Annotated in this window: 58 protein-coding genes (2 of these 58 only partly in view); 24 read left to right on the top strand and 34 right to left on the bottom strand. The window is 54.7% G+C overall.

Translation table 11 applies throughout. The annotated features are described in order from the left end of the window. Together tig and bolA are read right to left on the bottom strand one after the other, a co-directional pair. A protein-coding gene (tig, locus tag ACQG19_RS05375) for a trigger factor (RefSeq protein WP_013095856.1) crosses the window boundary here: on the bottom strand, positions 1–557 show its beginning. It extends 742 nt beyond the left edge of the window; only the first 557 of its 1,299 coding nucleotides appear in the window; its start codon is at positions 555–557; its stop codon lies off the left edge, out of view. Between the two features lie 329 nt (positions 558–886). Further along, positions 887–1,204 (bottom strand): transcriptional regulator BolA, encoded by a 318-nt coding sequence (gene bolA, locus ACQG19_RS05370; RefSeq protein WP_013095855.1) that lies wholly within the window; start codon positions 1,202–1,204, stop codon positions 887–889. 305 nt (positions 1,205–1,509) lie between these two features. Between bolA and ACQG19_RS05365 the strand changes: the two genes are divergently transcribed. The 8 genes from ACQG19_RS05365 to ACQG19_RS05330 all read left to right on the top strand — a co-directional run bounded on the left by ACQG19_RS05365 (position 1,510) and on the right by ACQG19_RS05330 (position 10,384). Continuing rightward, positions 1,510–2,088 carry a lipoprotein gene (locus ACQG19_RS05365; RefSeq protein WP_013095854.1) on the top strand — a complete coding sequence of 193 codons (579 nt, stop codon included), beginning with the start codon at positions 1,510–1,512 and terminating at the stop codon, positions 2,086–2,088. 45 nt (positions 2,089–2,133) lie between these two features. Next, complete coding sequence (ampG, locus tag ACQG19_RS05360) at positions 2,134–3,609, top strand: muropeptide MFS transporter AmpG (RefSeq protein WP_038985373.1); 1,476 nt, start codon at positions 2,134–2,136, stop codon at positions 3,607–3,609. 479 nt (positions 3,610–4,088) lie between these two features. Then, complete coding sequence (cyoA, locus tag ACQG19_RS05355) at positions 4,089–5,036, top strand: cytochrome o ubiquinol oxidase subunit II (protein WP_013095851.1); 948 nt, start codon at positions 4,089–4,091, stop codon at positions 5,034–5,036. Positions 5,037–5,052: 16 nt separating this feature from the next. Beyond that, complete coding sequence (gene cyoB, locus ACQG19_RS05350) at positions 5,053–7,044, top strand: cytochrome o ubiquinol oxidase subunit I (RefSeq protein ID WP_013095850.1); 1,992 nt, start codon at positions 5,053–5,055, stop codon at positions 7,042–7,044. Further along, on the top strand, positions 7,034–7,648 hold the full coding sequence (locus ACQG19_RS05345) for a cytochrome o ubiquinol oxidase subunit III (RefSeq protein ID WP_246931624.1): 615 nt from the start codon (positions 7,034–7,036) through the stop codon (positions 7,646–7,648). The genes cyoB and ACQG19_RS05345 overlap by 11 nt, the downstream gene beginning before the upstream one ends. Further along, positions 7,648–7,974, top strand: coding sequence for a cytochrome o ubiquinol oxidase subunit IV (locus ACQG19_RS05340; RefSeq protein ID WP_006176899.1), 327 nt, complete (start codon positions 7,648–7,650; stop codon positions 7,972–7,974). Before ACQG19_RS05345 ends, ACQG19_RS05340 begins: the two co-directional genes overlap by 1 nt. 11 nt (positions 7,975–7,985) lie before the next feature. Beyond that, positions 7,986–8,873 carry a heme o synthase gene (gene cyoE, locus ACQG19_RS05335; RefSeq protein WP_013095848.1) on the top strand — a complete coding sequence of 296 codons (888 nt, stop codon included), beginning with the start codon at positions 7,986–7,988 and terminating at the stop codon, positions 8,871–8,873. A gap of 149 nt (positions 8,874–9,022) precedes the next feature. After that, positions 9,023–10,384 (top strand): MFS transporter, encoded by a 1,362-nt coding sequence (locus ACQG19_RS05330; RefSeq protein ID WP_013095847.1) that lies wholly within the window; start codon positions 9,023–9,025, stop codon positions 10,382–10,384. Positions 10,385–10,416: 32 nt separating this feature from the next. On the opposite strand, the gene ACQG19_RS05325 is transcribed toward ACQG19_RS05330, so the two are convergent. Next, complete coding sequence (locus ACQG19_RS05325) at positions 10,417–10,908, bottom strand: YajQ family cyclic di-GMP-binding protein (RefSeq protein ID WP_008503327.1); 492 nt, start codon at positions 10,906–10,908, stop codon at positions 10,417–10,419. Positions 10,909–11,036: 128 nt separating this feature from the next. On the opposite strand from ACQG19_RS05325, the gene panE reads away from it, so the two are divergent. Both panE and yajL read left to right on the top strand, forming a co-directional pair. Further along, positions 11,037–11,948, top strand: coding sequence for a 2-dehydropantoate 2-reductase (gene panE, locus ACQG19_RS05320; protein WP_038418797.1), 912 nt, complete (start codon positions 11,037–11,039; stop codon positions 11,946–11,948). Then, on the top strand, positions 11,911–12,504 hold the full coding sequence (gene yajL, locus ACQG19_RS05315) for a protein deglycase YajL (protein ID WP_040021552.1): 594 nt from the start codon (positions 11,911–11,913) through the stop codon (positions 12,502–12,504). The genes panE and yajL overlap by 38 nt, the downstream gene beginning before the upstream one ends. 110 nt (positions 12,505–12,614) lie before the next feature. Here the strand turns inward: yajL and ACQG19_RS05310 are convergent, their stop codons facing one another. Together ACQG19_RS05310 and thiI are read right to left on the bottom strand one after the other, a co-directional pair. Continuing rightward, on the bottom strand, positions 12,615–13,790 hold the full coding sequence (locus ACQG19_RS05310; RefSeq protein WP_038418736.1) for an IS4 family transposase: 1,176 nt from the start codon (positions 13,788–13,790) through the stop codon (positions 12,615–12,617). Between the two features lie 167 nt (positions 13,791–13,957). Then, a complete protein-coding gene (gene thiI, locus ACQG19_RS05305; RefSeq protein WP_013095844.1) occupies positions 13,958–15,406 on the bottom strand; it encodes a tRNA uracil 4-sulfurtransferase ThiI in 1,449 nt (482 codons plus the stop codon). Positions 15,407–15,597: 191 nt separating this feature from the next. Between thiI and xseB the strand changes: the two genes are divergently transcribed. The 4 genes from xseB (at position 15,598) to ACQG19_RS05285 (ending at position 19,665) form a co-directional block, all read left to right on the top strand. Then, the gene (xseB, locus tag ACQG19_RS05300) at positions 15,598–15,840 is read left to right on the top strand and encodes an exodeoxyribonuclease VII small subunit (protein ID WP_008503331.1); all 243 of its coding nucleotides are present in this window, start codon (positions 15,598–15,600) and stop codon (positions 15,838–15,840) included. Then, on the top strand, positions 15,841–16,740 hold the full coding sequence (gene ispA / locus ACQG19_RS05295; protein WP_014830869.1) for a (2E,6E)-farnesyl diphosphate synthase: 900 nt from the start codon (positions 15,841–15,843) through the stop codon (positions 16,738–16,740). A gap of 24 nt (positions 16,741–16,764) precedes the next feature. Further along, complete coding sequence (gene dxs / locus ACQG19_RS05290) at positions 16,765–18,627, top strand: 1-deoxy-D-xylulose-5-phosphate synthase (RefSeq protein WP_023622252.1); 1,863 nt, start codon at positions 16,765–16,767, stop codon at positions 18,625–18,627. Between the two features lie 63 nt (positions 18,628–18,690). Then, a complete protein-coding gene (locus ACQG19_RS05285; protein ID WP_013095841.1) occupies positions 18,691–19,665 on the top strand; it encodes an aldo/keto reductase in 975 nt (324 codons plus the stop codon). A 74-nt stretch (positions 19,666–19,739) separates the two neighbouring features. On the opposite strand, the gene thiL is transcribed toward ACQG19_RS05285, so the two are convergent. The 5 genes from thiL to nrdR form a co-directional block, all read right to left on the bottom strand. Beyond that, positions 19,740–20,711, bottom strand: coding sequence for a thiamine-phosphate kinase (gene thiL / locus ACQG19_RS05280; protein ID WP_246932709.1), 972 nt, complete (start codon positions 20,709–20,711; stop codon positions 19,740–19,742). 77 nt (positions 20,712–20,788) lie between these two features. After that, on the bottom strand, positions 20,789–21,208 hold the full coding sequence (gene nusB, locus ACQG19_RS05275; protein WP_006809908.1) for a transcription antitermination factor NusB: 420 nt from the start codon (positions 21,206–21,208) through the stop codon (positions 20,789–20,791). Between the two features lie 21 nt (positions 21,209–21,229). Beyond that, the gene (ribH, locus tag ACQG19_RS05270; protein WP_003859098.1) at positions 21,230–21,700 is read right to left on the bottom strand and encodes a 6,7-dimethyl-8-ribityllumazine synthase; all 471 of its coding nucleotides are present in this window, start codon (positions 21,698–21,700) and stop codon (positions 21,230–21,232) included. Between the two features lie 87 nt (positions 21,701–21,787). Further along, on the bottom strand, positions 21,788–22,891 hold the full coding sequence (gene ribD / locus ACQG19_RS05265; protein ID WP_013095839.1) for a bifunctional diaminohydroxyphosphoribosylaminopyrimidine deaminase/5-amino-6-(5-phosphoribosylamino)uracil reductase RibD: 1,104 nt from the start codon (positions 22,889–22,891) through the stop codon (positions 21,788–21,790). A gap of 4 nt (positions 22,892–22,895) precedes the next feature. Next, entirely contained in the window at positions 22,896–23,345 is a 450-nt protein-coding gene (nrdR, locus tag ACQG19_RS05260; protein WP_008503337.1) for a transcriptional regulator NrdR, read from the bottom strand. Positions 23,346–23,497: 152 nt separating this feature from the next. On the opposite strand from nrdR, the gene ACQG19_RS05255 reads away from it, so the two are divergent. Continuing rightward, positions 23,498–24,037: a DUF3251 domain-containing protein gene (locus ACQG19_RS05255; protein WP_095908433.1), complete on the top strand. Its 540-nt coding sequence runs from the start codon at positions 23,498–23,500 to the stop codon at positions 24,035–24,037. A gap of 270 nt (positions 24,038–24,307) precedes the next feature. After that, complete coding sequence (locus ACQG19_RS05250; RefSeq protein WP_025756198.1) at positions 24,308–25,192, top strand: nucleoside-specific channel-forming protein Tsx; 885 nt, start codon at positions 24,308–24,310, stop codon at positions 25,190–25,192. Positions 25,193–25,270: 78 nt separating this feature from the next. Here the strand turns inward: ACQG19_RS05250 and ACQG19_RS05245 are convergent, their stop codons facing one another. From ACQG19_RS05245 to queA, 7 genes are all read right to left on the bottom strand, one after another. Then, positions 25,271–25,951: a helix-turn-helix transcriptional regulator gene (locus ACQG19_RS05245; protein WP_020686374.1), complete on the bottom strand. Its 681-nt coding sequence runs from the start codon at positions 25,949–25,951 to the stop codon at positions 25,271–25,273. Positions 25,952–25,965: 14 nt separating this feature from the next. Then, positions 25,966–26,331 (bottom strand): VOC family protein, encoded by a 366-nt coding sequence (locus ACQG19_RS05240; protein ID WP_020686373.1) that lies wholly within the window; start codon positions 26,329–26,331, stop codon positions 25,966–25,968. Between the two features lie 139 nt (positions 26,332–26,470). Beyond that, the gene (secF, locus tag ACQG19_RS05235) at positions 26,471–27,442 is read right to left on the bottom strand and encodes a protein translocase subunit SecF (protein ID WP_013095834.1); all 972 of its coding nucleotides are present in this window, start codon (positions 27,440–27,442) and stop codon (positions 26,471–26,473) included. Between the two features lie 10 nt (positions 27,443–27,452). After that, on the bottom strand, positions 27,453–29,300 hold the full coding sequence (gene secD, locus ACQG19_RS05230; RefSeq protein WP_071830016.1) for a protein translocase subunit SecD: 1,848 nt from the start codon (positions 29,298–29,300) through the stop codon (positions 27,453–27,455). Between the two features lie 27 nt (positions 29,301–29,327). Next, the gene (yajC, locus tag ACQG19_RS05225; protein WP_000007630.1) at positions 29,328–29,660 is read right to left on the bottom strand and encodes a preprotein translocase subunit YajC; all 333 of its coding nucleotides are present in this window, start codon (positions 29,658–29,660) and stop codon (positions 29,328–29,330) included. Between the two features lie 22 nt (positions 29,661–29,682). Further along, a complete protein-coding gene (tgt, locus tag ACQG19_RS05220) occupies positions 29,683–30,810 on the bottom strand; it encodes a tRNA guanosine(34) transglycosylase Tgt (RefSeq protein WP_013095832.1) in 1,128 nt (375 codons plus the stop codon). A gap of 55 nt (positions 30,811–30,865) precedes the next feature. Next, on the bottom strand, positions 30,866–31,936 hold the full coding sequence (queA, locus tag ACQG19_RS05215) for a tRNA preQ1(34) S-adenosylmethionine ribosyltransferase-isomerase QueA (RefSeq protein WP_029883413.1): 1,071 nt from the start codon (positions 31,934–31,936) through the stop codon (positions 30,866–30,868). A gap of 92 nt (positions 31,937–32,028) precedes the next feature. Between queA and acpH the strand changes: the two genes are divergently transcribed. After that, complete coding sequence (acpH, locus tag ACQG19_RS05210; RefSeq protein ID WP_058661736.1) at positions 32,029–32,610, top strand: ACP phosphodiesterase; 582 nt, start codon at positions 32,029–32,031, stop codon at positions 32,608–32,610. Positions 32,611–32,737: 127 nt separating this feature from the next. Continuing rightward, positions 32,738–33,340 (top strand): peroxiredoxin, encoded by a 603-nt coding sequence (locus tag ACQG19_RS05205; RefSeq protein WP_013095829.1) that lies wholly within the window; start codon positions 32,738–32,740, stop codon positions 33,338–33,340. Positions 33,341–33,395: 55 nt separating this feature from the next. Here the strand turns inward: ACQG19_RS05205 and malZ are convergent, their stop codons facing one another. The 5 genes from malZ to phoB all read right to left on the bottom strand — a co-directional run bounded on the left by malZ (position 33,396) and on the right by phoB (position 40,539). Continuing rightward, positions 33,396–35,210, bottom strand: a complete 1,815-nt coding sequence (gene malZ, locus ACQG19_RS05200) for a maltodextrin glucosidase (protein WP_246932707.1) — start codon at positions 35,208–35,210, stop codon at positions 33,396–33,398. Positions 35,211–35,348: 138 nt separating this feature from the next. Further along, positions 35,349–36,722 (bottom strand): proline-specific permease ProY, encoded by a 1,374-nt coding sequence (gene proY, locus ACQG19_RS05195; protein ID WP_020686369.1) that lies wholly within the window; start codon positions 36,720–36,722, stop codon positions 35,349–35,351. 81 nt (positions 36,723–36,803) lie between these two features. Further along, positions 36,804–38,123, bottom strand: a complete 1,320-nt coding sequence (gene brnQ / locus ACQG19_RS05190) for a branched-chain amino acid transporter carrier protein BrnQ (protein ID WP_426725826.1) — start codon at positions 38,121–38,123, stop codon at positions 36,804–36,806. A 409-nt stretch (positions 38,124–38,532) separates the two neighbouring features. Further along, positions 38,533–39,828 (bottom strand): phosphate regulon sensor histidine kinase PhoR, encoded by a 1,296-nt coding sequence (gene phoR / locus ACQG19_RS05185; protein WP_062729899.1) that lies wholly within the window; start codon positions 39,826–39,828, stop codon positions 38,533–38,535. Positions 39,829–39,849: 21 nt separating this feature from the next. Beyond that, positions 39,850–40,539, bottom strand: a complete 690-nt coding sequence (gene phoB, locus ACQG19_RS05180; RefSeq protein WP_010428026.1) for a phosphate response regulator transcription factor PhoB — start codon at positions 40,537–40,539, stop codon at positions 39,850–39,852. Between the two features lie 187 nt (positions 40,540–40,726). Here phoB and sbcD point away from each other — a divergent pair, with 187 nt between their 5' ends. Both sbcD and sbcC read left to right on the top strand, forming a co-directional pair. Continuing rightward, positions 40,727–41,932: an exonuclease subunit SbcD gene (gene sbcD / locus ACQG19_RS05175; RefSeq protein WP_029883417.1), complete on the top strand. Its 1,206-nt coding sequence runs from the start codon at positions 40,727–40,729 to the stop codon at positions 41,930–41,932. Further along, a complete protein-coding gene (gene sbcC / locus ACQG19_RS05170; RefSeq protein ID WP_246932704.1) occupies positions 41,929–45,060 on the top strand; it encodes an exonuclease subunit SbcC in 3,132 nt (1,043 codons plus the stop codon). Before sbcD ends, sbcC begins: the two co-directional genes overlap by 4 nt. Positions 45,061–45,158: 98 nt before the next feature. Here sbcC and mak read toward each other — a convergent pair whose 3' ends face one another. Next, positions 45,159–46,064, bottom strand: coding sequence for a fructokinase (gene mak / locus ACQG19_RS05165; RefSeq protein WP_032618450.1), 906 nt, complete (start codon positions 46,062–46,064; stop codon positions 45,159–45,161). A 123-nt stretch (positions 46,065–46,187) separates the two neighbouring features. On the opposite strand from mak, the gene rdgC reads away from it, so the two are divergent. Then, a complete protein-coding gene (gene rdgC, locus ACQG19_RS05160; protein WP_013095820.1) occupies positions 46,188–47,102 on the top strand; it encodes a recombination-associated protein RdgC in 915 nt (304 codons plus the stop codon). Positions 47,103–47,148: 46 nt separating this feature from the next. Here rdgC and ppnP read toward each other — a convergent pair whose 3' ends face one another. The 5 genes from ppnP to ACQG19_RS05135 form a co-directional block, all read right to left on the bottom strand. Then, entirely contained in the window at positions 47,149–47,436 is a 288-nt protein-coding gene (gene ppnP / locus ACQG19_RS05155; protein ID WP_013095819.1) for a pyrimidine/purine nucleoside phosphorylase, read from the bottom strand. Between the two features lie 71 nt (positions 47,437–47,507). Next, positions 47,508–48,185 carry an AroM family protein gene (locus ACQG19_RS05150; protein ID WP_013095818.1) on the bottom strand — a complete coding sequence of 226 codons (678 nt, stop codon included), beginning with the start codon at positions 48,183–48,185 and terminating at the stop codon, positions 47,508–47,510. A gap of 238 nt (positions 48,186–48,423) precedes the next feature. Then, entirely contained in the window at positions 48,424–48,615 is a 192-nt protein-coding gene (gene yaiA, locus ACQG19_RS05145) for a protein YaiA (protein ID WP_023620970.1), read from the bottom strand. Between the two features lie 44 nt (positions 48,616–48,659). Next, positions 48,660–49,184 (bottom strand): shikimate kinase AroL, encoded by a 525-nt coding sequence (gene aroL, locus ACQG19_RS05140; RefSeq protein WP_023620969.1) that lies wholly within the window; start codon positions 49,182–49,184, stop codon positions 48,660–48,662. Positions 49,185–49,326: 142 nt separating this feature from the next. Further along, positions 49,327–49,788 carry a YaiI/YqxD family protein gene (locus tag ACQG19_RS05135; RefSeq protein WP_045292969.1) on the bottom strand — a complete coding sequence of 154 codons (462 nt, stop codon included), beginning with the start codon at positions 49,786–49,788 and terminating at the stop codon, positions 49,327–49,329. 96 nt (positions 49,789–49,884) lie between these two features. Here ACQG19_RS05135 and proC point away from each other — a divergent pair, with 96 nt between their 5' ends. Beyond that, a complete protein-coding gene (proC, locus tag ACQG19_RS05130) occupies positions 49,885–50,694 on the top strand; it encodes a pyrroline-5-carboxylate reductase (RefSeq protein ID WP_013095814.1) in 810 nt (269 codons plus the stop codon). A gap of 17 nt (positions 50,695–50,711) precedes the next feature. Here the strand turns inward: proC and adrA are convergent, their stop codons facing one another. From adrA to ACQG19_RS05105, 5 genes are all read right to left on the bottom strand, one after another. After that, on the bottom strand, positions 50,712–51,815 hold the full coding sequence (gene adrA / locus ACQG19_RS05125) for a diguanylate cyclase AdrA (protein WP_045292970.1): 1,104 nt from the start codon (positions 51,813–51,815) through the stop codon (positions 50,712–50,714). Positions 51,816–51,918: 103 nt separating this feature from the next. After that, positions 51,919–52,239 carry a phosphate starvation-inducible protein PsiF gene (psiF, locus tag ACQG19_RS05120; protein WP_013095812.1) on the bottom strand — a complete coding sequence of 107 codons (321 nt, stop codon included), beginning with the start codon at positions 52,237–52,239 and terminating at the stop codon, positions 51,919–51,921. 292 nt (positions 52,240–52,531) lie between these two features. Beyond that, positions 52,532–52,792, bottom strand: a complete 261-nt coding sequence (gene iraP, locus ACQG19_RS05115; RefSeq protein WP_013095810.1) for an anti-adapter protein IraP — start codon at positions 52,790–52,792, stop codon at positions 52,532–52,534. A 211-nt stretch (positions 52,793–53,003) separates the two neighbouring features. After that, on the bottom strand, positions 53,004–54,218 hold the full coding sequence (locus ACQG19_RS05110) for a multidrug efflux MFS transporter (protein ID WP_222169010.1): 1,215 nt from the start codon (positions 54,216–54,218) through the stop codon (positions 53,004–53,006). A 169-nt stretch (positions 54,219–54,387) separates the two neighbouring features. Next, positions 54,388–55,071: an extensin family protein gene (locus ACQG19_RS05105; protein WP_058682040.1), complete on the bottom strand. Its 684-nt coding sequence runs from the start codon at positions 55,069–55,071 to the stop codon at positions 54,388–54,390. Between the two features lie 102 nt (positions 55,072–55,173). Here ACQG19_RS05105 and ddlA point away from each other — a divergent pair, with 102 nt between their 5' ends. Then, positions 55,174–56,274, top strand: a complete 1,101-nt coding sequence (ddlA, locus tag ACQG19_RS05100) for a D-alanine--D-alanine ligase (RefSeq protein ID WP_057071139.1) — start codon at positions 55,174–55,176, stop codon at positions 56,272–56,274. Here the strand turns inward: ddlA and ACQG19_RS05095 are convergent. Further along, positions 56,271–56,507, bottom strand: coding sequence for a DUF2754 domain-containing protein (locus ACQG19_RS05095; RefSeq protein ID WP_013095806.1), 237 nt, complete (start codon positions 56,505–56,507; stop codon positions 56,271–56,273). The genes ddlA and ACQG19_RS05095 overlap by 4 nt on opposite strands. A 247-nt stretch (positions 56,508–56,754) precedes the next feature. Between ACQG19_RS05095 and ACQG19_RS05090 the strand changes: the two genes are divergently transcribed. Continuing rightward, positions 56,755–56,841, top strand: the 5' end (the start) of a protein-coding gene (locus tag ACQG19_RS05090) for a DUF2755 family protein (protein ID WP_013095805.1). Its footprint extends 216 nt past the window's final position; 87 of the gene's 303 nt are visible here — the first part of the coding sequence; its start codon is at positions 56,755–56,757; the stop codon falls past the right edge of the window.

The raw sequence follows: 56,841 nt of genomic DNA, 5'->3' as shown, positions 1-56,841 counted from the left end.
ACGAAGTCAGTCGCTTTGCCGCCTTCGAACTCTTCGCCGTCTACAGAACCGGTGAAGTCGATGGTGACGCGGTCTTCAGCGTCAACAGCGCCTTCTTTCTCTTTCCAGTTAGCCTGCTGCTTACGCAGGGTATCCAGCATGCCGTCAACATCTTCGTCGGTCACGGAAACAATCGGTTTTTCAACTTCGATAGATTCCAGACCTTTCAGTTCTACTTCCGGATACACTTCGAACTCTACAGAGTAGGTGAAGTCTTCGCCCAGTTTGTATTCGCCTGGAACGTAGTTCGGCGCACCGGCCGGATTGATCTTTTCTTTGATGATCGCATCGATAAAGTTGCGGCTCATCAGTTCACCCAGCACATCCTGACGCACGGAAGCGCCATAACGCTGAGCAACAACATTCATTGGTACTTTGCCCTTACGGAAGCCGTCAATACGTACTTTTTTTGCTACGTTGACCAGCTCGCTTTTCACAGCAGTTTCGATGCTGTCAGCAGCGATAGTAATCGTTACACGGCGGCCAAGGCCTTGAGTGGTTTCAACTGAAACTTGCATCTTGTTACCTCAAAAAAATCACAGTGCTCGGTCAACTCTGAATCTGTCTGTTTTCCGGGATGCTCTCTTAGTGCAGATTCACATTCCCTGTCGCCAGAATCATCCCGAAGACATTCAATAAGACGCGGCATTATAGCGGCATCACTTAGGTGAGTCGAGAACGGTTGGGGCATGTTGCTGCGGCTTTTTTCACACTTTAAGGCTATTTTTAGCCTTAAAATCGCACCATCCGCTCAAAACTCAGACAAAACAAAACGGCCCGAAGGCCGTTTTGAGGAAATCTGTAAGCAACATACTGGAAAAACTCCAGCGGTTGCAAATCCGATTTATCAGGCGATGGTGCCTGCACCGCGACAAGGCGGGGATGCAAAAACCGTATCCTGCAAGCCTTCCCACTCCTTAATGGTGTAGGTATGCAATGCCAGCGCATGTACGGTTGTGGAGAGTTCTTCCGTCAAGGTGCTGTAGATCAAGCGGTGTCGGTTCAGGAAACGTTCTCCCGTGAAGCGATCGCTAACCAGAACCACTTTGAAGTGGCTTTCAGAACCTGCCGGCACGTTATGACGATAGCTTTCGTCGACGACTTCGAGGAACACAGGGTTGAACGCTGCCCTTAATTTATCTTCTATCTGCTCACGTATCATCATGAAATTACTCCTCCGACAACGCCAGGATGTCACCCATCCCTTTAAATGTTAGCCGCTTTTACCGGTTCCATTACAACAAGACAACAAATATTTAGCTTTCGTCTTATTTTCTCATTCAAACGAATGAAGTTCACTGTGAGGCTCATACGTTTTGTCACACACAGGTTGAGAAAAAGGGCGAACTGGTCAGTTTTCAGACAAGGCGATGAATTTACATGCGTTGACCACTTCCCCTGGCCGTTAGCGATGTTATGATGGCGGCAATTTTTCTCTCTATATGCTTACGATTCGTTGAGAACCCGAAAATGTTAAAAAAACTCTTCTTTCCTTTGGTAGCCCTCTTTATGCTGGCAGGCTGCGCTACCCCGCCAACAACTATTGATGTCTCACCAAAAATCACGCTGCCTCAGCAGGATCCAAGCCTGATGGGCGTGACCGTGAGCATTAACGGTGCCGATCAGCGTCAGGATCAGGCCCTGGCGAAAGTGACCCGCGACAACCAACTGGTGACGTTGACCGCTTCCCGTGACCTGCGTTTCCTGCTGCAGGAAGTGCTGGAGAAACAGATGACCTCTCGTGGTTACATGATTGGCCCAAGCGGCGCGGTTGATCTGCAGATCATCGTTAACAACCTGTACGCTGACGTTTCCCAGGGTAACGTGCGCTACAACATCTCCACCAAAGCGGACATCGCCATCATCGCTACCGCGAAGAACGGCAACAAGATGACCAAAAACTATCGTGCCAGCTACTCCGTAGAAGGTGCTTTCCAGGCCTCTAACCAAAACATTGCGAACGCCGTAAACAGCGTGCTGACCGATACCATCGCCGATATGGCGCAGGACACCAGCATTCACGACTTTATCAAGCAAAACGCGCGTTAATCCTGCTGACTGACCCGGTGTTCTACCGGGTCAGTTTTTAAGAACATGTCCAGTCATTACTTACGCATTTTCCAGCAACCCAAATCAGCCATTCTGCTGATCCTTGGCTTTGCCTCCGGTTTACCCCTCGCGCTCACTTCCGGCACGTTGCAGGCCTGGATGACGGTTGAGAATATCGATCTCAAAACCATTGGCTTCTTCTCGCTCGTCGGCCAGGCGTATGTCTTTAAGTTCCTGTGGTCGCCGGTGATGGATCGCTACACCCCGCCGTTCCTGGGCCGTCGTCGTGGCTGGCTGGTGATGACGCAGGTCCTGCTGTTGCTGGCCATTGCCGCCATGGGATTCCTTGAGCCGTCGACACAGCTTCGCTGGATGGCGGCGCTTGCGGTGGTGATCGCCTTCTGTTCCGCGTCACAGGATATCGTGTTTGATGCCTGGAAAACGGACGTGTTACCCGCAGAAGAGCGTGGAGCCGGTGCGGCCATCAGCGTGCTGGGCTATCGCCTCGGCATGTTGGTATCTGGTGGGCTGGCGCTGTGGCTGGCTGACCGTTATCTGGGCTGGCAGGGCATGTACTGGCTGATGGCCGCCCTGCTGATCCCGTGCATTATTGCCACCCTCCTCGCCCCTGAACCGAGCGACGTGATCCCGGTCCCCCGTTCTCTGGAGCAGGCCGTTGCCGAACCGCTGCGTGATTTCTTTGGCCGCAACAATGCCTGGCTGATCCTGCTGCTCATCGTCCTTTATAAGCTGGGTGATGCCTTCGCGATGAGCCTGACCACCACGTTCCTGATCCGCGGCGTCGGGTTCGATGCCGGTGAAGTGGGAGTGGTTAACAAAACCCTCGGGCTCTTTGCCACTATCGTCGGCGCACTTTACGGCGGGGTGTTGATGCAGCGCCTGACCTTGTTCCGGGCATTGCTGATCTTCGGCATTCTGCAGGGGGCGTCTAACGCGGGTTACTGGCTGCTGTCGATTACCGATAAACATATGATTAGCATGGCGGCAGCAGTGTTCTTTGAGAACCTGTGTGGCGGAATGGGTACCGCGGCGTTTGTCGCCCTGCTGATGACGCTCTGCAACAAGTCGTTTTCTGCAACGCAGTTCGCCCTGCTCTCGGCGCTTTCTGCCGTGGGCCGCGTATATGTGGGGCCGATTGCCGGTTGGTTTGTTGAAGCGCACGGTTGGCCAACGTTTTATCTCTTCTCCGTGGTTGCAGCCGTGCCAGGCATTTTATTGTTGCTGGTCTGCCGCCAGACGCTGGAATATACCCAGCGAACAGAACACTTTATGCCGCGAACGGAATATCAGCGCGCCTACCGTTTTGCGCTACGCCTGTTAATGGTGGGATGTCTGGCGCTGGGGTTATGGCTCGTGGTGCTTATCATCAATGCCACTACCCCCCTGGTGCTTCCTCTTGAAGCCCTTCTCCTTGATGTCGGCGCCCTGCTGGCGGTCGTCGGGATCCTGCTCGGTGGGTTGCTCGATTTTCTGGCTCTGCGTAAAACGCAGACAACCTGAAGATAAAAGCGAAAGGTTATTTCCCGTTGTAATCACCGGCCGAAATTATAACGGTGAAATAACCGACAAACGCTAAAAAAAATATTTGTTGTTTTGTGCGGGATAGGATTCGGAAATTATTGGAGCCATTTCTTTCAGGCTATTTTTCATTAAACGATTCAGCTTGGGAAAGATTGAATTTTCGTTTTTTAATTGTCTTTTTATTGATAATTAATTGTTAATTTTTTGTTTATTTTTAACAATGGTTATACCAATTGCCCCTTTTAGGGTATGCTTGGGGGTCCTTTCGTTATAAAGCCCATGCCATGCGGCTTCGGTCATAAAAACCGACATAATTTGCAACACTTGTGACATGTGCGGCAGAACCCGGTAACACCTTCCTGACACAGGCCTAATGATGTTTACAGTAATGTAACCTTCCCGTAAAATGCCCCCACACTTTAAACGCCACCAGACTCCCGTGGAATTGAGGTCGTTAAATGAGACTCAGGAAATACAATAAAAGTTTGGGATGGTTGTCATTATTCGCAGGCACTGTATTACTCAGTGGCTGCGATTCTGCACTACTTGACCCCAAAGGACAGATTGGACTGGAACAACGTTCACTGATACTGACGGCATTTGGCCTGATGTTGATTGTGGTTATTCCAGCCATTTTGATGGCTGTTGGTTTCGCCTGGAAGTATCGTGCGAGCAATAAAGATGCGAAGTATAGCCCTAACTGGTCACACTCCAATAAAGTGGAAGCTGTGGTCTGGACGGTTCCTATTCTGATCATCCTGTTCCTCGCTGTGCTGACCTGGAAAACCACTCACGCACTTGAGCCAAGCAAACCGCTGGTTCACGATGAAAAACCAATTACCATCGAAGTGGTCTCCATGGACTGGAAATGGTTCTTCATCTATCCAGAGCAGGGCATTGCTACCGTGAATGAAATCGCCTTCCCGGCGAACACTCCGGTTCAGTTCAAAGTGACCTCCAACTCCGTAATGAACTCCTTCTTCATCCCACGTCTGGGTAGCCAGATTTACGCGATGGCTGGTATGCAGACCAACCTGCACCTGATCGCGAATGAAGCAGGCACCTATGATGGTATCTCCGCCAGCTATAGCGGCCCGGGCTTCTCAGGTATGAAGTTCAAAGCTATTGCGACGCCGGACCGTGCCGCTTTCGACCAATGGGTTGCAAAAGCGAAGCAGTCTCCAAACACCATGTCTGACATGGCGGCGTTCGAAAAAGTGGCTGCACCTAGCGAATACAACAAGGTGGAGTACTTCTCTAACGTGAAACCTGATTTGTTCAAAGACGTTATTGGCAAATTTATGGATCACGGCAAGAGCATGGACATGACCCAGCCTGAAGGCGAGCATAGCGCACATGAAGGTATGGAAGGCATGGACATGAGCCACGCGGAAACCGCTCACTAAGGGGCCGAGGAAGAAAATGTTCGGAAAATTGACACTGGATGCAGTGCCCTACCATGAACCGATTATCATGGTTACGGTGGCTGCCATTATCATCGGTGGCGCGGCCTTACTGGCCTTGATCACTTACTTCGGTAAGTGGAGCTACCTGTGGAACGAGTGGCTGACTTCGGTTGACCACAAAAAACTCGGTATCATGTACTGCATCGTCGGTATCGTCATGTTAATTCGTGGCTTTGCGGATGCGATCATGATGCGTAGCCAGCAGGCACTCGCGTCTGCGGGTGAAGCCGGCTTCCTGCCACCGCACCACTACGACCAGATCTTTACCGCTCACGGCGTTATCATGATCTTCTTCGTGGCGATGCCGCTGGTTATCGGTCTGATGAACGTTGTCGTTCCGCTGCAAATTGGCGCGCGCGACGTTGCGTTCCCGTTCCTGAACAACCTGAGCTTCTGGTTTACGGTTGTCGGCGTTATCCTGGTTAACCTGTCACTGGGCGTGGGCGAATTCGCTCAGACCGGCTGGCTGGCTTACCCACCGCTGTCAGGAATTGAGTACAGCCCGGGCGTTGGCGTTGACTACTGGATTTGGGCGCTTCAGCTCTCCGGTGTCGGTACCACCCTGACCGGTATCAACTTCTTCGTGACCATCCTGAAGATGCGTGCGCCTGGTATGACCATGTTCAAGATGCCGGTATTTACCTGGGCATCTCTGTGCGCCAACGTACTGATTATCGCATCCTTCCCAATTCTAACCGTCACCATCGCGCTGCTGACCCTGGACCGCTACCTGGGCACCCATTTCTTCACGAATGACATGGGTGGCAACATGATGATGTACATCAACCTGATTTGGGCCTGGGGTCACCCGGAAGTGTACATTCTGGTTCTGCCTGTCTTCGGTGTGTTCTCCGAAATCGCAGCAACCTTCTCGCGTAAACGTCTGTTTGGTTACACCTCTCTGGTGTGGGCAACCGTCTGTATTACCGTTCTGTCGTTCATCGTTTGGCTGCACCACTTCTTTACTATGGGTGCGGGCGCGAACGTAAACGCCTTCTTCGGTATTACCACCATGATTATCGCCATCCCTACCGGGGTGAAGATCTTCAACTGGCTGTTCACCATGTACCAGGGCCGTATCGTGTTCCACTCAGCGATGCTGTGGACCATCGGCTTCATCGTCACCTTCTCCGTAGGTGGGATGACCGGCGTACTGTTGGCGGTACCGGGTGCTGACTTCGTTCTGCACAACAGTCTGTTCCTGATTGCGCACTTCCATAACGTTATCATCGGTGGCGTGGTCTTCGGCTGCTTCGCTGGCGTAACCTACTGGTGGCCAAAAGCGTTCGGCTTCACGCTGAACGAGAAATGGGGTAAACGCGCGTTCTGGTTCTGGATCATTGGCTTCTTCGTAGCATTTATGCCGCTGTACGTGCTGGGCTTCATGGGTATGACCCGTCGTCTGAGCCAGCAGATCGATCCGCAGTTCCACCCAATGCTGATGGTTGCAGCGGGCGGTGCCGCGCTGATTGCCTGCGGTATTCTGTGCCAGCTGATTCAGTACTACGTGTCCATCCGTGACCGTAACCTGAACCGCGACCTGACCGGTGACCCATGGGGTGGCCGTACGCTGGAGTGGGCGACCTCTTCTCCACCTCCGTTCTATAACTTTGCCGTAGTGCCGCACATTCACGAACGTGATGCATTCTGGGAAATGAAAGAAAAAGGTGAAGCGTACAAGCAACCTGACCATTACGAAGAGATCCATATGCCGAAAAACAGCGCAGCGGGCATCGTGATTGCCGCTTTCGCAACGGTATTTGGTTTCGCAATGATCTGGCACATCTGGTGGATGGCGATTGTTGGCTTCGCTGGCATCGTAATCAGCTGGATTGTGAAGAGCTTTGACGAGGACGTGGACTACTACGTACCAGTCCGTGAAGTTGAAAAGCTGGAAAATCAGCATTTCGACGAGATTTCTAAAGCGGGGCTGAAAAATGGCAACTGATACTCTGGCGCACTCGACTGCCCACGCGCATGAACATGCGCACCACGATACAGGACCGACGAAAGTCTTCGGGTTCTGGATCTACCTGATGAGCGACTGCATTCTGTTCTGCTGTCTGTTCGCAACCTATGCCGTTCTGGTGAACGGCACAGCGGGCGGCCCGACCGGCAAGGACATTTTTGAACTGCCGTTCGTTCTGGTTGAAACCGCACTGCTGTTATTCAGCTCCATCACCTACGGCATGGCGGCTATCGCCATGTACAAAAACAACAAGAGCCTGGTTGTCTCCTGGCTGGCGTTGACCTGGTTGTTTGGTGCTGGATTCATAGGGATGGAAATCTATGAATTCCATCACCTGATTATGGAAGGCTTCGGGCCGGATCGCAGTGGCTTCCTGTCTGCGTTCTTCGCACTGGTCGGTACCCACGGTCTGCACGTGACCTCCGGTCTGATCTGGATGGCGGTTCTGATGTTCCAGATCTCCCGTCGCGGCCTGACCAGCACTAACCGTACCCGTATCATGTGCCTGAGCCTGTTCTGGCACTTCCTGGACGTGGTGTGGATCTGTGTGTTCTCTGTTGTCTATCTGATGGGGGCGATGTAATGAGTCATTCAAACGATCATGGCGCTTCCCACGGTAGCGTAAAAACCTACATGACAGGTTTTATCCTGTCGATCATCCTGACGGTGATCCCGTTCTGGATGGTGATGAGCGGTTCTGCGTCTAAGCCGGTTATTCTGGGTGCAATCCTGGTGACCGCGGTGATTCAGATTCTGGTGCATCTGGTTTGCTTCCTGCACATGAACACCAAGTCCGATGAAGGCTGGAACATGACGGCTTTCATCTTTACCGTGATTATCATCGCTATCCTGGTAGTCGGTTCCATCTGGATTATGTGGAACCTTAACTACAACATGATGGTTCACTAAGAGCGGCGAGTATGTTTAAGCAATACCTGCAAGTAACGAAACCAGGCATCATCTTTGGCAACCTGATCTCCGTGATCGGAGGGTTCCTGCTGGCCTCCAAAGGCAGCATTGATTACACCCTCTTTATCTACACGCTGGTCGGTGTGTCACTGGTTGTTGCGTCCGGTTGTGTATTTAACAACTACATCGACATGGATATCGACAAGAAGATGGAAAGGACCAAAAATCGGGTGCTGGTGAAAGGCCTGATCGCCCCTTCCGTCTCGCTGGTGTACGCCACCTTGCTGGGTATTGCTGGCTTTATGCTGCTGTGGTTTGGTGCTAACCCGCTGGCCTGCTGGCTGGGGGTGATGGGGTTCGTGGTGTATGTGGGCGTTTACAGCCTGTATATGAAGCGTCACTCCGTCTACGGCACGCTGATTGGTTCTCTCTCCGGCGCTGCGCCGCCGGTGATTGGCTACTGCGCCGTCACGAACGAGTTCGACAGCGGTGCGCTGATCCTGCTGGCTATCTTTAGCCTGTGGCAGATGCCGCACTCCTATGCCATCGCGATTTTCCGCTTTAAGGATTATCAGGCAGCGAACATTCCAGTTCTGCCGGTCGTGAAAGGTATTTCCGTTGCCAAGAACCACATCACGCTGTACATCATCGCCTTTGCCGTGGCAACGCTGATGCTCTCGCTGGGGGGTTACGCCGGGTATAAATATCTGGCGGTGGCCGCAGCGGTAAGCGTCTGGTGGCTCGGTATGGCCCTGCGCGGTTACAAAGTGGAAGATGACAAAGTCTGGGCGCGCAAACTGTTTGTGTTCTCGATTGTTGCCATCACCTCGCTGTCCGTGATGATGTCCGTGGACTTTATGGTGCCGGATTCGCATAACCTGCTGACTTACGTCTGGTAAGCCACAACAGGTGAATAAAGGGGTGCTTCGGCACCCTTTTTTATTCACTGAATCTATCAATAACGCATGTAATATTTGTTAAATAACCCTTTATTTACCCCGCCCCTTCCCCGCACTACACTATGGCCTGCTTTTGAATTGAGGTGGCAATGAACGATTATAAAATGACACCGGGCGAGCTGCGTGCGACCTGGGGTTTAGGGACTGTTTTCTCGCTACGGATGCTTGGCATGTTTATGGTCCTGCCTGTTCTGACCACATACGGCATGGCATTGCAGGGCGCCAGCGAAGCGCTGATTGGCCTGGCGATTGGTATTTATGGTCTGGCTCAGGCGGTATTCCAGATCCCGTTTGGTCTGCTCTCTGACCGCGTCGGCCGCAAGCCGCTCATTGTCGGTGGTTTGCTGGTTTTTGTGCTCGGTAGCATCATCGCCGCCCTCTCCCACTCCATCTGGGGAATTATTCTTGGCCGCGCCCTGCAGGGCTCCGGCGCGATTGCCGCCGCCGTGATGGCGCTGCTGTCGGATTTAACCCGTGAACAGAACCGTACCAAAGCGATGGCATTTATCGGCGTGAGCTTTGGCGTCACGTTTGCGATTGCGATGGTGCTCGGCCCCATTATTACCCACACGCTTGGCCTGCACGCCCTGTTCTGGATGATTGCCGTGCTGGCGACCATCGGTATTGCCTTAACGCTGTGGGTGGTACCGGACAGCAAAAACCACGTCCTCAACCGTGAATCCGGGATGGTCAAAGGCTGCTTTAGCAAGGTACTGGTTGAGCCGCGCCTGTTGAAGCTTAACTTCGGCATTATGTGTCTACACATTCTGCTGATGTCGACCTTTGTCGCCCTGCCCGGTCAACTGGCTGCCGCAGGTTTCCCGGCGGCAGAACACTGGAAAATCTATCTGGTGACGATGGTGATTTCGTTTGTCTCGGTGGTACCGTTTATTATCTATGCCGAAGTGAAGCGCAAAATGAAGCGCGTTTTCATTGGCTGTGTGGCGGTATTGCTGATTGCCGAGATCGTGCTCTGGGGCGCTGGCCCCCACTTCTGGGAACTGGTTGCCGGTGTGCAGCTCTTCTTCCTGGCGTTTAACCTGATGGAAGCCCTGCTGCCGTCACTGATCAGCAAAGAATCCCCTGCCGGTTATAAAGGCACGGCGATGGGGATTTACTCCACCAGCCAGTTCATCGGCGTGGCCATTGGCGGTGCCCTCGGCGGCTGGGTCGACGGCCTGTTTGATTCCCAAACCGTCTTCCTCGCAGGCGCACTGCTGGCGACGGTCTGGCTGCTGGTTGCCGGTACCATGAAAGAGCCGCGCTACGTCAGTAGCCTGCGGGTAGAAATTCCTGACGACGTTGAGATCAACGATGCGCTGAAACAGCGTCTTGCATCGACAGAGGGCGTGAGTGAAGTGCTTCTCGCGGCAGAAGAGCGCAGCGCGTATGTCAAAATAGACAGTAAGGTGACAAACCGCTTTGAAGTTGAACAGGCGCTGAAAGCCTGAAAAAAAGCCCGGTTAAACCGGGCTTTTTCGTTTTAATCGCGGAAGTTTTTAAACTGGAACGGTTGTCCCAGATCGCCGCCGCGCACCAGCGCCATGACGGACTGCAGATCATCACGGGATTTTCCGGTAACACGAATTTCTTCGCCCTGGATCTGCGCCTGAACCTTCAGCTTGCTGTCTTTGATGAGCTTAACGATTTTCTTCTGAACCGCGCTCTCAATGCCCTGCTTCAGTTTGGCTTCAACAAACCAGGTTTTACCGCTGTGCACGAACTCTTCCGGTACATCCAGCGAGGTCCCTTCAATGCCGCGTTTTAACAGCTTGGCACGCAGAATATCGAGCAGCTGGTTGACCTGGAAATCAGATTCGCTCAGCACCTTAATGGTCTTATTGGCATCGTTCAGCTCAAACGAGGCTTCAACGCCACGAAAATCGAAACGTGACTCAACTTCGCGGGTTGCGTTTTCTACGCCGTTGCGAACTTCCTGGATATCAACTTCGGAAACAATATCGAAAGATGGCATCTTTTCTTCTCCCTTCATTTTTGTTGCGTTGCATAATACCCGCTACGAGGCATAACTCAACAGAAGCTTAGCTGACGGCGCTATACTTAGGCCGTAACACCTGGCGCAGTTGCAGGTGAGGAGGAACAATGAAAATTACAGTGCTCGGATGCGGAGCCCTTGGTCAACTCTGGCTGACCGCACTATGCAAGCACGGACACGAAGTTCAGGGCTGGCTGCGCGTACCTCAGCCCTATTGCAGTGTAAACCTGATTGGTGAAGACGGAAGTATCTTTAACGAATCCCTCACCGCGAACGATCCTGATTTCCTGGCGCATAGCGACCTGCTGCTGGTGACGCTCAAAGCGTGGCAAGTTTCAGATGCAGTAAAAGCGCTGGCCGCCCAGCTTCCCCCCACGTCGCCCGTTTTACTCCTGCATAACGGCATGGGGACGATTGATGAACTGAAAAGCATTGTGCAGCCGCTGCTGATGGCCACCACCACGCACGCCGCACGCCGTGACGGCAATATCATTGTGCATGTCGCCAGCGGCGTCACGCATATTGGACCTGCCCGGGACCAGGACGGCGACTACAGTTATCTGGCAGACACCCTGCAAACGGTGCTTCCGGACGTGGCCTGGCACAACAACATCCGCCCTCAGCTGTGGCGTAAGCTGGCCGTTAACTGTGTGATCAATCCGCTGACGGCGCTGTGGGACTGCCCGAACGGGGAACTGAAGCACCATCCGCAGGAGGTTGCCACCCTCTGTGCTGAAGTCGCCTCAGTGATCGAGCGTGAAGGCTTACACACATCGGCGGATGATTTACGCTATTATGTTGAGCAGGTTATTGATAGTACGGCAGAAAATATCTCATCCATGTTGCAGGATGTTCGGGCGCTACGCCACACGGAAATCGACTACATCACTGGCTATCTGCTAAAACGCGCCCGCGCACACGGTATCATTGTGCCGGAAAACGCCCGCCTGTATGACCTGGTAAAACGTAAGGAGAGTGAATATGAGCGCGTCGGCACTGGTTTGCCTCGCCCCTGGTAGCGAAGAGACAGAAGCGGTCACCACCATCGATATCATGGTGCGTAGCGGCATTCAGGTCACCACCGCCAGCGTCGCCAGCGATGGCAACCTGGCTATTACCTGCTCCCGAGGAGTGAAACTCCTCGCGGATGCGCCACTGGTACAGGTGGCCGACGGGGACTATGACATCATCGTGCTGCCCGGCGGCCTGAAAGGGGCGGAGTATTTTCGCGACAGCACTCTGTTAGTCGAAACCGTCAGACAGTTTCATCTGTCGGGACGTATCGTTGCTGCCATTTGTGCCGCCGCCGGCACCGTGCTGGTTCCGCATAATATCTTTCCCATCGGTAACATGACCGGTTTCCCGGGGCTGAAAGAGACCATCCCGGAAGAGCAGTGGGTGGATAAACGCGTCGTCTGGGATCCGCGCGTCAACCTGCTCACCAGCCAGGGGCCAGGTACCGCGATAGACTTTGGCTTAAAGATTGTTGACCTGCTGGTCGGGCGGGAGAAAGCCTACGAAGTCGCCTCAACGCTGGTGATGGCGGCGGGGATTTATAACTACTATGAAGAGTAGTGCAAAGAAAAGCCGGGTGGCGGTAGGTAAAAGCAAAACGGCAACCTCAGGTTGCCGTTTTTAATGTTTGCGCCCTCTCCCCGTGGGCTGAGGGATCCCCAGTAATATGGTCATGCCACCATGACCATATTACTGTACTCTTTTCCCAGCTTTTTCATCTCGTTAACTATATTCAGCCGTCTCACTTTCCCGGGCTCATGCCGGATGACTTCTTCTGCCAGACTCAGGTATGACAGCACCCGTCTGTGCCTGATGCTGCTTGCCTGATAGTGCCAGTGTAAACACTGCCTTTCTGCCCTGTAACCTGCCAGCCACATCACCAGGCTTGCCATTGCCGCGACCATATTCAGCACTTCCAGTCGCCCTTTTCCCTGACTCCGGCTCAGCCTCAGACCGAACCCGAAGCGTGGACTTTTGTCGTCCCGGAAGTTTTGTTCTATCTGCATTCTGCGGCTGTACAGGGCCATTATCTGGTGCGGCTCCAGTCCCTCTGCATTACTGAACAGCAGCCAGGGCTCCCGCGCGCTACTGCGGTGTTCCCGCTGTGTTTTCGGCATCCCCCCTTTTCCCTGACGCCCTGCGTCAGGGCGCTTATGCAGATAGAACCGGCCGTAACAGGGCGTTCGTGGTTTACGGGACAGGACACCGTAACCCACGCAGACCGGTTGTCCGGTAGCCTCAAGCTCACTGATTTTCATCCATTTTTTATCTCCGTCCAGCCGGAAGCTGATGCAGCCCCTGACCCTGCCGGTGAAGCTCCAGCCCAGCTGGCTGACATGCCGGAACCAGTCTGTCCGGAAGCCTGCATCCGTAATGATGGTGACGGCTTTATCTTTCGGGATGGCATCATGCAGGCGGTCAAGGAAGCGGCACTGTACATCACTGTTCTGCGCCAGCTCTGCGGGGACAACCTCACTCATAAGCGGCAGTGAGCGACCATTACAGACCAGGCTTGCCCGCAGAAGATACCAGTTCCTGTCATGCCAGCCTGTCCAGTCGACAGCAATCACACAGAAGGGCATCAGGGAGGTGATGGTATGTGTGAGCAGGTGCTGAATACGGGGAATATCCCGGTGAAGGGCGGTATTACCCAGGGCACGGTCAACACGTTTAATTTTATTTTTGACGTGCGCTCTGCCGGGAAGAGTGCGACCAAGGCTGGTCAGGGTCAGATCCGCACCGTGCGTGAGGGCAACGGCCATGGAAACAAGGACATTAATCCGGAAGCTGTGAACATCCGGTAAAGACGCGGAGAAAAATTTCTGGCAGACTGTCTGTAAAGGCACGATGAGGTCTCTTCTGATTTGTTAGCGCAACCAGTAGATCACACTTCATCGTGCTTTTCATTTTTCTGGGGAACCCTCAGCCCTAAGGGAGAGGGAGATTAAGTCCCCTCTCCCTGTGGGAGAGGGTTAGGGTGAGGGCATCAAGCCACACACACACCCGCAAAAAACTACGGACGATACACCTTCACATTCGCAAAGCCCTGCTCACGCAGGTACAGCGCCTGCAGGCGACTCATCACCCCACGCTCACACCACAGCAGGTATGTTTTGCTCTGGTCGAGGTCGCCAAATTTGGTGCTCAGCTTATAGAACGGCAGAGAAACCACTTCCACCCCTTCCACCTGTAGCGGCTTGTCGTCCTGCTCATCAACGGAGCGGATATCCAGAATAGCGTCGTTGGCACCGAAACCGCTCACGGTTTCAACTTCAACCACTTCCTGCTCGGTCTGCTGGGCAATCTCACGGATGTCGATGTTGGACGCTTCTTCCACCACTTTATCCAGAATGCTGAAATCGAAGTGCTCTTCTTCCGCTTCGATCTTCGCTTTTACCGCTTTGACCGTCGGGCTCTTCGAAATCACGCCGCAGTACTCTGGCATGGTACGGGCAAAATCTTCAGTGCCGATTTCGCGCGCCAGATCGATGATGTGCTCTTTGTCGTGAGAGATCAGCGGACGCAGGATCAGGGTGTCAGAGACATTGTCGATGAGACGCAGGTTGGTCAGCGTCTGGCTGGAAACCTGACCCAGCGCTTCACCGGTGACCAGCGCCTGCACACCATAGCGTTCCGCTACTTTAGAGGCCGCACGCACCATCATACGCTTGAGGACCACGCCCATCTGACCGTCGTCCACTTTCTCCAGGATTTCGCCAACCACTGGCTCGAAGTTGATCGCCACAAAGCGCACGCGGTGCGAGCTGCCAAAGCGATTCCACAGATAGTGTGCCACCTGACGCACGCCGATTTCATGCGCCGCGCCGCCCAGATTAAAGAAGCAGTAATGCACACGGCAGCCGCGACGCATCAGCATGTAGCTGGAGACGCCAGAGTCGAAACCACCGGAAATCAGGGACAGCACATCTTCCTGGGTACCGATTGGGAAGCCGCCGATACCTTCGTAACGCCCTTTCACCAGCAGCAGGCGATCGTTTTCGATCTCCAGGTTCACGGTGACATCCGGGTTGGTCAGACGCACGCGCGCCGTTTCAACATGCTGGTTCAGACCGCCGCCAACGTAACGTTCCACCTCGATAGAGCTGAATTCGTGCTTGCCGCGACGCTTCACGCGCACGCAGAAGGTTTTGCCTTCGATCTGGTCGCGATACTGCACCAGCGCTTTTTCGAAGATGTCATGCAGGGAAGTGAACGGAACATCTTCCACTTCCAGAATATGGTGAATACCCGGAATACGGGTCAGCGCGTCGCGAATGTCCTGACGTTTGTTTTCATCTTTCGCGCGAACTTCAACGTGATCCCAGTGGCGCACCACGGCGAGGGTTTCGTCGTAGTGTTTTAAAACGTTACGAATGTTCCCGGTGAGAATTTTAATAAAGCGCAAACGCACAGATTGGCTTTTGATGGTGATTTCAGGGAACAATTTAATGATAAACTTCATGGCGGCAATGTTTCTTAGGCAAGCGTATTAAGGCTTGTAATGGAAAATAATATTACAGCCCACACCCGTGGCTGCATCCAGGCGCGCAAGTATACCACCATCGCGCCGTTCCTGTGCACATTGCGCGTTATTTGATAATTGCCCCGAGTCCGTTACCATGTCGGGGCTGAGAATATAAGAGTCAATTCACTATGCCGAAGAAGAACGACGCACCGGCCAGTTTTGAAACTGCGCTGAGTGAACTGGAGCAGATCGTCACCCGCCTTGAGAGCGGTGATTTACCGCTGGAAGAGGCGCTCAACGAATTCGAGCGTGGCGTGCAGCTGGCGCGCCAGGGGCAGGTTAAACTGCAGCAGGCCGAGCAGCGTGTGCAGATCCTGCTTTCCGATAGCGAAGACGCTAAGACAACGCCTTTCACACCGGACGCCGAGTAAATGGATTTTGCTAACGAGCTTCAGGCGCGAGTCATTCGCGCCAACGACGCCCTGCGCCGTTTTATTGCGCCACAACCTTTTCAGAACACTCCACTGGTTGAGGCCATGCACTATGGCGCACTCTTGGGTGGAAAGCGCCTGCGCCCGTTCCTCGTCTACGCCACAGGCAATATGTTTGGTATCAGCGATACTACGCTGGACGCCCCGGCTGCCGCCGTTGAGTGCATCCATGCCTACTCGCTGATCCACGATGATTTACCGGCGATGGATGATGACGATCTGCGTCGCGGTCAGCCAACCTGCCATATTAAGTTTGGCGAAGCGAATGCCATCCTGGCGGGGGATGCTCTGCAAACGCTGGCATTCTCTATTCTGAGCGATGCGCCGATGGCAGAAGTCAGCGATCGCGACCGTCTGGCAATGGTTTCCGAGCTGGCGATGGCCAGCGGCGTTGCCGGAATGTGCGGTGGGCAAGCGCTGGATCTGGAGGCAGAAGGACGTCAGGTTAATCTGGAACAGCTGGAGCGTATTCACCGGCATAAAACGGGCGCACTCATTCGTGCCGCCGTTCGCCTGGGCGCACTGAGCGCGGGTGAACAGGGGCGCAAAGCCCTGCCGATTCTGGACAGATACGCAGAAAGTATCGGTCTGGCGTTCCAGGTTCAGGATGACATTCTGGATGTGGTGGGCGATACTGCAACATTGGGTAAACGTCAGGGTGCGGATCAGCAGCTTGGCAAAAGTACCTACCCCGCCCTGCTGGGTCTTGAGCAAGCCCAGCGTAAAGCCCGGGATCTGATAGAGGAAGCCCGCCAGTCGCTGAATGAACTGGCCGCGCAGTCTCTCGATACCTCGGCACTGGAAGCGCTAGCGGACTATATAATCCAGCGTGATAAATAAACACACTATCTCGATGAGCCTTTGATGAGTTTTGATATTGCCAAATACCCGACACTGGCGTTAGTTGACTCCACCCAGGAGTTGCGTCTGTTGCCGAAAGAGAACCTGCCGAAGCTGTGCGACGAGCTGCGTCGCTATCTGCTCGACAGCGTAAGCCGCTCCAGCGGACATTTCGCCTCCGGGCTTGGCACGGTCGAGCTGACCGTTGCGCTGCACTACGTCTACAACACCCCGTTCGATCAGCTCATCTGGGACGTGGGCCATCAGGCCTATCCACATAAAATTCTGACGGGTCGTCGCGATCAAATTGGCACGATCCGCCAGAAAGGCGGCCTGCATCCGTTCCCGTGGCGCGGTGAGAGTGAGTACGATGTTTTAAGCGTCGGCCACTCCTCCACCTCCATCTCTGCGGGTATCGGTATTGCCGTGGCCGCCGAAAAAGAGAACAAGCAGCGCCGCACCGTCTGCGTGATCGGCGACGGCGCCATCACCGCCGGGATGGCCTTTGAGGCCATGAACCACGCGGGCGATATCAAGCCGGACATGCTGGTTATCCTGAACGATAACGAAATGTCGATTTCCGAGAACGTCGGCGCGCTGAATAACCATCTGGCACAGCTGCTCTCCGGCAAGCTTTACTCCACGTTGCGCGAAGGCGGCAAGAAAGTCTTCTCTGGCGTACCGCCAATCAAAGAGCTGCTCAAGCGCACCGAAGAACACATCAAAGGCATGGTCGTGCCGGGCACACTCTTTGAAGAGCTGGGCTTTAACTATATTGGTCCGGTTGATGGGCACGATGTGCTGGGGCTGGTCACCACGCTCAAGAACATGCGCGACCTGAAAGGCCCGCAGTTCCTGCACATCATGACGAAGAAAGGCCGTGGTTACGAACCGGCGGAAAAAGATCCGATCACTTTCCACGCGGTACCTAAATTCGATCCGACCAGCGGTTGTCTGCCAAAAAGCAGCGGCGGTATGCCGAGCTACTCCAAAATCTTCGGCGACTGGTTATGTGAAACCGCGGCGAAAGACAACAAGCTGATGGCGATCACCCCGGCCATGCGTGAAGGTTCCGGCATGGTCGAGTTCTCCAAAAAATACCCTGACCAGTATTTTGACGTGGCGATTGCCGAGCAGCACGCAGTCACCTTCGCGGCGGGTCTGGCGATTGGTGGATACAAACCGGTGGTGGCGATCTACTCCACCTTCCTGCAACGCGCCTACGATCAGGTGATCCATGACGTTGCCATCCAGAAGCTGCCGGTGCTGTTTGCTATCGACCGCGCAGGCATCGTAGGTGCTGACGGCCAGACGCACCAGGGTGCATTCGATCTTTCGTTCCTGCGCTGCATTCCGGACATGGTTATCATGACGCCAAGCGACGAAAACGAATGTCGTCAGATGCTGTATACCGGCTATCACTATCAGGATGGTCCAAGCGCGGTTCGCTATCCACGCGGTAACGCGGTAGGCGTTGAGCTGCAGCCGCTGGAAAAACTGGCGATAGGTAAAGGTCTGGTGAAACGTCGCGGTGAGAAAGTGGCAATTCTGAACTTTGGTACCCTGATGCCAGAGGCCGCTAAGGTCGCTGAAGCGCTTAATGCCACTCTGGTGGATATGCGCTTCGTGAAACCGCTCGATGAATCCCTGATCCTGGAAATGGCAGAAACCCATGAGGTGCTGGTGACGCTGGAAGAAAACGCCATCATGGGCGGCGCAGGTAGCGGCGTGAACGAGGTGCTGATGGCGAACCGTAAAGCCGTTCCGGTACTGAACCTTGGTCTGCCGGATCACTTCATTCCGCAAGGTACTCAGGACGAAGCCCGCGCGGCAATTGGCCTGGACGCCGCTGGTATTGAAGCCAAAATTCGTAGCTGGCTTGCCTGATCCTTCCCCTTTTCCGCTCCTGCTATGCTTAAACGTATTGTTTAAAAAAGCAGGAGTGGAACCATGCAATACACGACATTAGGAAAAACGGATCTTAACGTTTCCCGACTTTGCCTGGGCTGTATGACCTTTGGCGAGCCTGACCGGGGTAATCACGCCTGGACGCTGCCGGAAGAGAGCAGCCGCCCTATCATCAAACGCGCCATTGAAGGTGGCATTAACTTCTTTGACACCGCCAACAGCTACTCCGACGGCAGCAGTGAAGAGATCGTCGGCCGTGCCCTGCGCGATTTTGCGCGTCGTGATGAAATCGTCGTCGCCACCAAGGTCTATTACCCGGTGGGCGATCTGGCTGAGGGGCTCTCTCGCGCCCAGATCCTGCGTTCCATTGACGACAGCCTTCGACGCCTGAACATGGACTATGTCGACCTGCTGCAAATTCACCGCTGGGATTACAACACGCCCATTGAGGAGACGCTTGAAGCGCTCAACGATGTGGTGAAAGCCGGTAAAGCGCGCTACATCGGCGCATCGTCTATGCACGCGTCGCAGTTCGCCCAGGCGCTGGCTCTGCAGGCGCAACATGGCTGGGCGCGTTTCGTCACCATGCAGGATCACTACAACCTGATCTATCGCGAAGAAGAACGCGAGATGCTACCGCTCTGCTATCAGGAAGGCGTGGCGGTGATCCCGTGGAGCCCGCTGGCACGTGGTCGCCTGACCCGTCCGTGGGGGGAAACCACGGCCCGCCTGGTATCGGATGAAGTAGGAAAAAATCTTTATTCCAGTACAGAAGCCAGCGATGCGTTAATTGCCGAACGGTTAGCCGGGATCGCCGACGATACCGGAGCCACCCGCGCCCAGGTCGCGCTGGCATGGCTGCTGGGTAAACGCGGCGTCGCGGCACCGATTATTGGCACTTCGCGGGAAGAGCAGCTTGATGAACTGCTGAATGCGGTGGATATCACGCTGACGCCGGAGCAGATTGCCGAGCTGGAGACACCGTATCAGCAGCATCCGGTGGTAGGGTTTAAGTAATCCCTCTCCCTAACCCTCTGATACGTAAGCCGGGTAAGGCGAAGCCGCCACCCGGCAGTACAGATCGCACAACATCACCCGAAGTGATCGTACCCTTTCCAGTCCAGCGTAACGGGCGCACCATCTTTCACAAACTTCAGCCCTTCACTCTCCGGCATGATCTGGCCGATACAGGTAAACTTCGCGCCGAGATGCGCTAACGCCACGTCCAGCGTCCCACGGTTGAGCTCAGGCACGGTAAAGCACAGCTCATAATCTTCTCCACCGGAGAGCGCCCAGCGCAGCGCCTGCTCAGGCTCGACGTGTCGAAGCATCTGCTCTGATAGCGGGAACAGATCAAGGTCAACGCGCGCGCCGACACCGCTGGCCTTCAGAATATGACCGAGGTCTGAGATTAACCCGTCCGAGAGATCGATAGCCGAGCTTGCCCGTTCGCGTAGCGCCTGGCCGTGAAGAATACGCGGCGTTGGCCGCAGATGGCGTTTGACCAGATATGCCGCGTCGTCAGTATCGTTCACGGTTAAGCGATCCTGAAGGATCGCCAGTCCCGCTGCGCTGTCGCCCGGCGTACCGGTGACGTAGATCCAGTCGCCAGGTTTCGCCCCGGAGCGTTTCAGCGCGCGTCCAGCCGGCACATAACCGTGGATCGCGAGCGTCATCGATAGCGGCCCCGCCGTGGTATCACCGCCAATCAATTGCATGTCGTAGTAGTTAAGCTGCTCAAACAGAGCGTCACTGAAGGCTTCAAGCCAGGGTTCATCGACCTCTGGCAGCGTCAGGGCCAGCGTTAACCACGCCGGATCGGCCCCCATCGCAGCCAGATCGCTCACGTTGACCGCCAGCGCTTTATACGCCAGATCGGCAGGATCGATATCAGGTAAGAAATGGCGCCCGCACACTAAGGTGTCGGTGCTGATTGCCAGCGTCTGTTTTTCGGGAATATTGAGAAGTGCACAGTCATCGCCAATGCCGGTTTCAACATCAAGACGAGAGGTTCTGACACGGTCGAAATAACGGGCAATCAGGGAGAATTCGCCGCATGCCATACGTTATGCCTCAGCAAATAAAAGAAAAAACCGGAGCCGCACTGCCCGTCAGGCAATGCAGAGCTCCGGTTTGCGGATCACTTTTTGTGGGGACGGATCGCAGGTGCTGCTTTATCAAGAACGCCGTTTACAAACTTGTGGCTGTCTTCAGCGCCGAAGGTTTTCGCCAGTTCGATCGCTTCGTTGATGGCCACTTTGTACGGCACATCATCACGTTTAGACAGCTCAAACAGCGCAATGCGCAGCACTGCTTTTTCTACCTGACCCAGCTCTTCGAGCAGACGGGAGAGGTAGGGTTTCATCAGACCATCGAGATACGCGCTATTAGTCGCCACTCCCGACAGCAGTTCACGGAAGTACAGAACGTCAACATCTTTCACGTCCTGTTCTGACAGGAACTGGTATTCAACATCAGCGATGTCGTTCTGGGACAACTGCCAGGAGTAAAGTGCCTGAACGGCACATTCACGGGCGCGGCGACGAGCAGCAGGTTTCACGGAATTCCCCTTACAAAAAAATCAGGCCTTGATGGCTTTCAATACATTGATCATTTCAAGCGCGGTCAGTGCAGCTTCTGCACCTTTGTTACCGGCTTTAGTGCCAGCACGTTCGATGGCTTGTTCAATACTTTCGGTGGTCAGCACGCCGAACGCGACAGGAATTTCAGCGTCCTGTGCAACGTGCGCCAGACCATTGCTTGCACCGCCCGCAACGTATTCGAAGTGCGCAGTGCCGCCACGAATAACGGTACCCAGCGCAATCACCGCGTCGTATTTACCGGTTTTCGCCAGCGCGCCCGCTGCCAGTGGCAGTTCGTAAGCACCTGGAACCCACACAACGGTAATGTTGTCATCTTTAACCTGGCCGATACGTTTCAGGGCGTCAACCGCACCTTCCAGCAGGCTATCGTTGATGAAGTTGTTGAAACGCGCAATGGTGATGGCGACGCGAGCGTCCGGGGTAGCTACAGCAGCTTCAATAATGTTCATACTCTTCCTTTACGGGTTCATTTGGCCCCGCAGGGGGGCGGATTTTATCATAATACTTTGCGCACTGCTTCCCTATTTCAGGAGCAATTACGCTGTCGTTAAATGGAGGCAAACATCCGGACCCACCGGACGAATCTCGCTAAATTTGAGTTGTGGTGCATCGGCCAGTTTTTCAAGGCCGGGCAGCACAAACAGGCCACGCGCGTCGCTACCCAGCAGTTTAGGCGCAACGTAGACAATCAGTTCATCGACCAGACCCGCCTGGAGCAGTGCGCCTGCCAGCGTCGGGCCGGCTTCCACCCAGATGCTGTTCACCTGCTGCTTACCCAGCAGCATCATCAGCACCACTAAATCCAGATGACCGTTGTGCTCCGGCACCATAATGCTGCGCACACTTTCCGGCCAGTCGCGTGAATCTTCCTTTGTGCGGGCAATCCAGGTTTCACCGGGCTGCTGCACAATGCGGTGTTCAGGCGTGACGCGGTTCTGGCTATCAATGACAATACGCAGCGGCTGACGCAGGTTTTCCTGCGGATACAGCGCCTGGGTATCGGCATTCAGTTCGTTCCAGCGCACGGTCATGGCCGGATCGTCCGCGAGAACCGTTTCACTGCTGGTGAGGATAGCATGGCTTTGCGCACGCAGATGTTGCACATCGCGCCTTGCCTGCGGCGAGGTGATCCACTGACTTTCGCCGTTCGCCATCGCCGTGCGGCCATCCAGTGAGGCGCCCAGCTTGAGCTGAATATACGGGAACCCGGTACGCATACGCTTCAGGAAGCCTTTGTTAATCGCTTCCGCGTCCTGCATCATCAGGCCGTGGCTAACATCGATCCCTTCCTGCTGCAGACGGTACAGACCACGTCCGGCCACCTGGGGATTAGGATCCTGCATCGCAGCGACAACGCGCGACACTCCCGCCGCAATCAGCGCTTCACAGCATGGCGGTGTGCGCCCGTGATGGCTGCACGGCTCAAGCGTCACGTAGGCCGTCGCTCCGCGCGCTTTTTCACCCGCCATACGCAGGGCATGCACCTCAGCATGGGGCTCGCCCGCGCGGTAGTGGAAACCTTCGCCCACGATCTCGCCATCTTTAACAATGACGCACCCGACGTTGGGGTTAGGATGGGTGGTAAATCGACCGCGCTGCGCCAGCTTCATGGCGCGCGCCATGTACATCTCATCCTGCATGGACTCAATCCTGTAAGCGGGCGATCTCTTCGCCAAACTCTTTGATATCTTCGAAACTGCGGTAGACAGAGGCGAAGCGGATATAGGCAACCTTATCGAGCTTTTTCAACTGCTCCATCACCAGATTGCCGATCATCTTGCTGGGCACTTCACGTTCACCCAGACCACGAAGGTAAGATTTAATGTGGTTTAACGCCATTTCGACGTCATCCGCGCTGACGGGGCGTTTTTCCAGCGCTTTGAGCATTCCGCTGCGCAGCTTCTCTTCGTTAAACGGCTCGCGCACATCGTTACTTTTTACCACGCGCGGCATGACCAGCTCTGCCACCTCAAAGGTCGTGAAACGCTCGTTACATACCAGACACTGCCGACGGCGGCGTACGGAAGACCCTTCGCCCACAAGACGAGAATCGATGACTTTGGTATCCACAGCGGAGCAGAATGGGCAATGCATACGGTATCCCTGTTATCTGGTTAACTGACTTTCATTTTACCCTGAACTGGCCTGACAACAAAGGAAGAGCTTTTTGAGACAAAGGATCTATGTCTGTCGGGATGATGCTGGCTACCATTACGGTGATCCGTTATTTCAAGGAATTAAACGCAATGACAAGACGTTACCTGAAAATTCTGCTGGTGGGGAGCCTCTTCACCCTTAGTGCCTGTGCACAGCAAACCGAAGTCCGCCAGATGAAACAGAGCGTGAATACGCTCAATACGGCAATGGACAAACTGAACAAAGAGACCGTGAAGATCACCCAGCAAAACGCGCTGAATGCAAAATCCACCAGCGGAGTGTATTTGCTGCCGGGGGCCAACACCCCTGCCCGTCTCAACAGCCAGGTTGGCACGTTAAAAATGTCGCTGGTGAATGTGGCGGCAAATGCGGATGGTACTCGCGCAACATTACGCATTCAGGGTGAGTCCAACGATCCGCTGCCAGCCTTTAGCGGCACCGTCGAGTGGGGCCAGATCCAGGGCACCACCGAGAATTACCAGGAGGTGAACGTGAAGAATCAGCTCTTCACCGCCCCGGCCAGTGTTTTAGCGCCGAGTGATGTGGATATTCCGCTGCAGTTAAGCGGCCTTACGCCCGATCAGTTAGGCTTTATCCGTATTCACGATATCCAACCCGCCGCGCTGTAACCCCCCCCTTTTGAGCGGAGTGAAATGTCACTCCGCTAACATTTACATTTCGTATGGATTGGCAACATAAATGATTGCCGCTACAATCCCGGCCGTTTAAAGTACGCAAACGTGAACGCAATCGATTACGCGTGTGAGAGATATGTGAAACAACACATATTTTTGTGAGCAAGGATTCCTATAATAGGCTCCGCAGAAACACGAAATATTTAGAAACGCAATTCGCGCATTTTTCACTCCCGGAAGGGAATTTCAATCAGTGGCATGATTATGAAAAAAACATTACTCGCAGCCGGCGCCGTGCTGGCATTGTCCTCCTCTTTCACTGTTAACGCAGCGGAAAACGATAAACCACAATACCTCTCCGACTGGTGGCACCAGAGCGTTAACGTGGTCGGCAGCTACCACACCCGTTTCGGACCTCAAATCCGTAACGATACCTACCTGGAGTACGAAGCGTTCGCCAAGAAAGACTGGTTTGATTTCTACGGCTATATGGATGCACCGGTCTTCTTCGGTGGTAACACCGACGCAAAAGGTATCTGGAACCACGGTTCCCCACTGTTCATGGAGATCGAACCGCGCTTCTCTATTGATAAACTGACTGGTACCAGCCTGGCGTTTGGTCCGTTCAAAGAGTGGTATTTCGCGAACAACTATATCTACGACATGGGCCGTAACAAGTCCGGTCGCCAGAGCACCTGGTATATGGGTCTGGGTACCGACATCGACACGGGCCTGCCAATGAGCCTGTCTCTGAACGTGTACGCTAAATATCAATGGCAGAACTACGGTGCCGCGAACGAAAACGAGTGGGATGGGTACCGTTTCAAAGTGAAATACTTTGTGCCAATCACCCAGCTGTGGGGCGGCAACCTGAGCTATATCGGCTTCACCAACTTTGACTGGGGTTCCGATCTGGGCGACAACGACTTCCGCGATCTGAACGGTAAGAAAGCGCGCACCAACGACTCCATCGCCTCCAGCCACATCCTGGCGCTGAACTACGATCACTGGCACTACTCTGTTGTTGCGCGTTACTGGCACAACGGCGGACAGTGGAACGACGACGCCAGCCTGAACTTCGGCAACGGCGACTTCAGCGTCCGTTCTACCGGTTGGGGTGGTTACCTGGTAGTGGGTTACAACTTCTAATCATGTGATTGTTGCCGGGTGGCGCTGACGCTTACCCGGCCTACAAAACCTGTGCGGGCTGCCTCTCCCCGTGGCTTGTTACTGCTTCACCTTGCGCAAAAAATCCGCCAGCGATCGGTCTGCACTCTCACTAAAGCGTCTTTCCGTAAGGACAATTTTGAGGCATCTGTCGAGACGGAAACAGCGATAGTCATCGCGCAGTTCACACCATGACGCCAGTAGCCAGCGTTCTCCCCAGAAAAACAGCCCCAGCGGCTGAACCTCACGCGTTGAAAATTGCCCCGCTTCGTCACGATAATGCAGCACGAGCACGCGCTGGGCCGAGATCGCCTGATGTATGACATCAAAATCACTGCGGGAGTGGCTTTTCATGCCAAAATCCGGGGCGTAGATCCGCGTCTGCTCTGCCTTTCGGCGGCTCTCTTCGGGCAGGATCGCGAGCACTTTCTCCTGTGCAGACTCCAGTTCGCGCGACAGCGACTCCCCACCCCAGGTGGTAAGCAGGCGAATAGCCACAATCAGCGCCTCAGACTCCTTGTTTGTCAGCATCAGCGGCGGCAGGTCAAACCCCGACATCAGCCGGTAACCGCTCCCCGCTTCGCCCTCCACCGGCACGCCGGAAAGCGACAGGTCGCGGATATCGCGGTACACCGTGCGCTCAGAAACGCCCAGCCGGTCCGCAAGATGCGCTGCCGTTGTCAGACGTCGGCCCCGCAGGATCTGTACTATCTGAAACAAACGGTCAGCGCGTCGGGTCATTTTTGCTTACGCTCTCAGGCAGGTTGATGAAGGCCGACGCGATTACCTTCGCTGTCGGTAAATAAAGCAATAGTACCAATACCGCGCGGTAACTCCAGCGGGCCAAACACGCACTCGCCGCCCGCAGAGGCAATGCGATCGAGCGTAGCGGTCAAATTGTCAGTATGCAGGTAGATAATGGCCCCCTGCACCGAGGGAATAATCCCCTCAAATTTTGCCAGCGCGCCGCCGGTGGCCGGATCCTCATGCGGGAATACCGCCAGCTCGGCGCTGTCCATTTTCTCGCGCCTCAGTGAAACCTGCATCACCGGCTCATAAAATTTGATGGCGCGATCCATATCCGCGACCGGGATCTCAAACCAGTTAATCACACTTTTCATACATCCTCCTGCCTCTTGTTTGGGTTCAACAGGAGTCTACGACAGGGCTCCTGACAGCATACTGTCAGGAGTGTTTGTCAGGAGCAGATAAAAAAAATCCCGGTCAACAGACCGGGATTTCGATAACGCGATAAACGTCTTACGGCAGAATAGACGGCTGATCCGCCCCTTCTTTCTCGACTTTCTGCTGGAGCAGGTGCTCGCGCTTCATGCCAAGTTTCAGTGCCAGAGCGGACGCCACGTAGATTGACGACGCAGTACCGATAGACACACCGATCAGCATGGTCAGCGAGAAGCCTTCCAGCACTGGACCACCGAAGAGATACAGCATCAGGATCACCATCAAGGTGGTACCGGATGTGATCAAGGTACGGTGCAGCGTCTGGGTCAACGACACGTTAAAGATTTCGTACGGCGTACCGCGACGGATCTTACGGAAGTTTTCACGAATACGGTCAGATACCACGATACTGTCGTTCAGGGAGTAACCGATAACGGACATCAGGGATGCCACAATTGTCAGGTCAATCTCAATATGGAACAGAGACAGTACGCCCATGGTGATCACCACGTCGTGCGCCAGTGCGATAACCACACCCGCCGCCAGTCGCCACTCAAAGCGGAAACCGACGTACACCAGGATGGAGATCAGCGCCACCAGCAGCGCCATCGCACCGGTTTGCGCCAGGTCCGCACCCACGCTCGGGCCGACGAACTCAATACGCTTAACCGTGGCGTTCTGGCTGGTTGTTTCGTTAATCACGCTAACAACCTTGCTGCCCAGTTCCTGACTGCCGTTGGCATCGTGTACCGGCGGCATACGCACCATGATGTCGCGGCTGCTGCCGAAGTTCTGCAGCAGCGGCTCTTCAAAGCCCGCTTTCTGCAGTGACTGACGCATCTGGTCCATATCGACCGGTTTTTCCAGGGTGATTTCAATCACCGTACCACCGGTGAAATCCAGACCCCAGTTAAAGCCTTTTACGCCCATAACGACGATGGACAGAATCAGCAGTAAACCTGAAATGCCGAAGGCCCAGTAGTCCCAGCGCATAAAGTCCCAGACTTTACGGCCGTGGTTCAATTGTTCAACAGTATATTCCTGTGCCACAACGCACTCCTCAGATAGACAGCTTTTTGACGCGCTTGCCGCCGTACAGCAGGTTCACGATGGCACGGGTGCCGACAATAGCAGTAAACATTGACGTTGCAACACCGATACCGGTGGTAATCGCAAAGCCTTTGATTGCGCCAGTCCCCACTGCATACAGGATAAGAACCTTGATCAGTGTTGTTACGTTCGCATCGAAGATGGAGCTGAACGCGCCTTTATAGCCTTCATCAATCGCCTGCTGAACAGAGCGACCGTTGCTCAACTCTTCTTTGATACGTTCGTTAATCAGTACGTTGGCGTCGACCGCCACCGCAAGGGTCAGAACGATACCCGCAATCCCCGGCATGGTCAGCGTCGCCCCTGGCAGCAGGGACATAATGCCGATGATCAGCACCAGGTTCGCAATCAGCGCGGAGGTGGCAATCAGACCAAACTTCTTATAGAAGAAGATCATGAAGAGGATAGAGACCGCCAGACCGGCCAGACATGCTTCCAGCCCCTGCTGGATGTTTTGCATACCCAGAGTTGGACCAATGGTACGTTCTTCAACAATCTGAATTGGCGCAATCAGCGCACCGGCACGCAGCAGCAGAGAGAGCTGACGCGCTTCGTTCGGGTTGTTGATACCGGTAATACGGAAGCTGTTACCCAGACGAGACTGGATATTGGCGATGTTAATCACCTCTTCCTCTTTCACCAGCACCGCACGGCCGTTAGCGTCTTTCTTACCGCTGTCTTTGTACTCCACGAACAGGGTCGCCATCGGTTTACCGATGTTGTCCTTGGTGAAGTTAGACATGATGTTACCACCCGCGCTGTCCAGCGAGATGTTAACCTGCGGCTGGTTGTACTCGTCCTGGCTGGAGGTGGAGTCGGTGATATGGTCACCGGTCAGGATCACGCGTTTGTACAGCACAACGGGCTGACCTTCGCGGGTCTCTTTCACTTCCGAGTCACCCGGAATACGGCCAGAAGCGGCAGCAGACTGGTCAACGTTGGTGTTCACCAGACGGAATTCCAGCGTTGCAGTGGCGCCCAGAATCTCTTTCGCGCGCGCGGTGTCCTGAATACCCGGCAGTTCTACAACGATACGGTCAGCACCCTGACGCTGCACCAGCGGTTCAGCCACGCCCAGTTGGTTTACACGGTTGCGCAAAATGTTGATGTTCTGCTGAACGGCATATTCACGCGCTTCTTTCAGACGGGCGTCGGTCATTACCGCGCGCAGCTGGTTGCTGCCCTGAGCGGTGATCACCAGGTCACGGTGACGTTGGGTCAGGTAATCTACAGCCTGATCGCGCGCCGCACTGTCGCGGAACGTGATGCTCATACCGTAGTTATCTTCTTTACGAACGGTGGTATACGCGATGCCTTTTTCACGCAGATCGCTGCGCAGGCTATCGATATTCTGTTCCTGCAGTTTGCCCAGCGCGGTATCCATATCCACTTCCATCAGGAAGTGTACGCCGCCACGGAGGTCAAGACCGAGTTTCATTGGCTCTGCGCTCAGCGCAGCCAGCCAACGTGGGGTAGCAGGAGCAAGGTTAAGCGCCACGACGTATTTATCACCCAGCACGCCCATCAGCGCTTCGCGAGCGCGGAGCTGCGTGTCGGTGGTGTCGAAGCGAGCAAGAATTGCGCCCTCTTCCAGAGCCACAGACTTAGCGGTAATTTTTTCTTCTTGTAACGTTTTCTGGACCTGGATCAGCGTTTGCTCACTGGCGGCGACACCGCGCGCGCCAGTGATTTGAACAGCCGGATCCTCACCATACAGGTTGGGAAGCGCGTACAGCAGGCCGACGAGAATCACGACGACCAGCATGATGTACTTCCACAAAGGATAACGGTTTAACACGGCAGTTCCCTTTGGGAAAAGTTGGGATTACAGCGCCTTCATGGTGCCTTTCGGCAGAACGGCAGCTACGAAGTCACGTTTGATAACCACTTCAGTGGTGTCGTTCAGGGCGATAGCAATGTAGCCACTTTCAGCCACTTTGGTTACGCGACCGACCAGGCCACCGTTAGTCAGGACTTCATCACCTTTCGCGATGGAGTCCATCAGCTTTTTGTGCTCTTTGGTACGCTTCTGCTGTGGGCGCAGGATCATGAAGTAGAAGATCAGACCGAACACAACCAGCATCAGAATCAGAGACATCGGGCTGCCCTGCGCTGGAGCACCTGTTGCCGCTACCGCATCAGAAATAAAAAAGCTCATTCAAATTCCCTCATTATTAATATTAATCAACGTTCAAAGGTGGAACGGTTCGACCCTGACGTTGGTAAAAATCGGTCACGAAGCTCTCTAATTTACCCTCTTCGATAGCCTTGCGTAAACCAGCCATTAAGCGCTGATAATAGCGAAGGTTATGAATGGTATTGAGACGCGCGCCCAAAATCTCATTGCAACGATCGAGATGATGCAAATACGCGCGAGAATAATTGCGACAGGTGTAGCAATCGCACTCGGCATCGAGCGGACTGGTGTCACTCTTATGCTTCGCGTTACGGATTTTCACCACGCCATCGGTAACAAACAGATGACCGTTACGTGCGTTACGGGTTGGCATGACGCAGTCGAACATATCGATGCCGCGGCGCACACCTTCAACCAGATCTTCTGGCTTACCCACACCCATCAGGTAACGGGGTTTATCCGCCGGGATTTGCGGGCAGACATGTTCCAGAATACGGTGCATGTCTTCCTTCGGCTCACCCACAGCTAAACCGCCGACAGCGTAGCCATCAAAACCTATCTCTACCAGACCTTTAACAGAGATATCGCGTAAATCTTCGTAAACACTGCCCTGGATAATGCCGAACAGCGCATTTTTGTTCTGCAGGGAGTCAAAACGGTCGCGGCTACGCTTCGCCCAGCGCAGCGACATCTCCATGGAACGTTTAGCGTAATCCCAGTCCGCCGGGTATGGCGTACATTCGTCGAAGATCATCACGATGTCAGAGCCGAGATCGTACTGAATCTCCATAGACTTTTCAGGATCGAGGAAAATCGGATCGCCGTTGATCGGGTTACGGAAGTGGACGCCCTCCTCGGTGATCTTGCGAATATCACCCAGGCTGAAGACCTGGAAACCGCCAGAATCGGTCAGGATCGGGCCTTTCCACTGCATGAAGTCATGCAGATCGCCGTGAAGCTTCATGATCTCCTGACCAGGACGCAGCCACAGGTGGAAGGTATTACCGAGGATAATCTGGGCACCAGTGGCTTCTACTTCTTCCGGCGTCATCCCTTTTACGGTGCCGTAAGTCCCCACAGGCATAAACGCGGGGGTTTCCACCACGCCGCGATCAAACACCAGGCGACCGCGACGCGCGCGGCCATCGGTGGTATCGAGTTCAAATTTCATTTTTATTCCTCTGTGCCAGAAAAACAGTCCAACACATTATTCCGGTGCCGCGGACTTATTCCCCGACACGCTCATTCAAAGCCAGCGGATTGTACGTGATAAACATCGCGTCCCCGTAGCTAAAAAAGCGATATTTTTGTTCTACCGCAGACTTGTATGCCGCCATGGTGTGCTGATATCCCGCAAAGGCGGAGACCAGCATAATCAGCGTTGATTCAGGCAGATGGAAATTGGTCACCAGTGCATCGATGACTTTGTACTGATAGCCCGGATAGATAAAGATCTGCGTATCGCCAAAGAATGGCTCGATCAGATCTTTTTGAGCCGCCTGGGCAGCGCTCTCCAGTGAACGTACGGAGGTGGTGCCTACCGCAACAACGCGGCTGCCGCGCGCTTTTGCCGCCAGAACCGCATCAACAACCTCCTGCGGCACTTCAGCATACTCAGAGTGCATGATGTGATCTTCAATGCTGTCTACCCGCACCGGCTGGAAGGTGCCCGCGCCGACGTGCAGCGTCACAAACGCCATCTCCACGCCTTTTGCGCGTAATTTTTCCAGCAGCGGTTCGTCAAAGTGCAGACCCGCCGTCGGCGCCGCTACCGCGCCAGGCTTCTGGCTGTAGACGGTCTGGTAGAGCTCACGATCGGCCTCTTCATCCGGGCGCTCAATGTACGGCGGCAAAGGCATGTGGCCGATGGCATTGAGAATATCCAGCACCGTGCGCTCATCGTTGAACTCCACTTCGAACAGCGCGTCGTGGCGCGCGGTCATGGTTGCTTTGATACTCTCGTCATCGCCCAGCAGCAGTTCGGCACCCGGTTTAGGTGCTTTTGAGGCGCGAATATGTGCCAGAATACGTTTATCATCGAGCATACGTTCGACCAGCACTTCAATCTTGCCGCCGCTGGCCTTGCGGCCAAACAGACGCGCCGGGATCACGCGGGTATTGTTAAAGACCAGCAGATCGCCAGGGTTGAGCTTGTCGAGCAGATCGGTGAAAGTACCGTGCGTCAGCTCGCCCGTTGGCCCGTCCAGTGACAGCAAGCGACAGCTACTGCGCTCAGGCATTGGATAGTGAGCAATCAGGGATTCAGGTAGTTCAAAGGAGAAATCGGCGACGCGCATGACGTATACTCGTGACTTAAAAACAGGCGGCATAGTCTAGTGCTCACACCCTTTTGCTGCAACAACTAGCCGCCCCCGGACAAATAAAACGCATGAATTTTCTCGCTCACCTGCACCTCGCTCACCTCGCTGACAGCTCCCTTTCCGGCAATTTGCTGGCCGATTTCGTCCGCGGCAACCCCGCCGAGACCTGGTCCGCTGAAGTTGTCGACGGGATTTTTATGCATCGTCGTATCGATGTCATGACGGATAATCTGCCAGAAGTAACCGAGGCCAAAGCGTGGTTTCGCCCCGAAACGCGCCGCGTTGCGCCAATCTCGCTTGATGTCATGTGGGACCATTTCCTGTCGCGCCACTGGGCGCAGCTGTCGCCGGAGATGCCATTGCCGGATTTTGTGCGTTATGCCCACCAGCAGGTGTCGATCATTCTGCCCGACTCTCCGCCGCGCTTTGTGAATCTGAATAATTACCTGTGGTCGGAACGCTGGCTGGAGCGCTATCGCGAGATGGACTTCATCCAGAATGTGTTAAATGGGATGGCGAGCCGCCGACCGCGTCTGGATGCGCTACGCGACTCATGGCATGACCTGGACGAACATTACGATGCGCTGGAAACGCGTTTCTGGCAGTTTTACCCGCGAATGATGACGCAGGCGAAAAACAAACAGCTCTGACAGAATTCGCATTGATAGGTAAAAGCTGGCGGAACGATTGTCACCACCTCTTTGTCTTATCCATGAACACTCTCTATACTGGCTCGCGTTGCGTTCCAAATAACCTTAGTATCTACAGGAGAATCATATGGTTCTGGTAACTCGTCCGGCTCCGGATTTTACAGCTGCAGCAGTTCTGGGCAACGGTGAAATCGTTGAAAACTTCAACTTCAAACAGCACACCAACGGTAAAGCGACCGTTCTGTTCTTCTGGCCAATGGACTTCACTTTCGTTTGCCCGTCTGAGCTGATCGCGTTCGACAAACGTTATGAAGAATTCCAGAAGCGTGGCGTAGAAGTGGTTGGCGTCTCCTTCGACTCTGAGTTTGTACACAACGCATGGCGTAACACCCCTGTCGACAAAGGCGGCATCGGTGCGGTGAAATACGCAATGGTTGCGGACATCAAACGCGAAATCCAGCAGGCTTACGGTATCGAACATCCGGACGCTGGCGTTGCGCTGCGTGGCTCCTTCCTGATCGACGCGAACGGCATCGTGCGTCACCAGGTTGTGAACGATCTGCCGCTGGGTCGTAACATCGACGAAATGCTGCGTATGGTTGACGCGCTGCAGTTCCACGAAGAGCACGGTGAAGTGTGCCCGGCTCAGTGGGAAAAAGGTAAAGAAGGTATGTCTGCGTCCCCAGACGGCGTTGCGAAATACCTGTCCGAGAACGTATCCAGCCTGTAATCGGCACGGTTTACGAAAAAGGCCCGCTTATGCGGGCCTTTTTGTTATCACACCGTCAGCCAAACCAGACGGAAGCAGAAATCGCCGGCAGGGAGAGGATCCCCTCCTGCACGCTCCCTTTCCCCTCTTTTAGCTGCCACGCGCTCACGTTAAGCAGCGGAGAGTCATCCAGCACCACTTCGCACGCCTCGCCCCGGTTGATGGCTACCAGCACGCGCTGCTGGTTATAGACGCGGACAAACACCACCACGTTGTCGTGGGCATAAACCACCTGACAACCACCGTAGCGCAACGCCTGGCTCTGCTTACGCAGTTTCGCCAGCCGCTGATACAGGCTGAACAGCACGTTGTCCTGCTTCGCCGGATCCCATGGGAAGGTTTTGCGGCAGAACGGATCGTTGTTCCCGTCCAGCCCCACCTCATCGCCGTAATAGATGCACGGCACGCCCGGCCAGGTAAAGAGCCAGGTCACCGCCAGCGGCAGGCGCGCGACATCCTTACCGAGCAGGGATTTGAATCGCGCGGTGTCATGGCTGTCCAACTGGTTAAACATCCGTAACTGCTGCTGATGCGAAAGACTGGCGCGGTAGTTATCCATCCACGCCATGCAGGTTTCCGCATCAATATGCTGCGGATCGTAGGAAATATCGGTGTTAGCAAGGAATCCCCACAGCGGGAAGGTAAAACCGCGATAGTTCATTGCCGCATCTTCCGCGTCCGCCTGCAGCCACTGGCGCGCGTCGCCAAAATGTTCGCCAAACACGAACGCCTCCGGCTGCGCGGCTTTTGCTGCACGAGTGATCCCGGCGACGTGCTGAAGGTTATTACGCGCCCCGCCCGCTTCACCGAGCATATGCACCACGTCAAGACGCCAGCCATCCATATTCCATGGCTCACTCAACCAGTGGCGCACAATGCTGTTTTCACCGCCGTAAATCTCGTTCACCAGCGTTGGCGACTGGAAATCCAGCTTCGGCAGGCTCGGATAGCCCAGCCAGTCCAGCGCGCGCCCCTCCTCGTTGAAGCTGTACCAGTCGCGCTGGGGTGAATCCGGGTTATGGCACGCCCCGCCCATCGACTGGTTATGACGGTCAAACCACGCGTGTGAGTCGCCGCTGTGGTTGAACACGCCGTCCAGAATCAGACGCATGCCCTCTTTTTGCGTATTTTTACGCAGACGAAGCAGCGCGTCATCACCGCCAAACTGCGGGTCAGCGTGGCGATAATCGGCAGTATCGTATTTATGCACGCTCGGTGCTTTAAACACCGGGTTAAGGTACAGCGCCGTCACGCCCAGCTTCTTCAGATACGGTAGCTTTTCGCTGATGCCGTCAAGATCGCCGCCGTAGAACGTCGAGCCGCCCGCCTGCGCGGTTAACGGCTCATCCCATTCTTTTAGGATAATGTCGTGTCCTGCGGCGTGGTGATAATAGACCTTATCCTGCCCGGCGGTGCGCGTTTCGCTGCGCGCAAAGCGATCCGGGAAGATCTGATAAAAGACCTGGTCGTTAACCCACTGCGGGCCAGCGTCCGGGTAATCGACGGCAAACTGCTCCAGCCGCGCCGGAGGAAAACGGCTAAATCCCTGCGGGGTAAACCACAGCTGGCGGTTATTCCAGAGCAGCTTAAAGCTATAGCGTCGGCGCGGCTGGCCGCTGCGCAAGTCGATGTTTGCCCGCCATGCCGTTACGCCAGGCTGCGGCTGGCTGCGCTGCTTGTTCATTTTCAGCGTGGTTTCTTCATTATCGACTTCAGCGCGTAGCGTCACGCGTTCAGGCTGATTTTCCCCCGCCAGCCAGAGCGTAATCACAAGGTTTTCTTTGTTTTGCTTAACAAATGGGGCAACCGGAAGGTGCCAGGCGTTTAACATCACGAATCCCCTTTGATGAAATTGACGTCACCTTGCCACAGGGTGATTAAGGATAGCTCATCACGTTCGCGATTATTGAGGGAGGAGAAAGGAGGAGGAGACAAAATTCCCTCTCCCACAGGGAGAGGGCATAAAATATTACTGCGCTTGCGCCAGCTGACGGTCGCGGCGGCATTTAAACACCCAACCCACCAGCAGCAGTACGATCCACGCACAGCCTACGTAGAGGGAAATACGGGTATCAGGATGGTAGCCAATCAGGCCGATGATAAACACCAGGAAGATCAGCCCAACGACGGTCGTCGCTACCCCGCCTGGAACTTTAAACTTCAGCGCTTTTGCCTCCTCAGGGGACAGACGGCGGCGGAACGCAATCTGTGACAGCAGGATCATGATCCACACCCACACGGTCGCGAAGGTCGCCAGAGAAGCGATCACCAGGAAGACGTTTTCCGGCATGATGTAGTTCAGGTAGACCGACAGCAGCAGCGCAACGGTCATCACCATAACCGTCACCCATGGCGTGCCGCGACGGGAGGTTTTGGCAAAGACCTTTGGCGCACTGCCCTGCTCTGCCATGCCGTGCAACATGCGGCCCACGCCAAAGACGTCACTGTTGATCGCTGACAGCGACGCGGTCAGGACCACAAAGTTCAGGATGCTGGCCGCAAAGGCGATGCCCATATGCTGGAAGGTCAGCACAAACGGGCTACCGTTGGTCCCCACCTGGTTCCACGGATAGATAGACATAATGACGAACAGCGTACCCACATAGAACACCAGAATACGCATCGGCACCGAGTTGATGGCGCGTGGAATGGATTTCTCCGGGTCTTTGGCTTCCCCGGCGGTGATCCCGATGATCTCAATCCCGCCGTAGGCAAACATCACCATCTGGAGCGACATCACCATGCCGAGCCAGCCGTTGCTGAAGAAGCCACCGTTGCTCCAGAGGTTATGAATACCGGTTGGCTGGCCCCCGTTACCGATCCCCCAGATGATGATGCCGAAACCGGCCACAATCATGATGATGATGGTGGCAACCTTGAAGAAGGAGAACCAGAACTCCAGTTCTCCAAAGACCTTCACGCTCATCAGGTTGACGGCACAGATAATCAGCACCACGCTCAACACCCAAATCCAGTGCGGAACCGCCGGGAACCAGACGCCCATGTAGATGCCAAAGGCGGTGACGTCGGCAATGGCCACAATCAGAATTTCGAAGCAGTAGGTCCAGCCGGTGATAAACCCGGCCAGCGGGCCTAAATTCTCCTGCGCATAGCGCGAGAATGAACTGGCTGAAGGGTTATGAACCGACATCTCTCCCAGCGCACGCATGATGATATACGCCGCCACGCCGCCGATGATGTAGGCCAGCAGAACGCTTGGACCGGCCATTTTGATGGCATCTGCCGAGCCATAAAAAAGACCGGTACCGATAGCGGAGCCGAGCGCCATAAAGCGAATGTGGCGCGTGCTCAGTCCACGTTTGAGTTTGTTAGTACTTTCCATTTAAATCTTGCCATTCAACACGAAAAAAACAAAAAACCACGGGGCCTTAAGCCCCGTGGTTAAACAGTTTGTTGCCGTTGATTAATGGGCGTTCGATGCGACCTGACGCCCTGCAGCACGGTCCCAGATAATGGCCAGAACCAGTGCAACAACGGTAGGCATCAGCCAGGCCAGACCTTGCTCAGACAGCGGCAGACGCTGTGTCCAGGCTGGCAGGATGTGAGCAAACGCTGATGCTTTAATCCCGTCAAGGATACCAAAAATCAGGCTGATAAACATGGCTGGCGCAATAATTCGCGAGGAGTTGTTCCACCACGGGCGCGTAAAGCTCAACACCACCAGCACGATACACGGCGGATAGATGGCCGTCAGCACCGGAATGGAGACCTGAATCAGGTGGCTCAGACCGAGGTTAGACACCGCCATGGAGAAGATGCCGAGGATGAATACCAGCGTGCGGTAAGAGAGCGGCAGATACTGCGCAAAGAACTCCGCACAGGCACAGGTCAGGCCAACCGCCGTCACCAGACAGGCCAGGAAGATCAGGGCCGCCAGCAGCATGCTGCCCGCACCGCCAAAGGTGTGCTGAACGTAAGCGTGCAGAATTGCCGCACCATTCGCGTTCTGATCGACCAGCGTGGCGCTATCGGAACCCAGGCGGAACAGCGCCAGATAGAGCAGCGTCAGGCCCACACCGGCCATCAGTCCAGCCCAGATGGTATAGCGGGTCAGCAGACGCGCTTCGGTCACACCACGGGAACGGGCGGCGTTCACGATAACGATACCAAACACCATCGCGCCCAGCGTATCCATGGTCAGATAGCCGTTCACAAATCCGTTAGAGAAGGCCGCGTTTTGGTAGGCATCCATCGCGCTGCTGATAGGACCCGCAGGCCAGATAATGGCCGCAACCGCCAGCACGATCAGCGCGATAATTTTGAGTGGAGCCAGGAAGTTACCCACGGTATCCAGCAGTTTGCCCGGATAGAGGGAGACCAGAATCACAATAGCGAAGTAAACCAGGCTGTAGATAAACAGCGGCATCGCACCGTCACCGGTCAGTGGCGCAATCCCCACTTCGAAGGAGACTGTCGCGGTACGCGGGGTCGCAAACAGCGGGCCAACGGCCAGATAACACACCGTTGCCAGCAGAACGCCAGCCACTTTGCCAATTGGGGTGCTGAGGCTATCAACGCCGCCGCCAACTTTCGCCAGCGCAACCACGGTCAACACCGGCAGGCCCACGGCAGTGATCAGGAAACCAAATGCTGCTGTCCAGACGTGTTCACCCGCCTGTAAGCCAACCATTGGGGGAAAAATGATGTTGCCTGCGCCAACGAACAGCGCAAATGTCATAAAGCCCAGCGCGATGATGTCACGCGATTTTAAGTGATGGATCATAAAACCTTACTGCCTGTGGATGTGGTGTTGAATATATTGAGATTTTCGCCATCCCCAATGGGACGATACAGCGGAAATTTTGCTCAATTTCAGCGGGATATGCTCCCGTCCTGGCGTGGAGAAGAATAGTTTTTCGATTTACCACGCAAATACAGTCGGTCTGACAGTATCTGGGGGGCAATTTAAACGCTTATAACGTTTAAAGGCAAGGAGGGATCGTAAAACCAGAACAATATGCCAGCATGAAAATACCAACCAGAATAATTCGCTAATATCATGAAAAAGCCATGGCTAATAATGCGAACAAAAAAGCACCAGCCGTATAAAATTCATTCGCGTTTCGCTTTACTGCAAAGCAAACGGGCCAGCAATAGCTGGCCCGTGGAAAGGTAAAATGACACACCCGCCGTCAGGCGATCTTTTTGGCAATTAATCGTTCCGGTATAACGAAACTGAAACGGGTTCCTTTGCCCAGCGTGCTTTGAATATCGAGGCGGCTTTCGTGGTGATTCACCGCGTGCTTCACAATGGCCAGCCCCAGCCCGCTTCCCCCCGTTTGCCGGGAACGGGCTTTATCTACCCGGTAAAACCGCTCGGTCAGACGTGGAAGATGCTCAGGCGCAATGCCCGGCCCGTTATCCTCAACGCTAAACTCGGCACCCGTTGGTGTCTGCTGCCAGCGCACCATAATATCCGTTCCTTCCGGGGTATGATTAACCGCGTTATAGACCAGATTAGAGATAGCACTCCGCAGTTCATCCTCGCTCCCGAGCACCTTCAGACTGTTATCGACGTCAAAGGTCAGATGATGTTTTTTATGGCTTAAGGTTTGCGCTTCGCGCTCCACTACCCGCAGCATCATCGGTACGTCTATGGTGTCATTTAAGGCAAGCGACGGGGCCGCCTCAATCTTCGACAGCGTCAGCAGCTGTTTCACCAGCCCTTCCATACGGTGCGTCTGCTCGCGCATGGTATGCAGCGCCTTCTCACGCGGCGCACCTTCAAGCGTCTGCTCCTGCATCATCTCCAGATAGCCCTGCAGCACCGTCAGCGGCGTGCGCAGCTCGTGGCTCACGTTGGCGAAGAAATTGCGTCGTGCCCCTTCCAGCTGGTGCATCTGGGTGACGTCACGCGCTACCATCAGCCATTGCCGATCGCTGTAGGGCATCACACGTATTTCAAGATGGCGGCCATTGTTGAGCTTCAGATTATGCGGACGCGTGAAATCACGTTTTTTCAGATACTGCGTGAACTCCGGATAACGCAAAAGGTTGAGGATGTTCTGGCCATTATCGTCCGGCCAGCGCAGGCCCAGCAGCTGTTGGGCGAGACCGTTACACCAGAAGATTGTCCCCTCTTCCGTGGTCAGAATCACCGCATCCGGCAGCGATTCCGCACCGCTGCGAAAGCGTTTAATCAGGCTTCCCAGCTCGCGACGGCGCTTTTTATTACGCATCTGCATCTGGTGCAGGCCGTAAAGCAGCGGCTCCCAGCTCCCGCTTCCCGGGGGTGGCGTCATACTTCTGTCAACCCACAGCCACCAGGAGAGGCGCAGTAAGTTCCAGAAATGCCAGATCAGCAGCCCGGTCACAGACGCCAGCAGAAACCACGGCAGGTATCCAAGAAAGGCCCCCAAAATGAAGGCCGGAATACAACATAAGATCAGTTCAAAGACGAGCCTTTTCCATGACAGACGTTCCAGCACGCGTCACACTCCTGTCATTGTTCAGAAACGGGTAGAAAAACGATAACCCGTGCCGCGGACCGTCTGTACCATGCGATCGTGGCCGCTCAGTTCCAGCGCTTTACGCAGGCGGCGGATATGTACGTCAACCGTCCGGTCTTCGACATACACGTTAGTTCCCCAGACGTTATTCAGCAACTGCTCGCGGCTGTAAACACGCTCCGGGTGAGTCATAAAGAAATGCAGGAGTTTGAATTCGGTAGGCCCCATGTCGAGGGGATTTTCGCCCGTCATAACACGGTGCGAGGTGGGATCAAGGCTCAGGCCCTGCATCTCAATGACCTCTTCCACCGCCATCGGTGAAATACGGCGCATCACAGCTTTAATACGGGCAACCAGCTCTTTCGGTGAGAAGGGTTTGGTAATGTAATCATCCGCGCCGGTCTCAAGGCCGCGCACGCGATCTTCCTCTTCACCGCGCGCGGTAAGCATGACAACGGGGATATCGCGGGTCATCGCTTCACGCTTGAGGTGTTTGATAAACTGCAGTCCGGAGCCGCCAGGCAACATCCAGTCAAGCAGGATCAGATCGGGCCAGGGTTCATTCAGCTGGTTCACCGCGCTGTCATAATCTTCCGCTTCGACCGGCTGGAAGCCATTTTGTTCGAGCACGAAGCACACCATTTCACGAATTGGAGCTTCATCTTCTACGACCAGAATACGTCTCGCCATACTTTGCCCTGTCTTATCTTATTTAAGTTACAAGTTTGTAATGCGGCGTCATTATGCGTCAGATTTATGACAGATTTATGAAAAACAGTACCACGTAAAATGGCAAACTGTTGTTTTATTACAGCGGTTATTTTCCAGCTTCTGAAAGTTTATAATCCCCCTTCCCTTTTTTTGCCACGGATTCGCTATGCGCATATTACACACCTCGGACTGGCATCTGGGTCAAAACTTTTACAGCAAAAGCCGGGCAGCGGAGCATGAAGCGTTCCTGAACTGGCTGCTGGACACGGCCCGATCGCACGAGGTGGACGCGATTATTGTCGCGGGTGACATTTTCGATACCGGTTCGCCGCCAAGCTATGCGCGTGAGCTCTACAACCGCTTCGTGGTAAATCTGCAACAAACCGGCTGTCATCTGGTGATTGTCGCCGGTAACCACGACTCCGTCGCAACGCTGAATGAATCCCGCGATATCCTGGCCTTCCTTAACACGACCGTGGTAGCCAGCGCCGGTCATGCGCCGCAGATCCTGAAAAAACGTGACGGTACACCGGGAGCGGTGCTGTGTCCGGTGCCCTTCCTGCGCCCACGCGATATCGTGCAAAGCCAGGCGGGGATGTCCGGCAGTGAAAAGCAGCAGCATCTGTTGCAGAGCATCACGGACTATTATCACCAGCAACATACCGACGCCTGCGCCCTGCGCGGCGAACAGGCCATTCCGGTGATTGCCACCGGGCATCTTACTACCGTCGGCGCCAGTAAAAGTGACGCGGTGCGTGACATCTATATTGGTACGCTGGACGCCTTCCCGGCGCAAAATTTCCCGCCAGCGGATTATATCGCGCTCGGGCATATTCACCGGGCGCAGGTCATCGGCGGCTGCGAGCACATTCGCTACTGCGGCTCGCCCATTGCGCTCAGTTTTGATGAGACCGGCAAAGCCAAATGTGTGCACCTGGTGAGCTTTAATGAGGGCAAACTCAGTGCCGTGGAGTCGCTGGAGGTCCCCGTCACCCAACCGCTGGCGGTGCTGAAGGGCGATCTGGCGGCGATTACCGCTCAGCTGGAGCAGTGGCGCGGTGTCGAGCAAAATCCGCCCATCTGGCTGGATATCGAAATCACGACCGACGACTACCTGCATGATATGCAGCGTAAAATTCAGGCGTTGACGGAAGATCTGCCCGTCGAGGTCTTACTGGTTCGCCGCAGCCGCGAACAGCGCGAGAAAATTCTGCTGGGTGCACAGCGTGAAACGCTCAGCGAACTGAGGGTGGAAGAGGTATTTGAACGCCGACTGTCGCAGGAAGAGATTGACGACACCACGCGCGCAAGGCTTAACGAGCTGTTCCTTCATACCCTGCACGCGCTCAGCGATGAGGAAGAAAACGCATGAAAATTCTGAGCCTGCGTCTGAAAAACCTCAACTCCCTTAAGGGCGAGTGGAAAATTGACTTTACCGCCGAGCCGTTTGCCAGCAACGGGCTGTTCGCCATTACCGGCGCGACCGGTGCCGGGAAAACGACCCTGCTCGACGCCATCTGTCTGGCCCTTTACCACGAAACGCCGCGTCTGCAAAAAGTCTCCCAGGCACAAAACGACCTGATGACCCGCGATACCGCCGAGTGCCTTGCCGAGGTGGAGTTTGAGGTAAAAGGCATAGCGTATCGTGCGTTCTGGAGCCAGAACCGCGCGCGCAATCAGCCAGACGGAAACCTGCAGGCACCGCGCGTTGAACTGGCGCGTTGTGAAGACGGTAAAATTCTGGCAGATAAAGTGACGGACAAACTGGAGCAAACCGCCGCGCTCACCGGGCTGGATTATAGCCGTTTTACCCGTTCAATGTTGCTCTCCCAGGGGCAGTTTGCCGCCTTCCTCAACGCTAAACCGGGCGATCGCGCCGAACTGCTGGAAGAGCTGACCGGCACCGAGATCTACGGTCAGATCTCAACGATGGTGTTCGAGAAACATAAGGCCGCCCGTAACGCGCTTGAGATGTGCGAGGCGCAGGCCGCAGGCGTGGTGTTACTGAGCGAAGCGCAACAGCAGCAGTTACAGCAGAGTTTGCAGGCACTTACTGACGAAGAGAAAACCCTGCTGACTCAGCAGCAGAACCAACAGCGCGATTTTCAGTGGCTGACGCGCAACGACGAGCTTATTCGAGAGCAGCAGCGGGTTATGCTCCTGCAACAACAGGCGCAGCAGGCGCTGACCGACGCCGCGCCTGAGCTGGCCAAGCTCCAGATTGCGCAGCCCGCCGCCCAGCTTCGCCCCCTGTGGGATAGCCAGCAAGAACAAACCACGCGCCTCGCGCAGACAAAGCAGCGCATTGTCGAAGTAAATACTCGCTTACAGGCCAAAGCCGCGCAGCGCTCACGCATCCGTCATACGGCGCTGCGTACCCATGCGCAATTGCAGAGTGACCTTACGATCCAGGCAACATGGCTGGCGGAGCATGAACGTTACCGCGTGTGGGGCCAGGAGATTGCTGGCTGGCGCGCCCATTTTGCGCAGTTGAACCGCGATAAACATCAGATTGCCACGCTTGCAGCCCGTATTGTTGAATTACGTCAGAAGCTCGCCGGGATGCCGGAACCCCCCCTGACGCTGACGGCGGATGACGTGGCAGCGGCAATGGAGCAACAGTCCCGGTCACGCCCTTTACGCCAGCGCCTGACCTCGCTTCATGCCCGCTATCAGCCGCTGCAAAAACGGCTGCAAGAGAACGCAGATACCCGGCAAAAAGCGCAGTCCGAGCAGGTAAAACTCAATGAAACGCTGACGCTGCGCCGCCAGCAGTACAAAGAAAAAAACCAGCATTATGTCGATTTGAAAGCATTGTGTGAAAGCGAAGCGACGATCAAAAAGCTGGAAAGCTACCGCTCGCAGCTTGAGGCCGGAAAACCCTGCCCACTGTGCGGCTCCAGTGAACATCCCGCCATTGAGACGTATCAGGCGCTTGAGCTCACCGATAACCAGCGACGCCGGGACGCGCTGGAAAAAGAGGTTGCCGCGCTTAAAGAGGAGGGTCTGCTGGTGCTGGGACAGGTCAATGCCCTGACGCAGCAGATCCAGCGAGCAACAGACGAAGCGCAGGCGCTCTCTCAGGAAGAGCAAGCACTCACTAAAGAGTGGCAGGAGGTCTGCGCCGACCTGAATATCTCGTTGAATATTCAGGAAGATATCGCCCCATGGATGAACGAACAGGAACAGTACGAACGTCAGCTCTATCAGCTCAGCCAGCGCCTGACGCTGCAAAACCAGCTTAACGAACAGCAAGCGCAGGAGCGTCAGTATCAGCAGCAGCTGTCAGCAACGCGTCAGGCACTGGAAAACGCCCTGCTCGCGCTGTCGCTGCATGTTCCTGAAGAGGGGGAAGAGACCGCCTGGCTGTACGCCCGGGAAACGGAATTCAACCTGTGGCAGGAAAAACAGACGCAGTATGCTGCGATTCAGGAGCGCATTAATACCCTGAAACCGCTGCTCGACACGCTTCCGGCAGGCGATGACACCGAGGCAGAAGCGGCCATTCCTGAGAACTGGCGCGAGATCCACGACGAATGCCTGTCCCTGCAAAGCCAGCTTGTCACCCTGCAGCAGCAGGAGAGTCTGGAAAGCGAGCGGCTACAGCACGCCACAGCGCAATTTGCCACCGCGCTGGCGGCAAGCTGCTTCGCCGATCGCGAGGCCTTTCTCGCCGCGCTGCTGGATGAGGAGACTATCCGCCATCTTGAACAACGCAAGCAGACGCTGGAGAGCCAGCTTCAGCAGGCAATTGCGCTTAGCGGGCAGGCTGAACAGCAGCTACAGGCCCACCAGCATCAGCGACCGGAAGGGCTGGACGCCGACGCGCAAACCCTGCATGCGCAGCTACAGCAGTTGGCGCAGCAGCTTCGTGAGAACACCACTCATCAGGGGGAGATCCGCCAGCAGCTTAAGCAGGACAGCGATAACCGCCAGCACCAGCTGGCGCTGATGCAGCAAATTGACGAGGCCTCACGTCTGGCCGAGGACTGGGGTTATCTGAATGCGCTGATAGGCTCCAGCACCGGCGACAAGTTCCGTAAATTCGCCCAGGGTCTGACGCTGGATAATCTGGTCTGGCTCGCTAACCAGCAGCTTAACCGCCTGCACGGGCGCTATCTGCTGCAGCGTAAAGTCAGCGACGCACTGGAGCTGGAGGTGGTCGATACCTGGCAGGCCGATGCCGTACGCGATACCCGCACGCTTTCTGGCGGCGAAAGCTTCCTCGTCAGTCTGGCGCTGGCGCTGGCACTTTCCGACCTGGTGAGCCACAAAACGCGAATCGATTCGCTGTTCCTGGATGAAGGTTTCGGCACGCTCGACAGCGAGACGCTGGACACCGCGCTGGATGCGCTCGACGCGCTGAATGCCACCGGGAAAACCATCGGCGTAATAAGCCACGTCGAGGCTATGAAGGAGCGTATTCCGGTGCAAATCAAAGTGAAGAAGATTAATGGACTGGGGTATAGCAGGCTGGATAAGGAGTTTGCGGTGCAGTGAAAGGCGGATCGGCGCGGTCTGGTGCCCTCACCCTGGCCCTCTCCCACAGGGAGAGGGTACAAACATAAAAAACCGCAACGTGCGTTGCTGTTTTGCTTTTATTCCGGCCATAACCACGCTGCGCCGCGCACGCCGCTGGAGTCACCGTGGACGGCTTTGCGGATTGGGGTTTCACACTCGCCGCCGAAGACCCACTGTTTGACGAGAGCAGGCACCGTCGCGTACAGCCGGTCAACGTTGCTCATCCCACCGCCCAGCACAATCACATCAGGATCGAGAATGTTCACCACATGCGCCAGCGATTTCGCCAGGCGCATTTCGTAGCGGCTCAACGCCAGTTCCGCCACGGGATCCTGCTCCTCAACCAGACGCATGATCTCGTTACCCTTAAGCGGCTGACCGCTCAGGCGGTGGTAATCGGTGGCAAAACCGGTGCCGGAGATAAACGTCTCAATACAACCCTGTTTTCCACAGTAGCACGGCACTTCAGTACGGTATTTAAGTTCGTCTTCATCCATCCATGGCAATGGGTTATGTCCCCACTCGCCTGCCGTACCGTTACCGCCAATATGCGCACGCCCGCCGAACGCCACACCGGCCCCGCAGCCGGTACCAATGATGACAGCAAAAACGGTCTGGGCACCCGCCGCCGCACCGTCAATCGCCTCTGAGACCGCCAGACAGTTCGCATCATTTGCCAGACGCACCTCGCGCTGCAGACGCGCGCTCAAATCTTTATCAAAAGGCTGGCCATTGAGCCAGGTGGAGTTGGCGTTTTTCACCACCCCGGTATAAGGCGAAATGGATCCGGGAATGCCCATCCCGACGGAGCCGGTCTGTCCTGTCGCCTGCTCTGCCATCTCAACCAGCCGGGCAATCGTCTCGATAGTCTGGTGATAATCGTCGCGCGGCGTGGGCAGGCGGTGACGGAAAAGCTGCTCCCCCTGCTCGCTCAGTGCGATAACTTCAGTTTTGGTGCCGCCCAAATCAATCCCAATACGCACAAGACTCTCCTCATTATTTTGATTATCAACAGAGTAGAAGCACGCTTCCCGATTAGCAATGCAAGCGATGCGACAATTCGTTATCATGCCCGCTGATTTAACGACAAGGCCGTGGAAATTATCATGCTGTGGTTCAAAAATTTGATGGTTTACCGTCTCAGCCGCGACGTTTCGCTGCGTGCAGAAGAGATGGAAAAACAGTTAGCCGCTTATACCTTTTCCCCTTGCGGAAGCCAGGATATGGCAAAAACCGGTTGGGTTCCGCCAATGGGTTCACAAAGCGATGCCCTGACCCACGCCAGCAGCACGGGTCAAATCATCGTTTGCGCCCGTAAAGAAGAGAAAATCCTGCCCACGCCGGTGGTGAAGCAAGCGCTGGAAGCGAAAATTTTTAAGCTTGAAGCCGAACAGGGCCGCAAGCTGAAAAAGACCGAAAAAGATTCCCTGAAAGACGAAGTGTTGCACTCCCTGCTGCCGCGCGCGTTTAGCCGCTTCAGCCAGACCATGATGTGGATCGATACCGTCAACGGGCTGATCATGGTGGACTGCGCCAGCGCCAAAAAAGCGGAAGATACGCTGGCCCTGCTGCGTAAGAGCATCGGCTCTTTGCCGGTGGTTCCACTGGCGCTGGAAACGCCAATTGAGTTAACCCTGACCGAATGGGTTCGCAGCGGCACCGCAGCGCAAGGGTTCCAGATCCTCGATGAAGCCGAACTGAAAGCCCTGCTTGAGGATGGCGGTGTCATTCGTGCGAAAAAACAGGATCTGGTGAGCGATGAGATCGCCGTCCACATTGAAGCAGGCAAAGTGGTCACTAAACTGGCGCTCGACTGGCAGCAGCGTATTCAGTTTGTGATGTGTGACGATGGCTCTGTTAAACGCCTGAAGTTCTGCGATGAACTGCGCGATCAGAACGAAGATATCGATCGTGAAGATTACGCCCAGCGCTTTGATGCGGACTTTATCCTGATGACCGGCGAGCTGGCCGCGTTGATTCAAAATCTGGTAGAAGGCCTCGGCGGCGAAGCGCAGAGATAATTTCGTCTCAACCTGACCCTCTCCCCAACGGGGAGAGGGAAGAAGATTATTTCAGATAGCGGCACAGATAAGAGGTCGGTTCAGCAACCTGCAGATGGAACTCACTGTGGCCAGGGACGTTGAAAACTTCGCCGGCAGAGTAAACTTTCCATTCCGTTTCACCCGGCAGTAAGACGTTAAGCGCACCACTTACCACCGTCATCTCTTCAGCTTCGGCCGTACCAAAGGTGTACTCCCCTTCAGCCATCACGCCGACACTGGCGCGGCCAGTGCTGCTGCTGGTAAAACCAATGGATTTCACTTTACCGGAAAAGTATTCGTTACTTTGAAGCATGAACTGGCCCTTATATTTTTAGATAAAAATTCACTATAGGGGCCATGCTCATGACCTGTCACGCAAAATCATCAGGTAAGGAGTTCTGAGGCCAGACGCGCCATCAGAACGTTCGACAACAGTACCGGCACATCCAGCGCTTTTTGCAGTAGATCGCGGTGATGCTGGTGGAACCCCAGGCAGTCGAGGATCAACACATCGGCCCCGCGCTCCAGTAGCTCCTTCCCGGCCGCAATGAGTTTGGCCTCACTGTCCCAGAAGGGATTGGCCAGCGCATACAGGGGCGTTTTTTCAAGCACGTGCCATTTTGCTTCCTGGTTGTCCATGAGTTCTTCAATGGGCACAATCACCCCCACCTGGTGTCCGTCCACAATGGATGCCACCAGCGGCGGAATGATTCGCATCGGCTCGAGTAAAATCGCATTACGCGCCATGAGCCCCTTAATGGGAGCAGTACTCATCAGCAAAATAACGTCATACTCTTGATTATCGAGCACTTCTATTACTGCCTGCAGCGAGCGCTCAATTTTCTGTCGTGAAACATGCGCCAGTTTACCGTCGCTTAATAACGTCGCCAGGGGATCCTCCCCCGCCTCTACAGCGTAGTCCTCCATGACCTCTTCCCGGCTCATCTTCCCCAGCAGGCTGAGATGCGTGATCTGTTGTTCAGATACATGCTCGGTTAAGAGCGGTAACACTTCGCTTACAGGGACCACACCAATAGTGATGATCGCCAACGTTGCCTTCATCGTCTTCGCCTTCCATTACTACAAAAACTTAATACACAGGTACAGGCTCACTACGCTGCACAGTTCGTTTTTTCAACAAAACAGCACCAAGCGTAGCAGGTGATCTCCATCCCGAAATGTAAAGATCACCTGCCGGTAACGGAGCTACCTGTAATAACTAAATATTAACTCCTGCTTAACATTAGCGATGAGTAAAAAGTGTGATTCAGGCACGGTATTGGAGCGTTTAGGAAAACATTTATGACTTATCGGGATCTTCGTAGCGCCGTTTCGCATCCAGCGCTTCCTGTTCAGTCTCATGTTCACTGATGAGAGAGTCGGGTTTAGGGTGATCGGCACGCAGTTGATACCAGGTCACGGTTTGGCCGCCATTGCCTTTTTCAACGGTAACAATACGTGCTTCACGCGGATAGGGAGGTCTGGTTGGCATAGCTCATCCTTTTTTTATGTCAGAGCTATAAGTATAGACGGCGGTTAGCTGGCACAAGCCAAACGCAGGGCGGTAATAATCTGAATCACAACCTCTTCGGGCGACGCGGAAGCATCCACTACGTGATGTGCCGCTTCGCGGTATAACGCATCGCGCTCCGCCAGCACCTCGCTCACCTCTTCGCTGAGCGGTCTGGAGGTCAGCGCAGGACGTTGCCCCTCTTCCGGAAACGCTTCCAGACGCCCCACCAGCGCAGCCACGGGCGCACAGAGATAAATCACAATCCCTTTTTCGCGCATAAAGCGGCGGTTATATGCCGCCAGAATAATTCCGCCGCCTGTGGCAATTACCGCATCGGGAGCCGTTACCGCTTCCAGCGCGGCCGTTTCACGGCTGCGAAAGCTCTCCCAGCCTTCTTTTTCGACGATATCCGCGATGGTTTGTCCGGCCTGCGTCTGCAGCCAGTGGTCGGTATCAACAAAATGACGTTGACAGGTACGCGCCAGCTCCAGGCCAACGGTGGTTTTCCCACAGCCGCGGGGGCCAACTAAAAAGATGGGTTGGGTCATAACCAGGTGTTTCCCCTTGATGCCGGATGGCTGAAGAGTGTAAAGAAATAATTGCAGAAGATGTTGCGTTTACTTTACTGCAAAGCGGTACGGAATGACAACCCTGTCACTGCCATACTGTACCACATATTGACAATGATTATCATTTAGCAGGGCGACGTTTCACTTCCAGCAGCCACTTATCGAGCTCTGCGGCAAACTGCTGGCGGTCACGTTGAGATAAACTGTCTGGCCCGCCGGTCTGCACACCGCTGGCGCGAAGCGTATCCATGAAATCGCGCATGGTCAGTTTTTCCCGGATGGTTGCTGGTGAGTAACGCTCCCCGCGCGGGTTCAGCGCTGCGGCGCCCTTTTCCAGTACCTCTGCGGCCAAAGGAATATCCGCCGTGATCACCAGATCTTCCGCGCTGCACAGCCGTACGATCTCGTTATCCGCCACATCAAAACCGGCAGGAACCCGCAACGCACGAATGAATCGGGAAGGCGGTACGCGGATATTCTGGTTTGCCACCAGCGTAAGCGGCATCTGAACACGCTCGGCAGCGCGGAACAAAATCTCTTTAATTACATTCGGACATGCGTCCGCATCAACCCAAATCGCCATAATGTCTCCCCTATTGATACTGGCGACTATTGTCGCCTGCATTTCGTTGTTAAGCTATCAATCAGAGAAAACAACGCATAACGACGGAGAAACGTGATGGATAAGAAAATCGGGTTTATTGGCTGCGGTAACATGGGCAAAGCCATCCTGGGTGGCCTGATCGCCAGCGGGCAGGTCCTGCCGGGTCAGATTTGGGTCTATACACCATCACCGGATAAAGTCGCGGCGTTGCGTGATGAGTATGGTATTAACGCAGCCGAAAGCGCGCAGGAAGTGGCCCAGGTCGCCGATATCGTCTTTGGGGCGGTTAAACCGAATATCATGATCAAAGTCCTGAGCGAGATCACCTCCAGCCTGAATAAAGACACGCTGGTGGTGTCGATTGCCGCAGGCGTGACGCTCGATCAGCTGGCCCGTGCACTGGGTCATGACCGTAAAATTGTTCGCGCAATGCCCAATACCCCTTCGCTGGTCAACGCCGGGATGACCTCCATCACCCCTAACGCGCTGGTGACCACGGAAGATGTGGCCGATGTGCTGAACATTTTCCGCTGCTTCGGCGAAGCGGAAGTGATTGCCGAGTCGATGATCCATCCGGTTGTGGGCGTGAGTGGCTCTGCTCCTGCGTATGTCTTCATGTTCCTGGAAGCGATGGCGGATGCTGCGGTGCTTGGCGGTATGCCACGTGCGCAGGCCTATAAATTTGCCGCACAGGCGGTGATGGGCTCAGCCAAAATGGTGCTGGAAACCGGTAAGCATCCAGGGGAACTGAAAGATATGGTCTGCTCGCCTGGCGGTACCACCATCGAAGCGGTGCGGGTGCTGGAAGAGCGCGGGTTCCGTGCGGCGGTCATTGAAGCGATGGCGAAATGCATGGAAAAGTCAGAGAAGCTGAGTAAGTCCTGACCAAACTAAGCCGGATGTCAGGCGGCCACCTCGGTACGTCCGCGTCCGGCATTTTTGGCTTTATAAAGCGCGATATCTGCCGCTTTTAACCATTCGCGGTAGTGGGCAAACTGTGTTCCCCATGGCGCAACCCCCACGCTGATGCGAAGCCGTTCGTTCGGGGCACAGGGTAACGACAGTTTTTTCAGCCTCTCGTGGACGCGGGACATCGCCGCAATTGCACTTTCTGCCGGGGTGCCGGACATGATGATCGCGAACTCATCGCCACCGAAACGGCCAATATGATCCCCGGCCCGCAGCGTCATCTGCAGCTGACGAGTGATAGCAATGATCGCTTCATCGCCCACATCATGTCCCCAGGTGTCATTGATGCTCTTGAAGTGATCGATATCGATAAGCAGGATCGTGGTCTGACCATGATCCCGTCGGCACTTTTCATACTCCATCCGCAGCAACGTTTCCCAGTGGCGCCGGTTATAAACGCCCGTCATGCCATCGCGGGTACTCATCAGCTCAAGTCTTCGCTTATTTTCCGCCAGGCGAATGGCCGTCTGATGGCTCACCCAGGCAAAGAGTATTGGGTAGATCATCAAGACCGGCAGCGTCAGCCACCACTCCAGCGCTCCGGAAGAGAGCACCACAACATTTCCGGTTAGCTTCAGCGTCACGACAGCGGATAACGTGGTTATGGCAATGCCTGCGAGAAACAGGCGACAGCCGCCGGATCCCATCATATTCATGCCCATCATCATAACCAGCGCAGCCGATGGCAGAGCGTTCACGCCCATCAGGCCAATCCAGATGCCGGTAAAAATAGCGTCGATCTTCAGATTGAAGATTTCACATTGACAAGGTTGAGATGAACGGCAGGTGAACTGCCAGGCAAGATGCGGCCAGATAAAAACCCAGCTCACCAGTAATAACCACCAGCCGCCGGGCAGAAAATGCGTGACCAGCACACCGGCAACAGGAAAAAACATCGCCGCCAGACCCACAATCCGCCCCAGCCGGACGCGCCGGGCAAAGCGTATGCCGGTACGGTGCGCGTCATCCTGAGAAAGGTTTTGAAGCCACTCTTCCCCGATACGCTCTTTATTGTAAAAGTTTTCGTCGTTCATCATATTTTGGGAATATTCTGAAACATTTTCCCAAATTATAGAGAGGGGGGATGCGGAGAAAGTATGAAATTTCGGGTGAGTCACCGTAAGGACTCACCCGATAGGACTATGCCTGTTTCTTCAGACAACCACTCATAAACTTGCTGCGATCGTCGCCTTTCAGCATTTGTTGCGTGGCCTGAGCGTTACATTCACGCATTTTTTGCTGCTGCGGCGTCAGGCTTTTTTCATCTGGTTTGGATGCACCATTTTTGAGGCAATCGCTCATATATGTCTTACGGGCATCCCCTTTCAGCGCTTTTGCTGTCGCCTGTTGGTTGCAGGTTGTCATACGCTGCTGTTGAGGTGTTAAGGTTTTCTCTTCCGCATGCGCTGAGGCGATCAGGCACAGGCCGGAAAACAGGGTAACCAGTATTGTTGTTTTCATTGCACCATCCTTTATGTGAAGTTCCACATTAAGTCTGGTTCGTTGCGGGAAAAAAACCACCCTGCGACAATGATTTTCTTCGGGTTTATGGATTATTTCATCTCTGGCGCGGCACGCTGTTCATTACCCGGTTTCGCCTGACGCGTTAGGGTATTTAATAGCGAGAGGCATGAGATGAAATAGAGGCTCTGTTTAAATTCTTTTCTCCCAGTGCGAAGGCCAAAAATAAAAACAGAGCGACGACAGGCATCCTGCATGACCATTCTATGACAGGCCATTCTCTTTCAGCAGGCTAGCTGCGAGGATGCCTTAATAGCTTCTTTACGTATTGCTGAAGCATCTCCGCGTCTTCAGCGGGGACCAGCGAATCGGGGCGAGCCTTGTCCAGCGCGCTTTCTACATTATCGATTAACGCCTGTTGCTGCGGTTGTGTCATTTGTCGGAGCAACGCCGTAACGACAATTTCCAGCGCCTCGACCTGGGCGACCAGTTCTTTTGACTCTTCTTCCTTTTGTGCAAGCTTGACCAGCAACTCAGCAATGAGATTTTTCATCGTGCTATTTCCTTATGCGTTTTTTCTGAACTTAGCATTCAGAATGAATAATGCAAAGAGGAGAAAAGTATTATCTTATGCAAAAGTGATGCTGCTGCCAAAATAAAGATGAATGGCAAGCAGCGAAACGTTTTTCTCTTTAGAAAAAGCCGCATTTAGTTATATAAAAATGCGGCAACCATAAGAATATATAATACATTCCGTCAGAAAATTAACGCGCTGCTCTCGCCTGCTCTAATTGGCGACGGCGTCTCAGCGCAATCGCCAGCTGGATAATATTGATCAACACCACAATCGCCGTGGCCGCAAATACCCAACGAAAACCGGCCATCGCCGAAACGGATGCGCCAATAAGCGGACCGGCAACATTACCTAAATACATAAATGACTGGTTATAGCCAAAAATACGCCCTGTCACCTGGTCATTTGAATATTTCACCAGCAAGGTCTGCACCGCAGGTAACATGGCGCCATCGGCAAAGCCGAGCAGGAATCGCAGCACGCCGAGCTGAAGCGGTGAGGTGACGAACGACATCGCAAAAAAGAGCACCACGGCAAAAATCAGCGTGGCCATCAGGATACGCGCCGTACCGATCCTGTCGCCCAGTTTTCCCAGCCGCGGCGCAGAGATTAACGCCGATACGCCCGGCACGGCAGCAATCATCCCGCTGAGAAACGCAATATTGCTGCTGTCTGGCTCCATCGATTTTATAAACAGCGCCAGAATCGGGCCTACCGAACCGTTACAGAGCTGGATCACCATGGTGGTTACGAACAGGCTTATCATCAGCCCGGGATACGGCAGCGAGGCGAAGACCGCTTTGCCGCTCAGGCGTTCAGATTTACTGACCACCGGACGTCCCCCCTCCTTGATCAGAAACAGCGTCACCAGAAAACTGATCACCAGCAGGATAGCAGTAATGAAGAAGACGGCGCGCAACCCTACGTGGTCGGCCAGAAAGCCGCCTAACAACGGACCGCCGATAACGCCACTGATCTGTGCGGTGGAGAGCGTACTCAACGCCCAGCCGCTACGTTCACGCGGCACCTGTGAAGCGACCAACGCCATGGCGTTCGGAATATAGCCGGATGTCAGCCCCATGATCGCCCGCAGGATAAACAGCTGCCAGACGTTAGTGGCAAAGGCCTGCAGCAGGATGGCTATTGCCATTCCCAGCGAAGCGCGCAGCAGCATCAGCTTGCGCCCTTTTCGATCCGCCAGGCTCCCCCACATGGGTGACACAATGGCGGAAACCAGAAACGTCACGCTGAACGTTAGCCCCGACCACATGGAGAGGGCTTCATGCGAGGTCACGCCCAGCTGCGACACGTACAGCGGCAGAAAGGGCAAAATCTGGCTGATGGCCAGCCCGGTGAAGAAACACCCGAACCAGACCGAGATGAGGTTAACTTTCCAGGATTCCATAAAAGAAATAGTCTTCATTTTTAGGCAAATGCGCCGACAGATTAGCAAGTTACCGGCATCTACGCCGTGCCAGAGATGCGGCCTTGCTGACTTTGGTGTTTTATCTTCCCAGTCATCATATTTGTGAAATATGTCACAAACCATCCAATTTCTGGCGGAAGATTATGCTTTAGCGGCAGAGTCCAAAGCCGCGCATTCCCAGATGGAAATGGTTGGCGTGCGCCGCGTTATACTCCGGCCCCAGGCCGTTCCCGTAGTAGCCGCAGCTCGCCGTCAGCAGCGCCTGTAGCCACGGCTGCGTTTTGGTCGATCTCCAGCCGTGCAGAATGGTGACCCGTTCACCGTTCGCCAGCCGAAACGCGCTGATATCCAGCGCCTCTGCCGTGGCATGTTCGCTGCGTCTTGCATCAGGGCGGTGGTAAATATTGCGACAGGCGTAGCTGCCCAGGTGCTCAATGCGCACCAGCTCGCTTCCGGTCCAGGTTCTGGTGAGTGGCCGGGCCTGCTGGCTGACAAACAGTGCAGAACTCAGCGCCAGCGGGCAGCTGGCAAGAAAGCTGCTGTTCAGGCTGACCGGTCCGAAGTCACGCACGCGCACCACGTTGTGAAGGGGGCATGCTCCGGCGCTGTCGGCGACAGGCTGTGTGCGAATAAGGGCCTTCTGATTGGCCTGCGATAACAGGCTGGCACACGCCTCGGGGGTAAGGCGCCGCAGTTTGTACTGAGTGATTGGGCCTGGCGGGTCGTCAAGCGAGAGCGGCGTAAAAGGGTTGTAGTGAGACGGCAACCAGCGGTAACCCACCGTTGCGACTGCCACCAGAATGAAAACGATCAGCAACGTTTTGCCTTTCACACTCCCCCCTCTTTACTCCCAAAACATTATGGCAGAAGGTCGCGAAACCCGCAGGGCATCGTGGTATGTTATTGGCTTTTCGTCAGACTGGAAGAGAGTAAGATGGCAAAGCAGCGCGTAGGTATTGTCTTTGGGGGAAAATCAGCGGAGCACGAGGTTTCATTGCAGTCGGCAAAAAATATTGTCGATGCGATTGATAAAAACCGTTTCGACGTAGTGCTGCTGGGCATCGATAAACAGGGCCAGTGGCATGTGAACGATGCGAGCCAGTATCTGTTAAACGCCAACGATCCGGCACATATCGCCCTTAATCCTTCTGAAATCAGCGTCGCCACCGTCCCTGGCGTAGTGAAGGGGCAACTTATCGACGCCGGTAATGCGCAGGCTCTTGCTCAGATTGACGTCGTGTTCCCAATCGTCCACGGCACGCTGGGTGAAGATGGTTCGCTGCAGGGTATGCTGCGCATGGCTAACCTGCCGTTTGTCGGCTCCGATGTGCTGGGCTCCGCCGCCTGTATGGATAAAGACGTCACCAAACGCCTGCTGCGCGATGCCGGGCTGAACGTTGCCCCGTTCGTGACACTCACCCGCGCCAACCGCGATAAATACACCTTCAACCAGATTTCCGCCCAGTTGGGTCTGCCGCTGTTCGTGAAGCCTGCGAACCAGGGCTCCTCCGTTGGCGTCAGCAAAGTGACAAGCGAAGCGCAGTTCACCGAAGCCGTTCGTCTGGCTTTTGAGTTTGACCACAAAGTCGTGGTTGAGCAGGGTATCAAAGGCCGTGAAATTGAGTGCGCGGTGCTGGGCAATGATTTCCCACAGGCAAGCACCTGCGGTGAAGTGGTGTTAAACAGCGATTTCTACTCTTACGACACCAAATACATTGATGATAAAGGCGCTCAGGTCGTCGTGCCGGCAAATATCGATCCGGCCATCAACGATAAGATCCGGGCGATCGCCATCAACGCCTATCAGGCTCTTGGCTGCTGCGGCATGGCGCGTGTGGATGTGTTCCTGACGCCAGATAATGAGGTGGTGATTAATGAAATCAACACTCTGCCGGGCTTTACCAACATCAGCATGTATCCAAAACTGTGGCAGGCCAGCGGTCTGGGTTACTCTGAGCTGATCACCCGTCTGATCGAACTGGCGCTGGAGCGTCACGCCGCTGACAGCGCACTCAAAAGTTCAGTAAACGGTTAATCGGTTCTTTTCACCGTCTCCGCCTCATCCGCTGTCGTCTCTTCCGGACGACGGCGGATAATTAACCCAGCCAGCCAGAAACTGATCACCCAGGTCACCAGTCCGACAGCATAGGTTTGCCATCCTTTGGCTTCAAACCCCAGCAGCCCCACGACACCGTTAAGAATAAAGATCAGCCCGATAGCAAAGGCGTAGTAGTGCCAGTCACGGCGTAGTTTGGACGTGAGCTTCATAACAACTCCGGCAGGAAAAAAAGACATCCTCTCACAGTTTTACGATCGGGTCTGTGGCAGATGCGGAAAATCTGAAACACGACGCAATTTCAGTTAAGTAATGAATTTGTGATGTGCTGCAGAAATCGACAATCCAGGAGAATTCCGCAGGGGAAATTACCACGATTCTGATATTGACAAATGCTATGACCTGTCAAACTCACCGTGTGCGAAGCGTATTAACAGAGTGATATTTCCGGAGGTCTTTATGGCTGACTTTACATTGTCGAAACCGATTTTTGGCGGCACACCACCAAAAACCTCCACTGCGGGTAATATTGCGTATGCCCTGTTT

Origin of the sequence: Enterobacter cloacae complex sp. 277I4 (assembly GCF_050031465.1) — a bacterium.
Taxonomy (GTDB): Bacteria; Pseudomonadota; Gammaproteobacteria; order Enterobacterales; family Enterobacteriaceae; genus Enterobacter; species Enterobacter cloacae.
Note: the sequence above shows the minus strand (reverse complement) of the source record. Positions and strands in the feature narration are given on the sequence as shown.

What these genes read in the sequence shown, in the direction of transcription:
- rdgC (WP_013095820.1), top strand. Translation starts at nt 46,188, where the DNA reads ATGCTGTGGTTCAAAAATTTGATGGTTTACCGTCTCAGCCGCGACGTT.
- ACQG19_RS05205 (WP_013095829.1), top strand. Translation starts at nt 32,738, where the DNA reads ATGGTTCTGGTAACTCGTCCGGCTCCGGATTTTACAGCTGCAGCAGTT.
- sbcC (WP_246932704.1), top strand. Translation starts at nt 41,929, where the DNA reads ATGAAAATTCTGAGCCTGCGTCTGAAAAACCTCAACTCCCTTAAGGGC.
- ACQG19_RS05325 (WP_008503327.1), bottom strand. Translation starts at nt 10,908, where the DNA reads ATGCCATCTTTCGATATTGTTTCCGAAGTTGATATCCAGGAAGTTCGC.
- acpH (WP_058661736.1), top strand. Translation starts at nt 32,029, where the DNA reads ATGAATTTTCTCGCTCACCTGCACCTCGCTCACCTCGCTGACAGCTCC.
- ACQG19_RS05365 (WP_013095854.1), top strand. Translation starts at nt 1,510, where the DNA reads ATGTTAAAAAAACTCTTCTTTCCTTTGGTAGCCCTCTTTATGCTGGCA.
- cyoB (WP_013095850.1), top strand. Translation starts at nt 5,053, where the DNA reads ATGTTCGGAAAATTGACACTGGATGCAGTGCCCTACCATGAACCGATT.
- cyoE (WP_013095848.1), top strand. Translation starts at nt 7,986, where the DNA reads ATGTTTAAGCAATACCTGCAAGTAACGAAACCAGGCATCATCTTTGGC.
- ribD (WP_013095839.1), bottom strand. Translation starts at nt 22,891, where the DNA reads ATGCAGGATGAGATGTACATGGCGCGCGCCATGAAGCTGGCGCAGCGC.
- yaiA (WP_023620970.1), bottom strand. Translation starts at nt 48,615, where the DNA reads ATGCCAACCAGACCTCCCTATCCGCGTGAAGCACGTATTGTTACCGTT.
- ACQG19_RS05110 (WP_222169010.1), bottom strand. Translation starts at nt 54,218, where the DNA reads ATGGAATCCTGGAAAGTTAACCTCATCTCGGTCTGGTTCGGGTGTTTC.
- psiF (WP_013095812.1), bottom strand. Translation starts at nt 52,239, where the DNA reads ATGAAAACAACAATACTGGTTACCCTGTTTTCCGGCCTGTGCCTGATC.
- ddlA (WP_057071139.1), top strand. Translation starts at nt 55,174, where the DNA reads ATGGCAAAGCAGCGCGTAGGTATTGTCTTTGGGGGAAAATCAGCGGAG.
- ACQG19_RS05245 (WP_020686374.1), bottom strand. Translation starts at nt 25,951, where the DNA reads ATGACCCGACGCGCTGACCGTTTGTTTCAGATAGTACAGATCCTGCGG.
- tgt (WP_013095832.1), bottom strand. Translation starts at nt 30,810, where the DNA reads ATGAAATTTGAACTCGATACCACCGATGGCCGCGCGCGTCGCGGTCGC.
- ampG (WP_038985373.1), top strand. Translation starts at nt 2,134, where the DNA reads ATGTCCAGTCATTACTTACGCATTTTCCAGCAACCCAAATCAGCCATT.
- ACQG19_RS05095 (WP_013095806.1), bottom strand. Translation starts at nt 56,507, where the DNA reads ATGAAGCTCACGTCCAAACTACGCCGTGACTGGCACTACTACGCCTTT.
- ACQG19_RS05255 (WP_095908433.1), top strand. Translation starts at nt 23,498, where the DNA reads ATGACAAGACGTTACCTGAAAATTCTGCTGGTGGGGAGCCTCTTCACC.
- cyoA (WP_013095851.1), top strand. Translation starts at nt 4,089, where the DNA reads ATGAGACTCAGGAAATACAATAAAAGTTTGGGATGGTTGTCATTATTC.
- ACQG19_RS05330 (WP_013095847.1), top strand. Translation starts at nt 9,023, where the DNA reads ATGAACGATTATAAAATGACACCGGGCGAGCTGCGTGCGACCTGGGGT.
- ACQG19_RS05135 (WP_045292969.1), bottom strand. Translation starts at nt 49,788, where the DNA reads ATGGCGATTTGGGTTGATGCGGACGCATGTCCGAATGTAATTAAAGAG.
- ACQG19_RS05345 (WP_246931624.1), top strand. Translation starts at nt 7,034, where the DNA reads ATGGCAACTGATACTCTGGCGCACTCGACTGCCCACGCGCATGAACAT.
- ACQG19_RS05340 (WP_006176899.1), top strand. Translation starts at nt 7,648, where the DNA reads ATGAGTCATTCAAACGATCATGGCGCTTCCCACGGTAGCGTAAAAACC.
- ACQG19_RS05250 (WP_025756198.1), top strand. Translation starts at nt 24,308, where the DNA reads ATGAAAAAAACATTACTCGCAGCCGGCGCCGTGCTGGCATTGTCCTCC.
- ACQG19_RS05240 (WP_020686373.1), bottom strand. Translation starts at nt 26,331, where the DNA reads ATGAAAAGTGTGATTAACTGGTTTGAGATCCCGGTCGCGGATATGGAT.
- ACQG19_RS05285 (WP_013095841.1), top strand. Translation starts at nt 18,691, where the DNA reads ATGCAATACACGACATTAGGAAAAACGGATCTTAACGTTTCCCGACTT.
- dxs (WP_023622252.1), top strand. Translation starts at nt 16,765, where the DNA reads ATGAGTTTTGATATTGCCAAATACCCGACACTGGCGTTAGTTGACTCC.
- proC (WP_013095814.1), top strand. Translation starts at nt 49,885, where the DNA reads ATGGATAAGAAAATCGGGTTTATTGGCTGCGGTAACATGGGCAAAGCC.
- thiL (WP_246932709.1), bottom strand. Translation starts at nt 20,711, where the DNA reads ATGGCATGCGGCGAATTCTCCCTGATTGCCCGTTATTTCGACCGTGTC.
- aroL (WP_023620969.1), bottom strand. Translation starts at nt 49,184, where the DNA reads ATGACCCAACCCATCTTTTTAGTTGGCCCCCGCGGCTGTGGGAAAACC.
- malZ (WP_246932707.1), bottom strand. Translation starts at nt 35,210, where the DNA reads ATGTTAAACGCCTGGCACCTTCCGGTTGCCCCATTTGTTAAGCAAAAC.
- bolA (WP_013095855.1), bottom strand. Translation starts at nt 1,204, where the DNA reads ATGATGATACGTGAGCAGATAGAAGATAAATTAAGGGCAGCGTTCAAC.
- phoB (WP_010428026.1), bottom strand. Translation starts at nt 40,539, where the DNA reads ATGGCGAGACGTATTCTGGTCGTAGAAGATGAAGCTCCAATTCGTGAA.
- proY (WP_020686369.1), bottom strand. Translation starts at nt 36,722, where the DNA reads ATGGAAAGTACTAACAAACTCAAACGTGGACTGAGCACGCGCCACATT.
- sbcD (WP_029883417.1), top strand. Translation starts at nt 40,727, where the DNA reads ATGCGCATATTACACACCTCGGACTGGCATCTGGGTCAAAACTTTTAC.
- adrA (WP_045292970.1), bottom strand. Translation starts at nt 51,815, where the DNA reads ATGATGAACGACGAAAACTTTTACAATAAAGAGCGTATCGGGGAAGAG.
- yajC (WP_000007630.1), bottom strand. Translation starts at nt 29,660, where the DNA reads ATGAGCTTTTTTATTTCTGATGCGGTAGCGGCAACAGGTGCTCCAGCG.
- brnQ (WP_426725826.1), bottom strand. Translation starts at nt 38,123, where the DNA reads ATGATCCATCACTTAAAATCGCGTGACATCATCGCGCTGGGCTTTATG.
- nrdR (WP_008503337.1), bottom strand. Translation starts at nt 23,345, where the DNA reads ATGCATTGCCCATTCTGCTCCGCTGTGGATACCAAAGTCATCGATTCT.
- yajL (WP_040021552.1), top strand. Translation starts at nt 11,911, where the DNA reads ATGAGCGCGTCGGCACTGGTTTGCCTCGCCCCTGGTAGCGAAGAGACA.
- ispA (WP_014830869.1), top strand. Translation starts at nt 15,841, where the DNA reads ATGGATTTTGCTAACGAGCTTCAGGCGCGAGTCATTCGCGCCAACGAC.
- panE (WP_038418797.1), top strand. Translation starts at nt 11,037, where the DNA reads ATGAAAATTACAGTGCTCGGATGCGGAGCCCTTGGTCAACTCTGGCTG.
- thiI (WP_013095844.1), bottom strand. Translation starts at nt 15,406, where the DNA reads ATGAAGTTTATCATTAAATTGTTCCCTGAAATCACCATCAAAAGCCAA.
- iraP (WP_013095810.1), bottom strand. Translation starts at nt 52,792, where the DNA reads ATGAAAAATCTCATTGCTGAGTTGCTGGTCAAGCTTGCACAAAAGGAA.
- ribH (WP_003859098.1), bottom strand. Translation starts at nt 21,700, where the DNA reads ATGAACATTATTGAAGCTGCTGTAGCTACCCCGGACGCTCGCGTCGCC.
- queA (WP_029883413.1), bottom strand. Translation starts at nt 31,936, where the DNA reads ATGCGCGTCGCCGATTTCTCCTTTGAACTACCTGAATCCCTGATTGCT.
- ACQG19_RS05150 (WP_013095818.1), bottom strand. Translation starts at nt 48,185, where the DNA reads ATGAAGGCAACGTTGGCGATCATCACTATTGGTGTGGTCCCTGTAAGC.
- xseB (WP_008503331.1), top strand. Translation starts at nt 15,598, where the DNA reads ATGCCGAAGAAGAACGACGCACCGGCCAGTTTTGAAACTGCGCTGAGT.
- ppnP (WP_013095819.1), bottom strand. Translation starts at nt 47,436, where the DNA reads ATGCTTCAAAGTAACGAATACTTTTCCGGTAAAGTGAAATCCATTGGT.